The sequence below is a fragment of the Vibrio sp. 10N.261.54.E10 genome, assembly GCF_002877735.2.
GTDB lineage: Bacteria > Pseudomonadota > Gammaproteobacteria > Enterobacterales > Vibrionaceae > Vibrio > Vibrio crassostreae_C.
In genome coordinates, this window is sequence record NZ_MCXE02000001.1 from 288,358 (window position 1) to 346,028 (window position 57,671).

Genomic DNA, 57,671 nt, shown 5'->3' on the forward strand with positions numbered 1-57,671 from the left:
CATCTTGCAGGAAATGAATGGCTTCTCGAAGATTACTGACCAGTTCAAGATCGCGAGATAGATTTTGATCAGTGAGAAAATAACGCTTCACCATATCACTCTGGGTCAAGGTGTAAGAGTAGCTATTGAGGAACGAACGAGATTGGCGAAAGTATCCGGCTAGTTTTTCCATGTTCAGTTGAAGTGCGTTGTCTTCGCGTTTGATGAAACTGCTTTTTTGCGTCGAATAAATAATATAGCTAGAAGCCGCGGTACTGATCAGTATCACAGGGGCTATTAGTAGTAAGATTTTAGTACTTAGCTTCATAGTTAATGACAACACTATTTATAAATTAAGCGCATAAGTTTATGTTACTTAATGCTTACTCGCTATTAATTATACGTAGTTCGATGATTTCCTGTGAAGGGGGTAAGGTTTTGTCTTTATTGATAAAAAAAGCCACTAATGAGTTTTTGTTAGAAAGGCTCAAGTAGTGGAGAGAGTAAGCGTGCCGAATGTGCGAAACAAGTGAATTGTGTTTCAGGCATGCTAGGGTGAGTTTTCTTAGCGAGAATAGTACTCGACTAGAGGGTGATTTAAGTATTTGGCCTGCTGTAGGCCAAATACTTATGTTAGCTAAAAGCTGATACTCACTTTCAGCTATGACAACTTAACTTGAGTCGCTTTGATGTTCTCACTTGGGTAGCAACCCAACACCTTAAGGTGGCGAGTAATGGCTGTTAGTTCCGTTATCGCTTGTTGCATATTATCTGAATCCAGATGCGCCTCTAAATCGACATAGAACATCTCTTCCCAAGGGTTACCCATGATAGGACGAGATTCTAGCTTAGTCATGTTGATGCCTAAGCGTTGCAGGATCAGTAGTGTTTCTACCAAAGAACCCGCCTCTTGAGATGTCGACATGATGAGCGTTGTTTTCGCTGGTATTTGAGTCGATACTTCAACAGGCTTACGCGCCACAACGATGAAACGAGTGTGGTTCTCTGTTTGGTTTGCAATATTGCTCTGGATTGGCTGTAGTCCATAAAGCTTACCGCTCGATGCATTACCAATAGCAGCTACGTCATTACCACCCAATTCTTTAACTTTTTTCATTGCATCAGCGGTGCTTGCGCAAGACTCAAGGTTGACACCCTTAAGGCGGCTCAAGAACTCACTGCATTGTTGATGAGGTTGTGGGTGCGAGTAGAGTGTTTTGATGTCTTCTAAACGGATATCACTTTTAGCAACAAGGCAGTGCTCAATCGGTTGAGAAAGTTCGCCAACAATGTATAGAGTCGTATGCTGTAACAGGTCGTAGACCTCGTTAATTGACCCTGAACTGGTGTTCTCAATCGGCAGGACACCGTAGTCGGCATGGCCAGACTCTACTGTTGATGCGACTTCTTTGAAGTGATTACAGTTCAGCTCAATCAATTCCATATTCTTGCGGCTGAAGTATTCGCGGCTCGCAAGGTGAGAATACGATCCCTTAGAACCTAAGAATGCAACGCGAGCCAATGGTTTACGGCTTTGCGGGTTCGCTAGGTTTTGTAAGTATGACTGTTGTAGTAAAACGGAATCTTCGATGATGGTGTGAAACAGCTTGGTAATGTACTGCGCATCAAGTTCGTATTTATCTTTGCCGTTGTTGATCAGCTTAACTAATAGTTGTTGTTCTCGTACTGCATCACGAACTGGTTTTGATGTCTCTACTTTGCTTTTAGCGACTTCGATACTTAGCTTGCGACGCTCTGAAAGTAACTTCAGGAGTTCGTCGTCTAAATCATTAAGACGAAGGCGGATATCATCCAGTGAAATTGAGCGGTCAGTCATAAATGTGTCCTTATAAAAAAGCCTCCCTAGTGTGGGAGGCTTCTTGTTCGTTTTTGACTTGTTTTTCTAAAACGACTTAGCCTCCGATTTACGGAAGAAAAAAGAAGTCAAAAATAAACAAAGATTGAGTGTGCATAAAAAGTGATTGTTTTATGAATGTTTAAACACAATAAGCAAGCGAGCTACGAGCGTCAAGCAAAAAAATAGCGCCCTGAGGCGCTATTTTTTAATCTGTTCTCTTTCCTTATTCTACTTCAGCTTCTAGCTCTTCGATTTCAGGCTTTTCAGCGCGGCGCGCTTCTGGTTTATGGCGTAGCTTGTTGAGTTGACGCTCTAGTTTTTGTTCTACTTCGTTGATCGCTACGTAGAGGTCGTCATGGATTGATGAAGCAACAAGTTGGCCTTTTGGTACGGTTAGTACCGCTTCAAATTTCTTCTTCTTGTTTGGTTCTTCGCTAAAGCTCGCTTGGCAGCCAATGATGTCTACTTGCCATTTATCTAGCTTTTTAAATTTGCTTTCTATGTGATCACGGATTGCAGAGGTAATGTCGATGTTTTTACCAGTGATGTTCATTTTCATAGAAGTTTTCCTCTGTTGTATCCCTCATGGGTTAACTTCAGATTACGACTTTTAGGAATAAAGAATGTGATCTAGATCTTGTTTTGGTTGGGTGGGATAAGCATTAAAATCAAATGTGATCTTACGCAAGTCTTAGTATCTTTTTGGCGAAAAATGCTTGTTATCCTTATGAAAAACGATAACTTGGAGGCAAGGCTTCGCTAAAAATTAAATCAGTTTTTAGGGGCGTCCTACAGCCTATGGAAAGTGCTTGATTGAAATTTACTCAATAGTGTTTTGTGATATAGGTCTTGTAATATAGGTCGCTACATAAGCTTCTTCAGAATTAGATAAACAAAAGCCGCATAAGTATTCTTATGCGGCTTTTGTGTTTTTTAGCTTTACCTAATACCTTTGGCTCCCCAGCTCTGGGATGGAGGCGATCCTAGTCGTTAGTGTTCAGTAATCTCGCTGTGCCGTCCTCTCGGATAGCATTGATAGCTTGTAATTGTTTATAGATTACGAAGTAACGATTGATGTTGGCAACATAGGTTACGGGTTCTTTACTCACGTATTTGCGAGTGATGATTTCTACGTTTTTAAACCAGATGTTTGGGTTGTAACCTTTCTGCTTGGCAATGCTCCTCATCTTTCTGATCTTAGCAGGACCAGCGTTGTAAGAAGCCAAGGTAAAGTAGATTTGATTGTCGTGTGATATTGCCGGGTCGTCAAAATATCGGTCTTTGATAAAGCGCATATACTTCACACCCGCATGGATGTTGTTATCCACCTTATGGATGTTCTTGATGTTGACGTTTTTATCTTTGGCGGTACTCGGTAATACCTGCATCACACCAATAGCCCCGCGATGAGAAATCCGGCTCTGATCCAGTCCTGATTCTTGGAAACCTTGAGCTGACATCATTAAAGGATCAAATTCATACTTGCTCGAATACTTTTCAAAGACATCTGAGAGTTTAGCTACTCGGTCTACTTTATTGGGGTTGAGTGCTCGGCCTAACCAGCGAGTATTGTCGATGTATTTCTGGTAGATGACATTCCCAAGCAGGGTGCCTGTTCGTGCGGTCTTGACGTATTTGTTTATCTCTTTCTTCAGTTGAGGGCTGTCTTTTCTTAAAGCCCAAGCAATACGACCATTTTCTCGTAAAGGTAAGTCGTTATGGACTTGAATGTTTTCCATTACATCGATCCAGAGCTTGGCTTTATGGTTATCCAGAATTGTGCCTTGTATATAACCTTGGTTAACCAGTTCTATCAGCTCGTAGTCTTGTAATGACTCCTCGATAAAGTGGACATGCAGTGGTGGTAAACCTAGCTCGTTAAGCTCCTTATTAACTCTTTGTACACTCTCGAAGTAACTCGAGCTTGCTCGTATCCACACCTCTTTGCCACTCAATTGCTTGATTTCGGTGATAGGTTCGGCCTTTTTCCCTGTGATAATGAGTTCTTTACCATCTTTAATCATCGGATCCGAAAAATCGATGGTTTGTAATCGTTTATCGGTGATCGTTAGGTTAGCGACAGCGACATCACCATAGCCAGACTCTAAAGAGGGAAGTAGATCATCTCGTTGCACGGGGATGATTTGAACATTGAGATAGGGATGTTTCTTACGAAGGCTTTTCTCAAAGTGGTAGAGCATTTCTGCCACGATGCCTTTTGGCTTGCCATCCTCGATGTAATAGAAACCAAGATCGGCAGACACTAGCACTCTAACCGTTCCTTTGGTTTTGAGCACATCCAAGTCACCCATGTAAGGCTTATTGCTTAATGGAGACAGTTCTAATGCGTAGGATAAGTGGCTAAATAGCGATATCCAGATAAATAATAACAACCTACTCACATCCACACTCCATGTTGATGTTTTGTTAAAAGTTATCTTTTGAAGATACCGTGTATTATGCGATCCATCAAGTTTGCGATATGTAGATGAAAAAAAGCGCGCTAGTAAATTAGCGCGCTTTTAGGATTGAGATGTAAGAGGTTTGATTAAGGTAGTGGGTTTAACTCAATCAACTTTTCTGTTCTTAACACAGCGTCATCTAGGCCGAGTTGTTGATAAGCTTTTAGCTGGATATCTAAAGACTTACGCGCAGCAATGGTGTCTGGGTAAGTTTTTTGCAGCTCTTGCGTTCTGTTGATCGCAGCAATCCAAGCTTCGCGGCGTAGGTAGAAATCAGCGGTTGCTAAGTCATACTCTGCTAGGCGGTTCTTAAGTGCGAACATGCGTTTTTGTGCATCTTCAGCATAAGGGCTACTAGGGAAACGTTCGAGTAGTCGCTTGAAGTCAGCAAACGCAAGTTTCACTGGTTCAGGATCTCGGTCACTACGGTCGATATTAAAAATATCGTGCATGAAGTTTCGGTCTTGCGCCATGTGCGTTAAGCCGCGCATGTAAAGAACCCAGTCTTGTTTCTCATGCGTTGGGTTCAAACGTAGGAAACGTGAAATGGTAGCGAGGCCAAGTGCCAAGTCATCATTTTTGTAGTAAGCGTAAATCAGATCGAGCTGTACTTGCTCAGAATAGGCGCCGAATGGGTAACGTGAGTCTAGGGCTTCTAGCTTTTCTATTGCTGAAAGCCAGCTACCGCTCTGCAGTGATTCTTGAGCGTCAGAGTAGAGAACCGATGGTGGTACATCTGGCACTATCTCTTCACTACTTGAACAACCAACCAAGAGTGATACGGCTAATAGACCCGATAAAGTAAGGTGTTTCATGTCAGGCGTCGATTCCTTGAATTAAATATTTCGTAAGCTTCCGTTACTTTCTAACCAGTAACAGATACAATGATGCAATTATTCTATTTTATCCATACTAATGGGTATTAGTCTCACGGTTTTTAAAAAAGTTCGATATGGCTCAGCAGATCACATTAACAGACACAGTAAAAAGCAGCCAGTTAGGTCAACGTTTAGACCAAGCTGTCGCTGAACTATTTACCGATTTTTCTCGCTCTCGCATTAAAGAGTGGCTTCTTGACGGCAAAATCCAAGTGGATGGCGAAGTTATTACAAAGCCGCGCGTTAAGGTTTTGGGCGGTGAAGAGATCATCTTGCAAGCTGAACTTGCAGATGAAGAGCGCTGGGAAGCACAAGATATTCCTCTAAACATTGTCTACGAAGATGATGACTTATTGGTTATCAATAAGCCTCGCGATCTGGTTGTACACCCAGGCGCAGGCACACCGGATGGAACCATACTAAACGCATTGCTTTTCCATTACCCACAGATTGCAGAAGTGCCTCGTGCAGGTATTGTGCACCGTCTTGATAAAGACACAACAGGCCTTATGGTTGTGGCTAAAACGGTTCCAGCTCAAACTCGTCTTGTGCGTGCGCTTGCTAAGCGTCGTATTACTCGTGAGTATGAAGCAATTGCAATTGGCAAAATGACCGCTGGTGGTGTGGTAGAAAAAGGCATTAGCCGTCACGCAACTAAGCGTACTCTAATGGACGTAAATGAATTAGGGAAACCAGCGGTAACTCACTACCGTGTTGCTGAGCACTTCCGCGAGCATACTCGTATTCGTCTACGCCTAGAAACGGGTCGTACTCACCAAATCCGTGTTCACATGTCATACCTTCAGCACCCGCTGCTAGGTGACGTTGCATACGGTGGCCGTGCTCGTATTCCAAAAGGTGCATCTGAAGAACTAACGACCATGATTCGTTCTTTTGATCGCCAAGCGCTACACGCTGTTATGCTTAAATTTGTTCACCCAATTACAGGTGAAGAAGTTGAGTTCCACGCTCCTGTGCCAAATGACATGGTTGTGATGGCTGAAGCGTTACGTGTTGATGCGCGCGAAAACTTGGAAGACGACATTTAATCATGTCGATGATCATCCCTAACTGGAATGCACCAAAAAACGTGAAAGCATTTGCTTCGACACGTTTTGATGGTTTTTCTACTGGTGCGTATCAAGGATTAAACCTAGGTACGCATGTTGGGGATGATACTTCGCTTGTTGAAAACAACAGAGCCTGGCTCAAGCAACACGCTAATATGCCTGCCGCTCCGGTATGGCTACATCAAACTCACTCAACAGATGTCGTTACGGTTTTACACCCTACGGCAGATATTCTTGATGCTGACGGTGCATTTACCACAGCTAAAGATGTTGTTTGTTCTGCGATGACAGCCGATTGCTTACCTGTAATCCTTACTGATACCAAAGGCACTCAAGTTGCTGCAGTTCATGCTGGTTGGCGTGGTCTTGCTGGTGGCATTCTTGAAAATGCCGTCGCAAAGTTTTCAAACTTAGGTTCAGAGAATAAGATCATTGCTTGGCTTGGTCCTGCAATAGGCAAACAAGCTTTTGAAGTAGGCGATGATGTGTTGGAAGCTTTCGTTAGTTTTGACTCTCAAGCTAAGCTCGCATTTGAAGCCAAAGCTGAACCAGGCAAATGGCTAGCGAATATGTCTCAGCTTGCAACGCAACGACTGAACAAAGTTGGTGTAACTTCTGTGACAGACTCTAATCTATGTACCTTCGCTGATGCCGATGCGTTCTATTCTTATCGTCGTGATGGTATTACTGGACGCCAAGCTACTTTTATTTGGTTAGAGTAACCTTTAACTAGTGCAACCAGTCATCCAGCTCATTTATATTTTTATAACAGCTCTATTCTTCATTCTTATCCCTTGAAAATCCGCGTTACCGTATCCATCTTCTAACCATAAGATAAACATATCTAAGAGTAGGAAGGTTGGCATGCGTCTCGATCGATTCACTAGTAAATTCCAAATTGCGATATCTGATGCTCAGTCGCTCGCATTAGGTCGTGATCACCAATATATAGAGCCTGTGCACCTAATGGTGTCTTTGCTTAATCAAGATGGTAGTGCAATTCGTCCATTGCTCACCATGCTGAATATTGATGTGGTTCAATTGCGTTCAAAGCTAAGCGAAATATTAGACCGTGTACCGAAAGTAAGTGGTATCGGTGGTGATGTTCAACTGTCGAATGCAATGGGTACTTTGTTCAACCTATGTGACAAGGTCGCACAAAAGCGTCAAGACACATACATTTCTTCGGAAGTCTTCCTACTTGCCGCAATTGAAGATAAAGGCCCTTTAGGTAACCTGCTTAAAGAGCTAGGTCTTACTGAGCAAAAATTATCTCAAGCTATCGAGCAGGTTCGTGGCGGTCAAAAAGTTGATGACCCAAATGCCGAAGACCGACGCCAAGCGTTAGAGAAGTTCACCATCGATCTGACTGAAAGAGCGGAGCAAGGCAAGCTGGATCCGGTAATTGGCCGAGATGACGAAATCCGCCGTACTATCCAAGTACTTCAGCGTCGTACTAAGAACAACCCAGTCATTATCGGTGAACCTGGTGTTGGTAAGACAGCTATCGTTGAAGGTTTGGCTCAGCGCATTATTAACAATGAAGTGCCAGAAGGTTTAAGAGGCCGACGCGTACTTTCATTAGACATGGGTGCTTTGGTAGCTGGCGCTAAATATCGTGGTGAGTTTGAAGAGCGTTTGAAGTCAGTCCTCAATGAATTGTCTAAAGAAGAGGGCAATATCATTCTCTTCATCGATGAAATTCATACTATGGTCGGCGCTGGTAAAGGTGAAGGCTCTATGGATGCCGGTAACATGCTAAAACCAGCGTTGGCTCGTGGTGAACTCCACTGTGTTGGCGCAACGACTCTTGATGAATACCGTCAATACATAGAGAAAGATCCAGCGTTAGAGCGCCGCTTCCAAAAAGTGCTTGTCGATGAACCAACGGTTGAAGACACGGTGGCGATTCTTCGTGGTTTGAAAGAGCGCTATGAACTTCATCATCATGTAGAAATTACCGACCCAGCAATCGTGGCTGCAGCAACACTATCTCATCGATACGTTTCTGATCGTCAACTGCCGGATAAAGCGATTGATCTGATTGATGAAGCGGCTTCGAGTATCCGTATGCAGATCGACTCAAAACCTGAGTCGCTAGATAAGCTCGAGCGTAAAATCATTCAATTGAAGATCGAGCAGCAAGCTCTTACCAATGAAAATGATGAAGCCAGTGAAAAACGCCTTCGAACATTACAAGAAGAGCTTTCTGACAAAGAACGAGATTTCGCAGAGCTTGAAGAAGTGTGGAATGCAGAGAAAGCCGCGCTTTCTGGCACGCAACACATCAAGTCAGAGCTAGAACAAGCTCGTATGGATATGGATTTTGCGAGACGTGCTGGTGATCTTAACCGAATGTCTGAATTGCAATACGGTCGAATCCCAGAATTAGAGAAGCAGTTAGATCTTGCGACTCAAGCTGAAATGCAAGAAATGACGCTGCTGCGTAATAAGGTCACTGATGCAGAAATTGCAGACGTGCTATCGAAGCAAACAGGCATACCTGTTTCTAAAATGCTAGAAGCCGAGAAAGAGAAGCTTCTTAACATGGAAGGTGTTCTACATAAGCGAGTTATTGGCCAAGCGGAAGCAGTCGAAGTGGTATCGAATGCGATTCGTCGTAGCCGTGCAGGTTTATCTGATCCAAACAAGCCGATTGGATCTTTCTTATTCCTTGGTCCAACTGGCGTTGGTAAAACGGAGTTGTGTAAAACACTCGCGAACTTCATGTTTGATAGTGACGATGCAATGGTGCGTATCGACATGTCTGAGTTTATGGAGAAACACTCTGTTGCTCGTTTGGTTGGTGCTCCTCCGGGTTACGTTGGATATGAAGAAGGTGGTTACTTAACAGAAGCAGTGCGTCGCAAGCCTTATTCAGTGATTTTGCTAGATGAAGTAGAGAAAGCGCATCCTGATGTTTTCAATATCTTATTGCAGGTGCTTGATGATGGACGCTTAACTGATGGACAAGGTCGTACAGTCGATTTTAGAAACACGGTAGTGATCATGACATCCAACCTTGGCTCTTCGAGAATTCAAGAGAACTTCAATACGCTCGACTACCAAGGAATAAAGAATGAAGTGATGGAAGTGGTAGGTAAACATTTCCGTCCTGAGTTTTTGAACCGAGTTGATGAAAGCGTGGTGTTCCATCCATTGGGTCAAGAGCACATTCAGTCGATAGCCGCTATTCAGCTTGAGCACCTTAAGAAGAGAATGGAAGACAATGGTTATGAGCTTGAAGTTTCGGATAAAGCACTCAAGTTAATTTCTCAAGTTGGTTTTGATCCAGTATATGGTGCACGACCTTTGAAAAGAGCGATTCAACAAAGTGTCGAGAACCCGTTAGCGAAAGCGATACTGGCAGGAAAAATTAATCCAGATAAGAAAGTGCAGCTATTAGTAAACAACGACCGCATTATTGCTCACCAATAGTTGAAGTAAGAACGGTAGGTACGATTGGCCGAAATTAAGGCTTAATCGTACCTATTTTAAACGCTTTGTGTGAATAGTGTTCGAACGGTCGCCGGTGGTGGCTTTTTTTCGTTTTTAGCCTTGTACAAAGGATTATTCTCTCTATAATGCGCCTCCGTTGCCAAGGATAACCAAGCGGTTTGAACTGAGTAACAAGACGGTGATAAGCATTTAAGATGCTTTGAAAAATTAGCTGGAAAAAGTGTTTGACACTGGAATCTAATCCGCTAGAATGGCCGTCCACTTCGAGAGGCTCCTTACTAAAAGGAAGGCTCAACAAGTAAAGCTCTTTAACAATTTAAACCTATCAATCTGTGTGGGCACTCGTTGATGAATATCAAAACGTTTTATCGTTAGATAAAACAGATTCTTCGGAATCAAAATTGATTTCAATGAACTGAGTGACCAATACGTTTAACTACTTGTAGTTATTCGGCACAGTCAATTCATTACCATTCTGTTGGAATGGTAATAGCTTTAGAATTACATGTTTACTTCGGTAAATATTAGTTTTGAAGTCAGTATTCGTTGAGTCACAAAATCTTAAATTGAAGAGTTTGATCATGGCTCAGATTGAACGCTGGCGGCAGGCCTAACACATGCAAGTCGAGCGGAAACGACACTAACAATCCTTCGGGTGCGTTAATGGGCGTCGAGCGGCGGACGGGTGAGTAATGCCTAGGAAATTGCCTTGATGTGGGGGATAACCATTGGAAACGATGGCTAATACCGCATAATGCCTACGGGCCAAAGAGGGGGACCTTCGGGCCTCTCGCGTCAAGATATGCCTAGGTGGGATTAGCTAGTTGGTGAGGTAATGGCTCACCAAGGCGACGATCCCTAGCTGGTCTGAGAGGATGATCAGCCACACTGGAACTGAGACACGGTCCAGACTCCTACGGGAGGCAGCAGTGGGGAATATTGCACAATGGGCGAAAGCCTGATGCAGCCATGCCGCGTGTATGAAGAAGGCCTTCGGGTTGTAAAGTACTTTCAGTTGTGAGGAAGGGGGTAGTGTTAATAGCGCTATCTCTTGACGTTAGCAACAGAAGAAGCACCGGCTAACTCCGTGCCAGCAGCCGCGGTAATACGGAGGGTGCGAGCGTTAATCGGAATTACTGGGCGTAAAGCGCATGCAGGTGGTTCATTAAGTCAGATGTGAAAGCCCGGGGCTCAACCTCGGAACTGCATTTGAAACTGGTGAACTAGAGTACTGTAGAGGGGGGTAGAATTTCAGGTGTAGCGGTGAAATGCGTAGAGATCTGAAGGAATACCAGTGGCGAAGGCGGCCCCCTGGACAGATACTGACACTCAGATGCGAAAGCGTGGGGAGCAAACAGGATTAGATACCCTGGTAGTCCACGCCGTAAACGATGTCTACTTGGAGGTTGTGGCCTTGAGCCGTGGCTTTCGGAGCTAACGCGTTAAGTAGACCGCCTGGGGAGTACGGTCGCAAGATTAAAACTCAAATGAATTGACGGGGGCCCGCACAAGCGGTGGAGCATGTGGTTTAATTCGATGCAACGCGAAGAACCTTACCTACTCTTGACATCCAGAGAAGCCAGCGGAGACGCAGGTGTGCCTTCGGGAGCTCTGAGACAGGTGCTGCATGGCTGTCGTCAGCTCGTGTTGTGAAATGTTGGGTTAAGTCCCGCAACGAGCGCAACCCTTATCCTTGTTTGCCAGCGAGTAATGTCGGGAACTCCAGGGAGACTGCCGGTGATAAACCGGAGGAAGGTGGGGACGACGTCAAGTCATCATGGCCCTTACGAGTAGGGCTACACACGTGCTACAATGGCGCATACAGAGGGCAGCAAGCTAGCGATAGTGAGCGAATCCCAAAAAGTGCGTCGTAGTCCGGATTGGAGTCTGCAACTCGACTCCATGAAGTCGGAATCGCTAGTAATCGTGAATCAGAATGTCACGGTGAATACGTTCCCGGGCCTTGTACACACCGCCCGTCACACCATGGGAGTGGGCTGCAAAAGAAGTGGGTAGTTTAACCTTTCGGGGAGGACGCTCACCACTTTGTGGTTCATGACTGGGGTGAAGTCGTAACAAGGTAGCCCTAGGGGAACCTGGGGCTGGATCACCTCCTTATACGAAGATATTTACGATGAGTACCCACACAGATTGATGGTTTAATAAGTTAAGAGTAGGAAATACTTTTCCAGATGGGGCTATAGCTCAGCTGGGAGAGCGCCTCGCTGGCAGCGAGGAGGTCTGCGGTTCGATCCCGCATAGCTCCACCATCTTTAAGTGTTCTTCCTTAAGAATCTTTAAAAATGGTTATTTCTTTTGAAATATCTAGCTCTTTAACAATTTGGAAAGCTGACTGATTGATTACTTACGAGTAATTCAATCAAATTTAAAAGTTCTCAATGTTTATCTGCTCTTAGTTAATAAGAACGGTATAAACACAACAAACACATTCAAGTGTCTTGTATTCGATTCAAACTTGTTTGAATCACAATTGAGTCCGGCAAACAGTTATCAGGAATTAACCCTTCTTGATGACAACCAAAAACCTTGGTTAGTTGCCATACGCTTATTTGTCTTCACTTTTTAAAGTGAAAGCAAATAGAAACCCTTTCGGGTTGTATGGTTAAGTGACTAAGCGTACACGGTGGATGCCTTGGCAGTCAGAGGCGATGAAAGGCGTAATAACTTGCGATAAGCCCAGATTAGGTAGTAATAACCTTTTGAGTCTGGGATTCCTGAATGGGGAAACCCACTTACATAAGTAAGTATCCTGTTGTGAATACATAGCAACAGGAGGCAAACCGGGGGAACTGAAACATCTAAGTACCCCGAGGAAGAGAAATCAACCGAGATTCCGAAAGTAGCGGCGAGCGAAATTGGATTAGCCCTTAAGCTTTTAATGATGCAGGTGAAGAGTCTGGAAAGTCTCGCAGTAAAGGGTGATAGCCCCGTAACCGACACATCATAATCAGTGAAAACGAGTAGGGCGGGACACGTGATATCCTGTCTGAATATGGGGGGACCATCCTCCAAGGCTAAATACTACTGACTGACCGATAGTGAACCAGTACCGTGAGGGAAAGGCGAAAAGAACCCCTGTGAGGGGAGTGAAATAGAACCTGAAACCGTGTACGTACAAGCAGTAGGAGCACCTTCGTGGTGTGACTGCGTACCTTTTGTATAATGGGTCAGCGACTTAATTTTAGTAGCAAGGTTAACCGTTTAGGGGAGCCGTAGGGAAACCGAGTCTTAACTGGGCGTACAGTTGCTAGGATTAGACCCGAAACCAGGTGATCTAGCCATGGGCAGGTTGAAGGTTGAGTAACATCAACTGGAGGACCGAACCGACTAATGTTGAAAAATTAGCGGATGACTTGTGGCTAGGGGTGAAAGGCCAATCAAACCTGGAGATAGCTGGTTCTCCCCGAAAGCTATTTAGGTAGCGCCTCGGACGAATACTACTGGGGGTAGAGCACTGTTAAGGCTAGGGGGTCATCCCGACTTACCAACCCTTTGCAAACTCCGAATACCAGTAAGTACTATCCGGGAGACACACGGCGGGTGCTAACGTCCGTCGTGGAGAGGGAAACAACCCAGACCGCCAGCTAAGGTCCCAAAGTATAGCTAAGTGGGAAACGATGTGGGAAGGCTCAGACAGCCAGGATGTTGGCTTAGAAGCAGCCATCATTTAAAGAAAGCGTAATAGCTCACTGGTCGAGTCGGCCTGCGCGGAAGATGTAACGGGGCTAAGCTATACACCGAAGCTGCGGCTACGTACCTTAGGGTATGTGGGGTAGGGGAGCGTTCTGTAAGCCGTTGAAGGTGGTCTGTAAGGGCTGCTGGAGGTATCAGAAGTGCGAATGCTGACATGAGTAACGATAAAGGGAGTGAAAAACTCCCTCGCCGGAAGACCAAGGGTTCCTGTCCAACGTTAATCGGGGCAGGGTAAGTCGACTCCTAAGGCGAGGCCGAAAGGCGTAGTCGATGGGAAACGGGTTAATATTCCCGTACTTCTTACAATTGCGATGGGGGGACGGAGAAGGCTAGGTGGGCCTGGCGACGGTTGTCCAGGTTCAAGTATGTAGGCGGAAAGTTTAGGTAAATCCGGACTTTCTTAACGCTGAGATACGATGTCGAGCTACTACGGTAGTGAAGTCATTGATGCCATGCTTCCAGGAAAAGCCTCTAAGCTTCAGATTGTAAGGAATCGTACCCCAAACCGACACAGGTGGTCGGGTAGAGAATACCAAGGCGCTTGAGAGAACTCGGGTGAAGGAACTAGGCAAAATGGTACCGTAACTTCGGGAGAAGGTACGCTCTTATCAGTGAAGTCCCTTGCGGATGGAGCAGACGAGAGTCGCAGATACCAGGTGGCTGCAACTGTTTATTAAAAACACAGCACTGTGCAAAATCGTAAGATGACGTATACGGTGTGACGCCTGCCCGGTGCCGGAAGGTTAATTGATGGGGTTAGTCTTCGGACGAAGCTCTTGATCGAAGCCCCGGTAAACGGCGGCCGTAACTATAACGGTCCTAAGGTAGCGAAATTCCTTGTCGGGTAAGTTCCGACCTGCACGAATGGCGTAATGATGGCCACGCTGTCTCCACCCGAGACTCAGTGAAATTGAAATCGCTGTGAAGATGCAGTGTACCCGCGGCTAGACGGAAAGACCCCGTGAACCTTTACTACAGCTTGGCACTGAACATTGAACCTACATGTGTAGGATAGGTGGGAGACTATGAAACCGCGTCGCTAGATGTGGTGGAGTCGTCCTTGAAATACCACCCTTGTAGTTTTGATGTTCTAACGTTGGTCCCTGAATCGGGATTACGGACAGTGCCTGGTGGGTAGTTTGACTGGGGCGGTCTCCTCCCAAAGAGTAACGGAGGAGCACGAAGGTGGGCTAAACACGGTTGGACATCGTGTGGTTAGTGCAATGGCATAAGCCCGCTTGACTGCGAGAATGACAATTCGAGCAGGTGCGAAAGCAGGTCATAGTGATCCGGTGGTTCTGAATGGAAGGGCCATCGCTCAACGGATAAAAGGTACTCCGGGGATAACAGGCTGATACCGCCCAAGAGTTCATATCGACGGCGGTGTTTGGCACCTCGATGTCGGCTCATCACATCCTGGGGCTGAAGTCGGTCCCAAGGGTATGGCTGTTCGCCATTTAAAGTGGTACGCGAGCTGGGTTTAGAACGTCGTGAGACAGTTCGGTCCCTATCTGCCGTGGGCGTTGGAAAATTGAAAGGGGCTGCTCCTAGTACGAGAGGACCGGAGTGGACGAACCTCTGGTGTTCGGGTTGTCATGCCAATGGCATTGCCCGGTAGCTAAGTTCGGAATCGATAACCGCTGAAAGCATCTAAGCGGGAAGCGAGCCTTGAGATGAGTTTTCCCTGACGCTATAAGCGTCCTAAAGGGTTGTTCAAGACTAGAACGTTGATAGGCAGGGTGTGTAAGTGCTGCGAGGCATTGAGCTAACCTGTACTAATTGCCCGTGAGGCTTAACCATACAACACCCAAGGGGTTTTGTGGACTCAAAACTGTTGTTTCCGCTTTAAAAAGCAGAGGCAAACAAGAACACTTGAATGAGTTTACGTAAGAACTTTTAATAGCTTTCCAGATTATTTTGCCTTCAGTTTTTTAAAAAAGCTGAAAGTAAAAGCAAAATTTGCTTGGCGACCATAGCATTGTGGACCCACCTGATTCCATGCCGAACTCAGAAGTGAAACACAATAGCGCCGATGGTAGTGTGGGGCTTCCCCATGTGAGAGTAGGACATCGCCAGGCTTTAAATTTGAACACTTGTCAGCGACGACAAGTATTCCACTGCGGAGTGGTAGTTCAGTTGGTTAGAATACCGGCCTGTCACGCCGGGGGTCGCGGGTTCGAGTCCCGTCCACTCCGCCACTTATTCAGAGTTTCAGCTCTTTAAAACTGAAAATAGGGGTGTAGCTCCAATTGGCAGAGCAGCGGATTCCAAATCCGCGTGTTGGGAGTTCGAATCTCTCCACCCCTGCCATATTTAAGGCTCTAGCAGAAATGCTAGAGCCTTTTTGCTTTCTGGAATTTAATAAATTACAGAAAGTAGCCTGGTATAATACCAATCCGGAAAATTAACTGATCAGGTCAATCCAATCTCTTGTACACATTTTTGTGACGCGATCTTTGCACTCAAGAAATCCATTCCAAGCGCTACAGACCTTCGAAACAATATCGTTATAATCAATGAAGTTTTGGTTTGCTAGATAGTGTTGCCTTAACCAACTCCACACTTGCTCTATAGGGTTAAGCTCTGGTGAGTATGGCGGCAATTTGATAATACTGACATTATCAAATGGGTTAGCAATATCATCGGTATGCCATCCTGCGCCATCCATTATTACCACTGAATGACGGTCTTTTTCTGTGACTTTAGATATCTGCTCTAGATGGTTTATCATGATGTCTTTGTTAACCCAAGGGACGACCATTGCCTCACCAATCCCTCTCGAGGGGCACACTGAGCCAAACAAATAAGCGTATTCAAATTGCTGCTGTTTTACTACGCGAGGTCTAGTTCCACGAGTAGCCCAAAGACGTGTTGTTGTGTTCTGCTGACCAAACCTAGCTTCGTCTTGAAACCAGACATCAACACTCTCTAGCCCAATATGGCCGGGGATCTTAAGGATCGTTTCGATTTGGAATTTTTTTAAAATCGTCTTGTATTTGCTGTGATTGTTTAGGGTGTTTGGAACGAGAAGTTATCCAAGAAAAACCCATGTGGTCGAGGAGATAATAGATGGAATTAGGGTGGTAGTGCTTGTCAAAGTGTTTAACGATGTAGTCATGTATATCGCTTCCAACAAGGCGGCCACCAGAAGGCGATTCAGCTTCTTTTTTTATGAAGGCACTGAGTTGAGCCCGCTGCTCATCGGTGAGGTATGCAGGCCTACCAGTCCGAGGTTTTTCTTGAAGTCCTTCTAGGCCTTCTTCAAAAAAAATCCGAACCTATTTATTGACACTGGTTCGACTGACTTTGAGAGATTTTGCAATTTGTGTACGAGAGAGGCCGTCTTTAAAGTGTGGGAGCGCAAGTAAACGCATCTTCATCTGAATGGTTTTTTGCTGGCTCGCAAGCTTTTTGAAGTCAGTGTTATTAAGGCTATCCATGGCTAAATTTCACAATAATTCATCAATCTTAATTAGATCACATTTTTACTTTAATTGGTATAATTCACTAGCTACCACCAAAAACTTAAGTACGATATGCACCTAATCCTAAATGGCGACTAATATAATGAGTAAGCGTCAGTAATTTGGGATTATTATGAGGTTCTTTTTTGCACTGGTTGTATTCTTTTGTTCATTTTCTCTATCAGCAACTTCGTGGGAAAAAGAGAGTCACCCTACTAAAAATTCACCCTCATCAATTGGAAGCTATGCCAATGGCTGTCTAGACGGCGCGCAGGCTTTGCCTATTAATGGTTTGGGGTATCAGATCATTCGCCCTCAAAGAGAGCGCTACTATGGCCATACAGAAGCTATAAAGTTTATTGAGAGGTTAGGAGTCACGACCAGCGAGAAGCTCAATACTAATTTATTGATCGGTGATATTTCTCTTCCCAGAGGAGGGCGCTTTTCTTCAGGTCATTCAAGTCATCAAACAGGGTTAGATATTGATATATGGCTAAGGTTAACCAGTAAGAGGTTGTCAGAGAACGAATTAGCTGTGCCTAAACCTGTGAGCGTTGTGGATCTTACCAACTACAAATTGCGTGAATCGAATTGGACCGATGATCATTTTCAAGTTATTCGTTATGCGGCGAAAGATGAAAAAGTGGTGCGTATTTTTGTTCATCCAGTGATCAAGCAAACCCTTTGTGAACAAGAAAACTCTGACGCTAATGATAGAGCTTGGTTAGGCAAAATAAGACCTTGGTGGGGACACCACTCCCACTTCCACGTTCGTTTAAAGTGTCCTGAAGGCAGTTCAAACTGCATAGCTCAAGCGAGCCCTCCTAAAGGTGACGGTTGTGGAGATGAACTTGCAAGTTGGGCTCCAAAGACTGTTCCAGTTCCACCTCCTAAAAAAGTAGCGAAAACTAAGAAAAAGAAAAAAGTTAAAGTGATGCCAAGTCAGTGTTTGGCCTTGATATCGAATAAGTAATCCTGTTCATCGAGGCTTTTTACAGTGGTACTGCCACTGGTTTTTTCGACTCTAAAACTGGAGAAATATCACACTTTTGTCTAGAGTTTATAAACACGAGATTAAGAACATCGTTTGATATTAATAAAAGCAATAACGGTATCAGCAAGGGCGATGGCGAATTTGACAAGGTTTGGTCAGGGATTGAGTGTTTTGGGGTGAAAGATGCGGCTTATATGCAGTATGCGAAATCAGAGTCTGATACCCGTCGATAGATAATTCAAGGATAAGACTATGACTATGATTTGTGCGAAGGAATTTTCAGAATGGTTAAGACATAGGTTCAACGCTGAAAGCTCGGGTATTTCAATTTCAAGAGATGACATCAATCAGCTAACAGGCAGACAACGTTTAGACCCTAGTTTCGTAAATGATGTTCACTATGAATTGATGCAGTATGGAATGGCATTTGTGACCGATACCAGCAGGGAAAACTTTTATCTTGTTCCTATAGCTCAATCAATAAACTGGCGAGAACGACTCGAATATCAATTTGAAAAAGAGCTCTTCTGCAATATTTATCCAATCGGAAAATCAGGATGAAAAAAAAGGTTCAACTTATGGTTAAGTTGAACCTTTCTTCTTTTAGGTCAAGCCTTGAATGATAACAAACTTCTCAAGTAGCTCGTCATCAGTTTCAATATGGTTTGGGTCAGTGATGATGCATTTTGTAATCGGACACACTGACTGGCATGTTGGCTTTTCATAGTGACCTTTACACTCTGTACATAAATCAGGATCGATCTCGAAGATGCTGTCGCCCATAGTGATTGCACCATTTGGGCATTCAGGATCACACATATCGCAGTTTATGCACTTGTCAGTAATTAACAGAGCCATTATTTTCTTCTCAAGTAAGTCGCTTAAGTAAAAATTATTTGCCTGATGCGTTACGTGTATCTTGGCCTTCGCTCAAGTTACGCATCAGCAAGCCGTACTCTAGATCTAGATCTGCTGGTACAGGAATAAATACAAAGTGACCGTTACCTTTCGCATCGTCGACCGCTTCAGATTTGCGGTTTTCCATAACTTCTAGTTTGAAAACAACGTTACCTTTCGGTGTCATCATTTCTAAGCTGTCGCCTACTAGGAACTTGTTCTTCACTTCTACTTCCGCTAGGTCACCACGGCGCTTACCTGTGAACTCACCAACAAACTGTTGAGTGTCAGAGATAGAGTAACCGTACTCGTAGTTTTGGTATGTATCGTGTGTATGGCGACGTAAGAAGCCTTCAGTGTAACCACGGTGAGCTAGGCTCTCTAGTGTACCCATTAGGCTTTCATCGAATGGTTTGCCTGCCACTGCATCGTCAATAGCTTTACGGTAAACCTGAGCAGTACGTGCACAGTAGTAGAAAGACTTAGTACGACCTTCAATCTTCAGAGAGTGAACACCCATCTTCGTTAGGCGCTCAACGTGTTGGATTGCACGAAGGTCTTTTGAGTTCATGATGTAAGTACCATGCTCATCTTCAAACGCTGCCATTTTCTCTTCTGGCTTGTGTGATTCAGAAAGCAGAACCACTTCGTCTGTTGGTTTACCAAGGCCTAGTGTGTTGTCTGGACGCTCATCTTGAACTTCAATGTCTTGCGTTTCTACTTCTTGAATAGCAACACCAGTAGGGTTTGCTTCAACGATCTGACCGTTTTCGTCTTCTTTCGCTGCTTCTGTTTTGTATTCCCAGCGGCAAGCGTTGGTGCAAGTACCTTGGTTTGGATCGCGCTTGTTCATGTAACCAGAAAGCAGACAACGGCCTGAGTAAGCCATGCAAAGAGCTCCGTGAACAAAGATCTCTAGCTCTGTTTCTGGGCAGTGTTCGCGAATCTCTTCGATCTCTTCAAGCGATAGCTCACGAGATAAGATCACACGCTCAACGCCTTGAGTTGACCAGAACTTAACGGTCGCCCAGTTTACTGCGTTTGCTTGAACAGAAAGATGGATTGGCATTTCAGGGAATGCTTCACGAACCATCATGATAAGACCAGGATCTGACATGATAAGCGCGTCAGGGCCCATGTCTACAACTGGTTTGAGGTCGCGAATGAATGTTTTTAATTTAGAGTTGTGCGGCTGAATGTTACATACAACATATAACTTTTTGCCTTGAGCATGAGCTTCATCGATACCGATTTGTAGGTTTTCGTGATTGAACTCGTTGTTACGAACACGAAGGCTGTAACGTGGCTGGCCTGCGTATACTGCATCTGCGCCGTAGGCGAATGCGTAACGCATGTTTTTGAGGCTTCCTGCCGGTGATAATAGTTCAGGTACAAATGGTTTTTGTGTAGTCATTGCTTCGTTCTCTAATCTGATCTCAAGTCAGGTTGATACCACCAAGTGATATCAAAGGGGCGCAAATTTTACGCTAAAATGAGTTTGGTTGATAGCCCTAAAGATAGCAATGACATTAACAAGAGGGTCTAGAGGCAGATATAAGTGAGAACTTAGTGAGAAATAAGCTCAGATACCGTTAGCACCTGAGCCTATAGTTTGACTGATTAAGCGTTAGGTTGAGTTAACCCGCCTAATGATTCAAATAGGTTTGGAAGGAAAACACTGAACTCACCACAAAGTAGAGAGAAGTCCGCATCAAAACGCGCAGCTTGATCTTCACGAGGAATATCGTCGTTTTCGTCTTTGAGCTCATCACTGAATTTTAGGCGTTTGATGCTGCCATCTTCTGCAAGAATGAATTCAATACGGTCTTGCCAGTTGATAAGAAGTTTCGTCACCATCTTATTGGCTTCGATGTGGTTTTTAATCTCATCAGCTTCTAGTTCTTGTTTCTTAACTCGAACAATACCGCCGTCTTCTTGAATAGATTTTAGTTCTGCTTCATCAAGCATAGTGATGCCTTGTGGCGTATCACCTGATTTCACCCATTCTGTAAGAGTCGTTTCGATCGCTTGCTCTGGGATAGCTGGCACTACTGGCAGGCTACCCATTGTCTTACGTAGCAATGCTAATACATCTTCTGCTTTTTTGTAGCTGCTCGCATCAACCACAATGAAACCTTCTTTTGGCATGATCAGCGCGTAAGTGAAGTTGCTGCGGCTGAATGCTCGAGGAAGTAGATCAATGATGATGTCTTCTTTTAGGCTGTCTTTCTCTTTCTTTTTCAGAGGGGTACCAGACTCTGCCTCAAGCGTTTCTACTTTTGCGTTCAATGATTCTTTGATCACAGAAGCGGGTAGCATTTTCTCTTCTTTCTTTGCACAGATAAGAATGCGGTTTTCTGATACGTGCGTCATCATATCGCCATGTCTACCCATTGCGTGTACCCAACCAAACTTCTGTTTGTCTTGGCTACCACAAGGAGTAAAGCGGAATTCTTCAAGTTGTTTCTCTAGCTGATCTGCGTTGAAATCAATATCACGGTTGAAGCGATAGACTAGGCAATTTTTAAACCACATAAATTTTTCTCATACCTTTTTAGAAGTGCTTCATGATATGAGATCTAATTCGATTTGTCCCTAGCTCTGTATCAAAAGTTATAAAGTGAAATGTTTGAGACAGTTATATGAAAATTTGTTTTCAAAGGTCACAAAAGTGTCATAATTAACTCAGATAATGCAATGCGTTGATTAAATACAAAGGCTATTCAATTATGTCGAGAAGGATTCTGGTCGTTGAAGATGAAGCACCTATTCGTGAGATGCTGTGCTTCGTGCTTGAACAAAAAGGCTACCAAGCAGTAGAGGCTGAAGATTACGATACAGCGGTAAACAAGCTATGTGAACCTTTCCCAGATCTAGTATTACTAGATTGGATGCTACCTGGTGGTAGCGGGATAAACTTTATCAAGCACATGAAGCGTGAAGAGTTAACTCGCAACATCCCAGTGGTGATGCTAACGGCTCGTGGCGAAGAAGAAGATAAGGTTCGTGGTTTAGAAGTGGGCGCTGATGACTATATGACCAAGCCATTTTCACCAAAAGAGCTTGTTGCTCGCCTGAAAGCGGTTATTCGCCGTGTAACGCCTACCGCACTGGAAGACGTGATTGATGTGCAAGGCCTTAAGTTAGACCCTGTATCTCACCGCGTTACCGCAAGCGAAGGTCCGGTTGATATGGGACCAACAGAGTTCAAAATGTTGCACTTCTTTATGACACACCAAGAGCGTGTGTACAGCCGAGAGCAACTGCTGAATAACGTTTGGGGCACCAACGTTTACGTTGAAGACCGTACCGTTGACGTACATATTCGACGCCTGCGTAAAGCACTTGAATCTGCAGGTCACGACAAGCTAATCCAAACGGTTCGCGGCGCGGGCTACCGTTTTTCTACAAAGGCTTAGTGTGGCTTCGCTACCCAGTTTACGGAGTCCTGAATGGTTGAAAAGTTAACCTGGAAAAAGCTGGCTTGGGAGCTGGCTTTTTTTTACGCACCTTGGGTTTTTGTTGGATGGATATTCGGCTACCTACCTTGGTTACTGCTGGCTGCTACGGTATTGCAGCTCGGCTGGCATCTACACAACCAAATGCGCTTGTCCGCATGGTTGTGGGATGAGAAGCGTCTAACGCCACCATCAGGTTCTGGGAATTGGGAGTCTCTGTTTAACGGTATTTATCGTATGCAGCAGAGACAGCGTCGCAAACGTAAAGAGCTGACCAACCTTATTCGCCGTTTCAGAAACGGTGCAGAATCCCTTCCCGATGCCGTTGTGGTATTTCGTGGAGAAGGGAATATCGTTTGGTGTAACAAGCTAGCTCAGTACTTACTTGGGTTTCGCTGGCCAGACGATTCAGGACAACCGATCTCGAATTTGATTCGTACTCCAGATTTTATTAAGTACCTTAATAAGCAAGATTTCTCTGAGCCATTAGAGATGCCTTCTCCATTGAATGTGGAGCGTATGCTCGAGTTGCGTATTGTGCCGTATACCGAGGGTGAACACCTGATGGTGGTACGTGATGTGACCCAGCTTAAGCAGTTAGAAGGCATGCGCCGTAACTTCTTCGCTAACGTTTCTCATGAATTGCGTACGCCGATGACCGTCCTTCAAGGTTACCTTGAAATGACCGAAGATCCAGACATGATCGTTGGCCCAATGTGGACCAAGGCGCATGGCGTAATGACTGAGCAGCTCAATCGAATGAACAGTTTGGTTAATCAACTACTCACGCTTTCGAAAATTGAAGCGGCGCCAATGCATGAGTTGGATGAAGTGGTCAACGTTCCGGCGATGCTTGAGGTTCTTGAGAAAGAAGCGGCGAGCCTTAGCGGTGAGCGCGAACATAAGCTTGAGTTTGATATCGATAAGAGCCTACGAGTTCTTGCCGATGAAGACCAATTGAGAAGTGCGATATCGAATTTGGTTTATAACGCGGTTAAATACACACCCGCAGGTGCAACGGTCAAAGTGCGTTGGTATCAAACCAGCCAAGGCGCGTGCTTAGATGTGTCAGATACTGGTGATGGTATTGAGCCTCAACACTTACATCGACTCACAGAGCGCTTCTATCGTGTAGATAAAGCCCGCTCTCGTGATACCGGTGGTAGTGGTCTTGGATTAGCGATTGTAAAGCATGCGCTTAGCCACCACGATTCACATCTCGAAATTCAAAGTGAAGTGGGCGTCGGCAGTCGTTTCCATTTTACTTTACCAAATCGACTGACCGTATCATGAGTTGTTCGATACGCAGGATGCATTTTCCAGTCAGCTCATTATTAGCGTTTGCTTTAGTTAACCCTGTGCATGCCGAACAGGGTGTCGATTCTCTTCCTGATTATTCTAAGGTTCCGGGAATTTCTGGGAGCTTATTATCGGTCGGTTCGGATACCTTAGCGGGTATGACGACGTTATGGGTGGAAGAGTTCAAGTCCTACTACCCAAATGTTAACGCTCAAGTCCAAGCATCGGGTTCTTCTACTGCTCCTCCAGCCTTAACCGAAGGGACTGCACATCTAGGGCCAATGAGTCGTCCGATGCGCCTGCGAGAAATTGAAGCATTTGAAAGGGAGCATGGATATAAGCCAACAGCACTGCGAGTTGCTATCGATGCGATTGGGCTTTTTGTGCATCGTGATAACCCTATTGAAGGGCTCAACTTTCACCAGATTGACAGTATATTCTCAGAGACATTGCGTTGCGGAGCGACTAAGCCGCTAAATAATTGGCAAGATTTGGGCATTGACCAACCGTGGGCAAAACATCGATTCCAACTGTTTGGTCGTAATTCCGTTTCGGGAACCTACGGCTATTTCAAACAAAACGCATTATGCGGCGGTGACTTCAAGAACCGAGTTAATGAGCAGCCAGGTTCTGCATCGGTTGTACAGTCGGTTGCTTCATCAATCAGCGGGATAGGGTACTCAGGTATTGGTTATCGAGTGGCCGGTGTTAAGTTAATTCCTATCGCAGAGCATGGTTCTGACTATGTAGAGCCGACTCGGTCGAATATCTTGAGCGGTGATTACCCTCTATCTCGCTTTCTTTATGTGTACGTGAATAAGCACCCAGATAAACCACTTTCTCCTGTTGAAAGAGAGTTCCTCACTTTTGTGTTCTCAAAGCAAGGGCAAGAACTGGTAGAGAAAGATGGCTATTTAGCGATACCGTCAGAGTTCGCTGAGCAAGAATTGGCAAAAATCGGACTCTGATTTAGGTACTATGAACGTAGAAACTTAACGTATAAACCTAACGTATGAACAGCTTGCTAGCCGCAGGCTGTTTTTATTTTGTCGGCGCATCATTCAAGCTTCAACGACCATCCAGCATCTTGCCAGCGTCGTTGTTCTTCTTTGAGTTCATAATCAAGCAGTTGATTTTCAGCTAACCAGTCGATGGAATCTCCTTCTAAACACCAATTATCATCTTGCTCAATGGTTAATTTTACATTCGGTATTGGCGATTGGTTTCGCTGTCGATTGAGCAGGATTGCTATCCTCAGTATTCGAATTAACAACGCCATCTGCCCTGTATTGAATAGCGTGAGATCCGGTAAGTCACTAAGCTTAATCGCTTTTCTTTGATAGCGAACTAATGTTGAGATCAGACGCTGCTGCTCAGTATTGAAACCGGGCATAGTCGTATGTTTAAGCAGATAAGCTGAATGGCGGTGATAGCCTTGGAATGCGATGCTTTGTCCTACCTCATGAAGTACTGCAGCCCAACCAAGCAGATCATACAGCTCATTAGTGACCGCAGTTGTCACTTGAGGCTGTACTTGTTTCAGCAATGAAAGAGCGAGCACTTTCACTTTCTCGCCATGAGTTACGTCTACATGGTATCGAGAGACGAGCGTTTCGGCAGTTCTTGTTCGAATATCAATATCTTTAAACCTATCCTCCATGTCATAAAGAACGCCTTCTCTCAGGGCACCATCAGAAAAATGTAACTCCTTGATGTCTAGCGTATCCATTGCTGCTGAAAGAATGGTGACGCCTGCAGCAAACACAGGCTTTCTCTCATCACTTAAGCCTGAAAGATTTACGGTGTTGGATGATGAAAACTCACATAAGTGATTCTTTAAATAGGACAGGCGTTGGGGCGTAATGAGACCATCGGTGAACCCTAAGCCAATGAGTACTTCTTTTATTGATTTCGTGGTACCAGATGAGCCAAAAGCGATTTCCCAAGGGGCTTTTGTGTATTCTTCAATCAATGGCATCAATAGACGAGTAGCTGCGGTATAAGCATCTGAGAAGTGTCGTGAAGTTAGCCCTTCGTCAGCAAAGAAACGTTGAGTGAAGTTGACGCATCCCATCGGTAAACTGCGCATAATTAGAGGAGTAAAGCCTTGTCCGGCGACGAGTTCCGTACTCCCTCCACCGATATCAATAACCAACTTAGATTCAGAAGCGGTTTGAGTGTGTTCTGCTCCGTTATAGATTATTCGAGCTTCTTCTTGACCGGAAATGATCTCTATTGGAAAAGGAAACAGTGGCTTGGCTTGCTCTAAGAAGTCTTTAGCGTTTTTGGCTTTTCTTAGGGTATGAGTCGCAACAACTCTGACATCATCAAGCTCAAAATCCGCCAGTCGTTCTGCGAACACCTTGAGGCATTCTAGGCCTCGCTCGATAGCGCTTTCAGATAGGACGTTACGTTCATCCAATCCATCACCTAATCTCACTTTCTGTTTGTGTCTGCTGACTAATTGCAGGTGTTGATCGAATACTCGGGCAACCACCATGTGAAAGCTGTTCGAACCCAAGTCGATAGCGGCAATACATCGAGAATGTTTGTTATCAATTAGCGGCATGATTTCTTCTCTTGTTTGTACTTCTTGCGAGCAAGTTTCTCCATACGTTTAATATAGTGGTAAGTGGAGAGTTGTGACGTCGGGTAATCAAGTAGGTTTGCTGGTGGTTGTGTGTAAGAGTTGCTCATCGCTTGGTCTAGCACTCGAGCTTTGTTGCTGTCATCGAAATGAAACTCGGTGATATCGATAATGGTTTGCTTGATCTTTGGATCTAAAATTGGAGCTGCAACTTCGATGCGGTGATCAAAATTTCGTGTCATCCAGTCAGCGGAAGATATATAGACCTTCGGCTTTCCAGCGTTACCAAATATCATCACTCTCGGATGTTCGAGGAAACGATCGACCACACTGACTATCTCAATATGATCACTGATGTTGGGTATGCCAGGGACAAGAGAGCACATGCCGCGAATGACCATTCTTACTTTTACATTGGCTTGGCTAGCCTGATAGAGCTTTTCGATGATCTCTCGATCGACCAAGTTGTTGAGTTTTAGAGTGATGCTTGCAGGTTTACCTTCTATCGCGTTTTGTATTTCATTATCTATCAATTGGTACAGACGTTTTCTAGTATTCTTTGGTGACACAATCAGTTGCTTGAACTGGGACTTTTGATAAGGGTTTTCAATATACTTAAAGACTTGTCTCACCTCTTGGGTCAAATCTTCATTCGCAGTGAGCAGAGAAAAATCGGTATACACGCGTGCTGTTACTTCATGAAAGTTACCGGTGCCAATATGGGCGTAATGCGCCGTATGCTTGCCTTCTTTCCGTTTAATGAGCAGCAGTTTGGAGTGGACTTTCAAACTTGGGATGCCATGGATGACTTTTATACCGGCTTCTTGAAGTTTCTTTGTCCACTGAATATTGGCTTGTTCATCAAAGCGAGCTTGCAGCTCGACAACCACTGTGACCTTTTTTCCATTGTGTGCCGCATCGATGATTGAGCTAAGGAGTTTGGAGCCTTCTGCAACACGGTAAACGTTTATTTTTATGGAGGTTACTTTCGGGTCAAAGGAAGCCTGCCTAACCAGTTCAGTGATGTGATTAAAGGTGTGATAAGGGTAATGCAACAAGATGTCACGAGCTTTGATCGCTTCAAAATAGTTTGGATGGTGGCTAAAATGCGCGCACTTAATCGCGGGTAAAGGGCGATTAACTAAATCACGTCGGTTAAGGCTTGGGAACTCAGAGAAATGTTTGAAGTTGTGGTAGCGACCTCCGGCGATAACACTGTCGTAGTCAGATAGTTTTAGTCTGACTTGTAAGAAACTGAGCATTTCAGCTGGCATTTCTGACTCATAGATAAGGCGTATCGGTAGTGCCGTTAAGCGCTGTTCTAAACCTAAAGACATCGATTCTAATAGGCTGCTTTCATTGTTCTCTTGAAGGTCATAATCGGCGTCACGAGTCATTTTTATAGCAAAGCAACGCACGGAGTCATACTCAAAGAACCCTTTAAGTAAGTCATCCAAACAAAATCGAACTATATTATCTAATAAGATCAAAGTAGTACGCTGAGAACCTGAGGTGTCTGGTAACTTAACAAATCGAGGGAGTGCTTCTGATGGGATTTCGAGTAAGACATATTGAGAAGATGCCTCACGCTCGATGTCGATGGCTAAGTAACTTTGCTCGTCTTTCATAATATTGAGCAACTGGCGATCTTCGTTCAAGAGAATCGGAGTTAAGTGTGGCAGCACTTTTTTCTTAAAGTACTTTTTTATCCAGCCACTTTGTTCTTCGCTGATTTGTTGTTCGTTGACCAGAAAAATACGATTGCGTACCAATTCCAATAGCAAGTCGTTATACAGTTCATGGAATTGAGCATCGAGCTTGCTTGCTTTGCTCTGCATTTTAGTCAGTAGGCTTTTCGGCGAGTTGGAGGTTAGCTGTGGATCTTGAAGTAAGATCTTTCGCTTCACATCAGCAAATCGGACTTTGTAAAACTCATCGAGGTTTTTCGAGTAAATACCTAAAAAACGAACTCTTTCGATTAAGGGGACTGACTTATCTGCCGCTTCTTGGAGCACTCTTTCGTTGAAGGATAACCAGCTAAGTTCTTTTGTGACATAGTCTTTTTTCATCGAGATGAGAATCCTTGAGTACTGGCTATAGAGCTGATTACTTTAAATTAGAATGGCAAAATTCACAAAATCTATGATCTTACTTTAAGAAATATGCCTAACAAACTTGTTATTAGTTTCAGTTGTTTAACGTAACTTGTAATATAATTGTCATCTAACGTACATATTATGTCAGTAGCTAAAAAAAGGTAGATAAACAGATGGCTTCAGCCCAATTTTCATTGAAAGAGCGCGACAAAAAAAGATGGTTGAAAGATCGTCTCGTCCGTTTTTCGGTGACATGTGGCGCGGTCAGTGTTCTAGCTGCCCTAGTATTGATCTTTGTTTACTTGGCAATGGTCATTTTACCGGTATTTTCAGATACTGGTTTAGAGACCGACCAAGCCGTAAAGACCGTTGCCGTAGAAGAGCCTATCGTCTTATCGGTTGATGAATATGGTCAACATGCATTTACTATCGAAAAATCCGGTTTGGTACAGTTTTGGGATTTAGAGTCTCAAAATACACACTCTTACTTTGAGCGTGATGTTGTAGCCAACCCCATCGCCTTTTCTCGAAATACCCCATCTGAAAATTGGTTTGCCTTTGCCGACAGCGCAAGCAATCTTACTTTTTTCTATCCTGAGTATAGTGCGCCTGTGCTGAAAAAGGGCAGTGAAGCCGAACCTAAAATTGAGCAAATTACTCTCCCTGAACCGTTTTTAAATGATGAACCCTCAAATGGGGCGACGATCGACAAATTCGCATTCTCTAAAAATGGACGTGGGATTACGGTTGCCGCGCAGTTAAGTGACCAACGAGTCTTGGTTAAGTGGTATCAGAGTGACCTTACTGGTCAGTATGTTTTTCAGAAGAGCCAATGGCTATCGGATAAGTTGGGCTTGCAACAGCAACTGCTTGTCACACCTGATGGGCAAACCTTATACCTACGAGCACAATCGGATTTGGTTGTTTTGAAACTATCAGATAACGGTTTTGATGTTCGTGAAGTGATTGATCTTAGCTTAAATGATGCGAAGCATTCCGTGAAAAGCATCGATTTACTGTCTGGAGCTTATTCACTGTTGGTTACGCATGAGGACGGACAGGTTTCTCAATGGTTCGATGTACTCAAAGATGAAAAGCGTAGCCTGACCCATATTCGAGACTTCCAACTTGCTGAACAAGTGCAATTTATTCTTCCTGATACTTATAGAAAGGGTTTTTATAGCTTCTATAAGAACGGCACATTACAAAGCCACTATACGACCAGTGAAAAGCTGTCGCTGTTCGAGCGAGCATTTGATAAATCACCACAATTAGCGGCTATGTCTGCCAATGAACTGCATCTGGCGACGCTGATTGATGGCACCATCAGTGTGGCTAAGGTCGATAATGAATACCCGCAAATATCATTCTCATCGCTTTGGCAAAAAGTCTGGTATGAAAGCTACCCTGAGCCACAATATGTTTGGCAATCAACCTCGGCGAATGATGACTTTGAAGAGAAGTTCAGTTTAGTACCCATTACGTTCGGTACCATTAAGGCCGCTCTGTTTGCGATGATGTTTGCCGTGCCGGTTGCTGTGCTCGGAGCCATTTACACCGCATACTTCATGTCTCCACGAATGCGAAGAGTGGTGAAGCCTTCGATAGAACTGATGGAAGCGCTTCCAACCGTCATCATCGGATTCTTGGCTGGCCTTTGGTTTGCTCCAATTGTCGAAACGCATTTAACGGCCGTCTTCTCATTAATGGTGTTATTACCGTTGAGTACATTGTTGACGGGGTTTGTTTGGTTCTGCTTGCCGAAGATGGTGACGAGTCGTTTCTCTAACGGTTGGCATGCCCTAATATTGATCCCGGTACTGGTGATTACGGTGGTGGCTGTCTTTGCTGGTGGAAACAGCATTGAAGCCTTGTTGTTTGGTGGTGATATTCGAACTTTCTTGGCTAGTTATGGCATCGACTTTGACCAACGCAATGCGCTGGTAGTTGGTTTTGCTATGGGTTTTGCTGTCATCCCAACGATTTTTACTATCGCCGAAGATGCTATTTTCTCGGTGCCTAAACACTTATCCGATGGTTCATTAGCGCTGGGTGCGACGGCGTGGCAGACCCTTATTTATGTGGTGTTATTGACGGCTAGCCCAGGTATCTTTTCAGCGGTCATGATGGGACTAGGGCGAGCGGTTGGCGAAACCATGATTGTCTTGATGGCTACAGGTAACACACCAATTCTTGACTGGAATATTTTGGAAGGGATGAGGACGCTATCCGCAACGATTGCTGTCGAACTACCAGAATCAGAGGTGGGTGGTTCTCACTTCCGCTTGTTGTTCTTAGCGGCACTCTTGCTGTTTATTTTCACGTTCGCGGTGAACTCAGTCGCAGAGTGGGTTAGACAAAGATTGAGAGATAAATATCGTGCGCTGTAGTTTTAAAGGTTCACCTCAATGTGTCTCAATGGCTTTTAATTGTTTGGCTAGCGTATCTCGCGAACTTGGCTGTTTCTTGGTTTCAGCACGTCAAGAGCAAGGTCGATCATGATGAACAAACTGAAGTCATTATTATCTTGGGTTAAATCGGGATCTCCGTGGATCTGGCTTACGGGCGGGGCGGTGAGCATCAGTATGCTTTCTGTTCTTGGCCTAATGCTGTTGATTGGCTGGAAGGGTTTAACCTATTTTTGGCCTGCTCCTTTGTATCAATGGCAAGTCGACTCCAAAGACTTATCGTTAGTGGTTGATCTGGACGAAACCGTATCAAAACAAGATGTATTGATTGGCCAGTTGTATGAACGTAAATACATCCCGATAGAGCAAGTTCCACAAGTCCATGACCTTTTGTCGCCTCAAAATTTGTCGACAGGACTAATTCAGCGCTTAAGTATCAAAGTCGCCAACAGAGAACTGTACCCTGCGGATTTTGTTTCCATTCTGGATGTCAATTTACGTGAACCAACAACGCCGCTTGATTGGATTGTGATTGAACGAAGTCGAGGTGGTTATTTCTTTGGTAAACCGGTGGGTTTTAAAACCGCTTCTGGCACCTTTGATTCGAACATAGACCAAAAGCTCGAACAAGGCTTGGCGTTCGCTGATGCGCTACGTAAAGAAACGTCGCGTGTCGTGAACCAAGAAATTCGCAATATCAGCTGGCAATTGGAAAACCTGCGCTTAGAAAAGCGTAAGCTTGAACTCAATGAGTCAGTGAGCGATGAATACCTTAAAACCTATACTCAAACTAAACTGGAATTAAACCGCCAGTTAGGTGAAGCCGAAGTTAAGCTTGAGCACCTTAGAACGCAACTTAATGTCGAAAGCTTACTCGTTGAGGATATGACAGGCGAGCAGGTCGAGATTTCGCTAAGTCACATTCTGGATTATTGGTACCCAAATAATATGTCTTACCTAGAAAAGGTTGGGCACTGGGGCAAACAAGTTTGGAAGTTCTTATCAGAGAACCCACGAGACTCAAACTCTGAAGGCGGTGTATTCCCTGCCATTTTCGGTACAGTACTGTTGGTTATTCTCATGTCGATCGTCGTGATGCCTCTTGGCGTGGTCGCTGCGATATATCTTCATGAATACGCAAAAAACAACGCACTAACACGTTTAATTCGTATCGCCGTGATTAACTTGGCGGGTGTACCGTCGATTGTGTATGGCGTTTTTGGTTTAGGCTTTTTCGTCTATACCATTGGTGGCTCGATTGATACGTTGTTCTATGCAGAGCGATTGCCAGCACCGACATTTGGTACGCCGGGTCTACTTTGGTCAGCACTAACCTTAGCGGTCTTGACGCTTCCAGTCGTTATCGTAACCACGGAAGAGGGCTTAACGCGTATTCCTAGTGCAGTGAGGCACGGTTCATTAGCGCTTGGTGCGACTCAATTTGAGACGCTTTGGCGCATTGTTTTACCGATGGCAAGCCCAGCGATTATCACTGGTTTAATTTTGGCAATCGCGAGAGCCGCGGGGGAAGTTGCACCACTTATGCTGGTGGGTGTTGTTAAATTGGCATCTAGCTTGCCAGTCGATGGTCAGTTTCCGTATTTACACTTAGATAGAAAGTTCATGCATTTAGGCTTTCATATCTATGATGTTGGTTTTCAAACCTCTAATATCGAAGCGGCACGACCTTTAGTGTATGCGACTTCATTTTTATTGGTTACGGTGATTGTTGGGTTGAACTTAACAGCCATCAATATCCGTAATAACTTGCGTGAAAAATACCGAACCTTAGGACAAGATTAGATGTTCTCGATTAATGAAACCTTGGGTTACCAAGCACCACTTGATGTTCACAATCTGAAGGATGAGCAAATTGCTATCTCGATCGAAGGGCTAAATCTTTACTATAAAGAGAGCCAAGCACTTGATGATATCTCGATGCAGATCCCGAAGGGGCAGGTGACGGCGTTTATCGGCCCTTCTGGGTGTGGTAAGTCGACTCTGCTGCGCTGCATTAATCGCATGAACGATCTTGTTGAAGGCTGTAAGGTTTCCGGGAAAGTGAAGCTTCATGGCAAGAACGTCTATCACCCTAAGGTGGATGTTGCGACCTTACGACGCCGTGTGGGTATGGTATTCCAGCGTCCAAACCCTTTTCCTAAATCTATCTATGAGAATGTGGTTTATGGCTTGAGGCTACAAGGCGTTAGCAACAGCCGAGACCTTGATGATGCGGTTGAACGCTCTCTGCGCGCTGCTGCGTTATGGGATGAAGTGAAAGATCGGTTGCATGAGAATGCTTTTGGTTTATCTGGCGGTCAACAGCAGCGTTTGGTTATCGCTCGTGCGGTTGCGATTGAGCCTGAAGTGCTGTTGTTAGATGAGCCGACATCGGCACTCGATCCGATTTCTACTTTGACGATTGAAGAGTTGATCAACGATCTCAAAACGCAATACACCGTGGTTATTGTTACTCATAACATGCAACAAGCGGCGCGTGTGAGTGACCATACTGCTTTTATCCATATGGGGAAGTTGATCGAGTACTCAGATACCGATTCGATATTTACTTCGCCATTGAAAAATCAAACGGAAGACTACATTACTGGTAGGTATGGCTAGCGTTTAAGTTCGTGCCATCTAGAGCTAAGTCACTCTGAAATAAACGGCTTTATTCATTTCTTTCAAGGAGCAAGTATGCATTTCGGTCGCCACATTTCAGGGCAATTCAATGTCGAGTTAGAATCGATCCGTACTCATGTATTGACCATGGGCGGGTTAGTGGAGCAGCAACTCTCGTTTGCAATGCAGGCGCTTCATAAAGACGATGTTGAATTGGCCAAAAAAGTGATTCGTGATGACCACAAAGTGAATGCGATGGAAGTGTCGATTGATGAGGCTTGTACTCGAATCATTGCAAAGCGTCAGCCGACAGCGAAGGATCTGCGTTTGATTATGGCGATCATCAAAACGATTACCGATCTGGAACGTATTGGCGATGTTGCTTCTAAAATTGCGCAAGGTGCTATTGAGATCCCTTCAACCAAAGAGCAGAAATTCCACGTATCTTTAGAGCCTCTTTGCCGTCAGGCTATCACCATGCTTCACCAAGTATTAGATGCTTTTGCTCGTATGGATGTTGATGCGGCAGCTGAAGTTCACAAGCTTGATGATAAGTTGGATGCGGAGTACGAGGCCGTTATTCGTCAGTTAATGACCTATATGATGGAAGACCCTAAGAACATCCCTAATATTTTGCAGGTGATGTGGTCAGCGCGTGCGATTGAGCGAGTGGGAGACCGCTGCCAAAATATCTGCGAATACATTATTTACTTTGTGAAGGGTAAAGATGTACGTCACCTAGGCGATCAAAGCCTTGATGACGCACTAAAATAGAGCTTATCTTTAGAAGCTAATTATTGCACCAAGATTGAAATTGACCGTTGTGTCGTAAGGCACAAAGGTTTTGTTGTGATCAAAAATATTCATATCAACACCAGCACGTAATCCAAGCATTGGTGTCGCTTGGTAAACGTAGGCCCCGCCTAGGCTTATACCATGTGTTGTTTTCTCTTCTACTTCGCCTGAGCGCGTTTTCGTACCGTCATAACTTGCCACGCCAATTTCAGCCTGAAAGCCGTGGATTTGGTTTCTTCCAAACATGTTTTGCTTCGTAACAGGTTTAAATCAAGAGAGCTGAATAAGTCTTTAGCCATATCTATCCATGAAAATTTTCTGCGCTATTAAATCTAATATACGTCAGTCAGTTAGATTAGTCAGCGAGGTTCTCTGGATTTATGTTGGCGACTATTGCCCTAAGCGGTGAGGGCGGCTCTCACATCAGATATCTTACTCGCATCTGTCACTGGGATCTGATAATCATCAATATTATCACTGCCCATTTGAGCACTTGAGTTGTTTTCCATTAGACTCGGCCTTGTCGATTTACCTGAAAGGTGAAGAGCAGGTACTTGGGTAGCGCTTTGAATCATTTTGGCATTCGCAGCGTTAACGCCAGCCCCCGCCATGATATCAATTCGTCCATCGGCTTGTTTGACCATTGCAGCCAATACATCGATACCTTGCTCAGCATTAGCAGCAAGCCCTGATGTCAGGACTCTTTCGCATCCAAGTGTAATGATTTGTTCTAATGCTGCTTGGAAATCAGAGCTTTGATCGATGGCTCTGTGGAAGGTAATCCCAAGCTTTAACGAGTGCGCTTTGTCAGCCAGTTGTTGCATCTTTGGCATATCAATACTTCCGTTCGGCGCTAACACACCAAGTACGACCCCATCCAATCCTGCATTTGCGCAAGCTTCAATATCTTCAAGCATACAGAGCATATCGTCGTTATCGAAAATGAAGTCGCCTTGTCTTGGGCGTATCATAGCGTAGACCGGAACCGACGAAACTATTGCCGCTTGTTTCATCATTCCGAAGCTTGGAGTTAATCCGCCAAGTGCTAATGAAGAGCAAAGCTCAATTCGATTCGCGCCACCAGATAGTGCGGTATGAAGAGATTCTAAGTTATCGATACAGACTTCAATTTCGGTGTTCATCGTGTTTATCCGTTCAAAAAGATACTGATGAAATAATAGCAATCTAGGTGTGATTCTGAATAGATGGGGATAAGGGAAAATAGAGGTAAAGTTTAGGTTTATCGCTACCTCAATTATCTATTACAAGAGTCAGTCTAGGGGAGCGAGGAGGGGGAAAACAAAAAGCCCGAAGCGTTAACTTCGGGCTTTTAATAGGACTTTACTTCTTAACTGATTGGCGGTGCGCTTTGCGCTATTAGCTTATGCTTTATGTCTCTTTAAAGAGAATCTTCCAACCATTAACCCGCGTTGAGTTCGGGCTTAAGAGGTAATTACTTGCTTAGGTCGTCAGCGTGCTCAGATAGGAATGCTGCAACACCTTTTGGAGATGCGTCCATACCTGATTTGCCTTCTTCCCATTGTGCAGGACAAACTTCACCGTTCTTCTCGTGGAAGTTTAGTGCGTCTACCATGCGTAGCATTTCGTCGATGTTACGACCTAGTGGAAGATCGTTAACTACTTGGTGACGTACAAGACCGTCAGCGTCGATTAGGAAAGAACCACGGAAAGCAACGCCTGCTTCTGGGTGCTCAACATCGTATGCTTTGCAGATCTCGTGCTTAACGTCAGCAATTAGAGGGTATTTAACTTGACCGATACCGCCATCAGCGATAGCAGTGTTACGCCATGCGTTGTGAGAGAATTGAGAATCGATAGAAACACCGATTACTTCAACGCCTTTAGCTTGGAAATCTTCAAGACGGTTGTCGAAAGCGATTAGCTCTGAAGGACAAACGAAAGTGAAGTCTAGTGGGTAGAAGAAAACTACAGCTTTCTTACCTTTAGTGAATTCTGCGAAGTTGAAGTTATCAACGATCTCACCGTTACCTAGAACAGCTGCTGCAGTAAAGTCAGGGGCTTGACGACCTACTAGTACCATTTTGGAATCTCCTAAAAAATTAGTTGGCCCAACACATCTTTGTTTGGGCTCCGTTTCTACGGGACAAACTATAGTACAATCGGTACTATAGAAAAAAGCGAATTAAATAGATTAAGTTAATCGAAAAAAGCGATAAGCTTATTCTTTGTCCTGTCCTTAGGTCGAATGACCTTTACCTAACTTATCCTACTCATATTACAAAGTAATTTCATGAATAAATGGCCAAGTCTTAAGCAACTTCACTATCTTGTTACTCTTCACGAAACTCGTCATTTCAGTGATGCCGCAGATCGCTGTTTCGTCAGTCAATCTACGCTAAGTAAAGGCATTCAAAACCTAGAAGAGCTGATTGGTTGCCCGCTTTATGAGAAGAAAGATAAAAAGAGCCCGCTAGTTTTCACGCAAGCAGGTGAGCTGGTGGTCAAGCACGGTCGAGAGCTACTAGCGAAAGGACAAGATCTCGTAGAGCTTGGAAATCTATGTAACGGGGATGCGATGCAAGGGCAGCTGCGAGTCGGGTGTATTCCTACTATAGCGCCGTTCCTTTTGTGCGATTTGGTACAGGAAGCCAACCAGCGCTTTCCACAATTAAATTTGCTGTTACGTGAAGACACAACGACCAACCTATTGGCTGCGCTGCGTCATGGAGATTTAGATGTGCTGATTCTGGCTTTGCCTGTCGATATCGACAATATGGAAAGCCAAGTTGTTGGGCAAGACCCTTTCCGGATGGTGATCAGTCGCAATCAAGCTGATGGTATTCGCGTTCCGATTAAATACGATGACCTGCCAGACGAATCTGTATTTTTGTTGGAGAACGAGCATTGCTTAACCGAGCATGCTGTGTCGGCTTGTAAGTTAACGGATAAAGAGAAGATCAACCCGTTCACTGCGACGAGCCTTCACACATTGGTGCAAATGGTGGCCAATGGTTTAGGAACCACCTTTATTCCGCAAATGGCGATCGACCACGGTTTATTGGAAAACCAGAATCTCGTTGTGATCGATCCTCCTGGTCAGCAGGCCTACCGAGATATTGGCCTTGTCTGGCGACCAAGCTCTTCGCGTCGTGAGACATTCCATCAATTAGCGGATGTGGTATCTGAGCTTCTATAATAATCCGCTGCGACAACAATCCCTCTGAGCGGCTGAATTGGCCGCTCTTCTTTATATCAATTCCGAGCGTTACTCTACTTCTGCTTCTTCTGGCTCTACTTCTTCTTGCAGCTCCAGTAAATTGATCGCTATCGTGACAAAATCGCTGTCTGTAATAATGCCTACTAGTTCGTGGTTTTCTACGACAGGTAAACAGCCCACTTTATGTTTCTGCATGTAGATAGCCGATTCTTTTAATCCTGCACGCGGCTCTACCGACATAACACTTTTGTGCATGATGTCGTTGAGGGGAGTAGCAAGAGTAAAAGATTGAGCTTGTGGGATGTTTTGTAGGCTGGATTCTTGAGCGGCGAGAACGTCTCGTTGTGTGACGACACCTAGTAGTTGCCTGTCGGAATCGACGACCGGAATATGGCGGATATCAAGTGCTTCCATCATGTGCTTAGCATCGGCCAGTGAGTGTGAGCGCAATAGGGTATGAGGGTTGCGAGTCATCATATCTTCAACCTTGATCATACGAACCTCCTTCTTTTTTATTTGTTGCTATTACTATAGTTTTTTATCCAAAAAATAACTGAGATCTGACGCATTCTTGGGTGAGTTTTATGCAACTAATTCTTTAGCTTGAGGAGGTGAATCAGTCGCATTATTTTACGCCTCTTTACAATAATCCAGTGCTGTAAACCTTGCTATTGCGGCTCGTGTGCCTATACTAGCCCACTGCGAAATTTTTAGTCGTGTTTGCGATGTGTTTCTGGTAACGATTGACTTACCGTAACGATTATCCAGCAACTACGATTTATGATTCGTCAACGGCACAAATCTCATCAACTAAGACAAGACTAGACACATGCAAGTTTCAGATTTTCACTTTGACCTACCAGATGAACTCATTGCTCGCTACCCTCAAGAGGAGCGTACAGCAAGCCGCCTGCTTAAATTAGATGGCAACAGCGGTAACCTAGCTGATGGTTCGTTTAAAGACGTTTTAGACTTGGTTGAGCCAGGCGATCTTGTTGTTTTCAATAACACTCGAGTGATTCCAGCTCGTGTATTTGGTCGCAAGGCATCAGGCGGTAAGCTTGAAGTGCTGGTTGAACGTATGCTTGATGAGAAAAGCATTCTTGCGCATGTTCGTTGTTCTAAATCACCGAAGCCGGGTACCAAGTTGTTCCTTGGTGAGAACGATGAATATGAAGCTGAAATGGTGGCGCGTCACGATGCGTTATTCGAAATCCATTTCACATCTGATCAAAGCGTTTTAGAGATTCTTAACAGTGTTGGTCACATGCCACTGCCTCCTTACATCGATCGTCCTGATGAAGATGCAGATAAAGAGCGCTACCAGACTGTCTATAATGAAAAGCCGGGTGCGGTTGCAGCGCCAACAGCAGGCCTTCACTTTGATGACAAGCTAATGGCTGACATGAAAGAAAAAGGTGTTGAGTTTGCTTACGTGACGCTTCATGTTGGTGCTGGTACGTTCCAGCCAGTAAAAGTTGATAATATTAACGATCACCACATGCATGCTGAGTACGTTGAAGTGCCGCAAGAAGTGGTTGACGCCGTAGCTGCAGCAAAAGCCCGTGGCGGCCGTATTATTGCTGTTGGTACAACATCAGTACGCTCACTAGAAAGTGCAGCTCAAGATGCATTGAAGAAAGGCACTGAGCTCGTTCCTTTCTTTGGTGATACAGAAATCTTCATCTTCCCTGGCTATGAATACCAGTTGGTGGATTGCTTGATTACCAACTTCCACTTGCCAGAATCAACACTGATTATGTTGGTGAGTGCATTTGCTGGCTACGACAATGTGATGGGCGCATACGATCACGCAGTGAAGAGCGAATACCGTTTCTTCAGCTACGGCGATGCTATGTTCATCAATAAGAAAACGAGCTAATTTAAGCAGGTTTAAGCGATACAAAAATTTACGGGTGCTAGCAGTAAGCTAGGAGTCGGGCAGGGTGTCTGTCTAATCTCTCGCAAGGAATACGCGACCGCTCCTCATAGAACCCACTAGACTGAACTTTTGTTTGGCCTAAGGTTCTGAATTAACAGTCAGATTGTTTCTCTGGCATATTGGAGGCTTCGTGAAATTAAAATACGAACTTAAAAAAACTAATAGCGGCGCACGTCGTGGTCAACTTCAGTTTGAACGCGGTACCGTTGAAACCCCAGCATTCATGCCTGTAGGTACTTACGGTACTGTTAAAGGTATGACACCTGAAGAAGTAAAAGACACAGGTGCTGAAATCCTATTAGGTAACACATTCCACCTATGGCTACGTCCTGGTCAAGAAATCATGAAAATGCACGGTGACCTGCACGATTTCATGAACTGGCACGGTCCTATCCTGACTGATTCAGGCGGCTTTCAAGTATTCAGCCTAGGTGCAATGCGTAAAATCACTGAAGAGGGTGTTCATTTCCGTAACCCTGTAAACGGTGACAAGATCTTCATGGACGCTGAGAAGTCTATGGAAATCCAAAAAGATTTAGGTTCAGACATCGTAATGATCTTCGATGAGTGTACGCCTTACCCTGCGACACACAAAGAAGCAAAAGACTCAATGGAGATGTCTCTTCGTTGGGCTGAGCGTTCACGTAACCACTTCGACAAACTTGAAAACCCGAACTCACTGTTCGGTATCGTTCAAGGTGGCGTGTACGAAGACCTTCGTGATGTATCCGTTAAAGGCCTAACAGAAATTGGTTTTGACGGTTACGCAGTAGGTGGCCTAGCAGTAGGCGAACCAAAAGAAGATATGCACCGCATTCTTGAGCACACATGTCCTCAACTGCCAGAAGATAAGCCACGTTACCTAATGGGCGTAGGCAAACCGGAAGACTTGGTTGAAGGTGTTCGTCGCGGTATCGACATGTTTGACTGTGTAATGCCAACGCGAAATGCACGTAACGGCCACCTGTTTGTGACTGAAGGTGTGATCAAGATCCGTAATGCGAAGCATAAAACCGATACAACACCACTAGATTCAGAGTGTGACTGTTACACTTGTAAGAACTACAGCAAGTCGTACTTACACCATTTGGATCGTTGTAACGAAATCCTAGGTGCTCGACTGAACACGATTCATAACCTGCGTTTCTATCAACGAGTAATGTCAGACATTCGTCAGTCTATCGATGAAGACCGCTTTGAAGAGTTCGTTGCAGAGTTCTACGCAAGAATGGGGCGTGAAGTGCCACCACTAGGTAAAGAATCTTAGTATTTCTTTTTTGCGAGCCCTATCTCTCTTCCGAGTGATGGGGCTTGAAAATAAAGGGATGCGACCCAATTAGACAAACAATTACGAAAATATAATAGAGGATGTTTTAAATGTTTATTTCTCAAGCTCACGCAGCAGCAGAAGGTGCACCAGCAGGCGGCGGTTTCGAAATGCTTATCATGCTAGGTATGTTCGCTGTGATCTTCTACTTCATGATCTACCGTCCACAAGCTAAGCGTGTTAAAGAGCACAAGAACCTTATGTCTTCTATGGGCAAAGGCGATGAAGTTCTTACAAGCGGCGGCCTAATCGGCAAGATCACTAAGATTGCAGAAGACAGCGACTACGTTGCTATCGAACTGAATGCAAACAACGAAGTAGTTATCAAGAAAGACTTCGTTACAGCAGTGCTACCAAAAGGTACTCTGAAATCTCTATAAACAGCTAGAGGATCCTCGCTGTGCTAAACCGTTACCCGTTATGGAAGTACCTGATGGTGGTGTTTACTATCGCCATCGCTGCGTTGTACGCACTTCCGAATATATACGGTGAAGATCCGGCAGTTCAAGTTACAGGGGCGCGCGGCGCCTCTGTAGATATGTCTACGCTGGATGCTGTCACCAATGCTCTTGAAGCTGAAAACCTTTCTACTAAATCCGTTGCTCTAGAAAACGGTTCCATTCTTGTTCGCTTTAACGATACAGACTCTCAAATCAGTGCCCGTGATGTCATCACTGAAGCATTAGATGAAGATGTAATCGTTGCTTTAAACTTAGCGGCTTCAACTCCTGATTGGCTTGAATCTATTGGTGCTGCACCAATGAAACTTGGTCTTGACCTACGTGGTGGTGTTCACTTCTTGATGGAAGTGGATATGGACGCTGCGATGCAAAAGCTGGTTGGCCAACAAGAAGAAGCGTTCCGTAGTGAACTTCGTGAAGAGAAAATCCGTTACCGTGCAATTCGCCCGTCTGGTAAAGATGCGGTTGAAGTGATTCTACGTAACGCCGAGCAACTTGCTGAAGCTAAATCGCTACTGCAATCTAAGCACCAAGACATGACGTTTGTAGATTCTGAATCTAATGGTCGTTTTTCTTTGGTTGCTAGCTTCACAGAGGCTCGTCTTCAAGAAATCCGCAACTATGCGGTAGAGCAAAACATTACCATTCTACGTAACCGTGTTAACGAACTTGGTGTTGCTGAACCTTTGGTTCAACGTCAAGGCTCTAGCCGTATCGTAGTGGAATTGCCTGGTGTTCAAGACACGGCTCGCGCTAAAGAAATTCTTGGTGCTACCGCGACGCTTGAGTTCCGTGAAGTGGATAGCAGTGCTGACTTAGCCGCTGCCGCTTCTGGTCGTGCCCCTGCGGGTAGCGAAATCAAGCAAGATCGTGATGGTCGTCCTGTGGTACTTAAGAAGCGCGTTATTCTAGGCGGCTCAAGTATTACTGATGCAAGCTCAAGTGTTGATGAATATGGTCGTCCTCAAGTTAACATCTCGCTAGACAGCGAAGGTGGTAGCAAGATGTCTGCATTCTCTCGTCAGAATATCGGTAAGCTAATGGCAACGGTATTTGCAGAGTACAAAGACAGCGGTCGTAAAACACCGGAAGGTCGAGTTATCTTGAGTAAGCACGAAGAAGTGATTAACCAAGCGACGATTCAATCTGCGCTAGGCCGTAACTTCCGTATTACGGGTATCGATTCAACGGCTGAAGCTCATAACTTGGCACTTCTACTGCGTGCTGGTGCATTGATTGCGCCTATCTCGATTGTAGAAGAACGTACGATTGGTCCATCTATGGGTCAGCAAAACATCGATATGGGTATCATGGCGATGGTTTGGGGTATGGCTGCTGTAATGCTGTTTACACTGCTTTACTACCGTAGCTTTGGTCTGATTGCGAACGTTGCGCTAATGGCTAACTTGGTGTTGATTATCGGTGTGATGTCGATGATTCCGGGGGCTACCATGACCCTGCCAGGTATTGCCGGTATCGTATTAACGGTCGGTATGGCGGTTGATGCGAACGTTCTGATCTTTGAGCGTATACGTGAAGAGCTTCGAGATGGACGCAGTCCACAACAAGCGATTCACCAAGGTTACGCGAACGCATTCAGCACAATCGCCGATGCCAACATCACCACACTACTAACAGCAATTATTCTATTTGCTGTGGGTACTGGTGCTATCAAAGGCTTCGCGGTAACGCTGTCTATCGGTATCTTGACTTCAATGTTTACAGCTATTGTCGGAACACGTTGTATCGTGAACCTGATGTATGGCGGCAAACGCGTTAAAAAACTGTCGATCTAAGGCTAGGAATTAATATGTTTCAGATTCTAAAAGCAGACAAAATGATCGACTTTATGCGTTGGTCAAAGGTTGCCTTTGTTTTTTCTATCTTGATGATTGGTACTGCTATCTTCACCCTAACAACGAAATCGTTGAACTGGGGGCTAGATTTTACTGGCGGTACTCTGATTGAAGTTGGTTTTGAACAACCGGCACACCTTCCTGATATTCGTAGTGCACTAGAAGCCGAAGGCTTTGGTGATGCAACGGTACAGAACTTCGGTTCAGCTCGTGATGTGATGGTTCGTTTACGTCCACGTGATGGCGTAGCGGGCGAAACGCTTGGTAACCAAATCCTTTCTGCAATTGAGAATGGTACTGGTGAGCAAGTTGAGATGCGTCGTATCGAGTTCGTTGGCCCTAATGTGGGTGACGAGCTAACAGAAGCGGGTGGCCTTGCTATCCTTGTTTCTCTGATCTGTATCTTGATCTATGTGTCAGTGCGATTCGAATGGCGTTTGGCAGCAGGTGCGGTACTAGCACTGGCGCACGACGTTATCATCACACTGGGTGTGTTCTCTCTAATGCAAATTGAGGTGGATCTTACCATCGTAGCAGCCTTGCTAACGGTAGTCGGTTATTCCCTCAACGATACCATAGTCGTATTTGACCGTATTCGTGAGAACTTCCGCAAGATGCGTAAGGGTGAAGCACCTGAAGTACTGAACAGCTCAATCACACAAACATTGAGCCGTACATTGATTACTTCTGGTACAACGTTATTCGTAGTTATCGCGCTGTTCGCTCAGGGCGGCGCTATGATTCACGGCTTCGCGACTGCACTTCTACTGGGTATTACGGTTGGTACTTACTCTTCTATCTACGTTGCATCTGCACTGGCTATGAAGTTGGGTATTACGCGTGAACACCTAATGCCACCACAAGTGGATAAAGAAGGTGAAGAGTTTGACGAAATGCCTTAGGCCTTGGCTTAACAATTTTCGCTGAACCAAAAAAACCGCTAGGCAACTAGCGGTTTTTTTACGACTGTATTCTGTCGATAAACTCAACGTAATTTATCGGCGAAGTGCGTTGTGCTCGTCGCAACTAACCGCCATCCTGCTCGTATCTCGTATCTCGTATCTCGTATCTCGTATCTCGTATCTCGTATCTCGTATCTCGTATCTCGTATCTCGTATCTCGTATCTCGTATCGCAGATACAAAAAAGCCTCGCTATAGCTATATAGCGAGGCTTTGGAATTTTTATGCGCCCTTAAAATAGGGAGCGTTAACGTAAGGTCTGAATTACTTCAGCATACCTTCGTTAGCGTTCTCACGAACGTGCTTAAGAATAGACTTAACACCACGTGCGCTTGAAGCAACAACATTACCAGAAGTCATGTAATCAGTACCGCCAGCAAAGTCAGTCATGATAGCACCAGCTTCACGAGCGATTAGATCGCCAGCTGCTAGATCCCATGGCTTAAGGCCAAGTTCTAGGTAACCATCAACACGGCCAGCTGCTAGGTAACATAGGTCAAGAGCAGGAGAACCTGTACGACGGAAATCAGCACAGTCGATGAATAGACCAGAGATGATCTTCATGAAAGATTCAGAGTGTTGTTTTTGCTTGAATGGGAAACCAGTCGCTAGAACAGTACCTTGAAGGTCTTTTAGTTGAGTAACACGCATACGAGCGTTGTTAAGTTGAGCGCCAGCGCCACGTTGAGCTGTGAATAGCTCGTTTAGCATTGGGTCATAAACACAAGCAACTTCTGTACGACCGTTCATGCGAACAGCGATAGATACAGAGAAGTGAGGGAAACCTTTTACAAAGTTGTTGGTGCCATCCAGTGGGTCAACGATCCATTGTACATCAGAGTCTTTACCTTCAGTCAGGCCTTTCTCTTCAGAAATAATGCTGTGCTCTGGGTAAGATGCTTTGATTGTCTCAATGATCATGTACTCAGCTTCTTGAGCAATGTTAGTAACGTAATCGTTGTTACCTTTTAGAGACGATTCGATCTTATCAGTTGTTTCTAGAGATTTAGCAATATGGTTGCCAGCTTTACGCGCAGCGCGTATCGCAATGTTTAGCATTGGATGCATATGGTTTTTCCCACAAGATGTTAAAGAACAATTTAAAGCGGCGGCGAGTATACCAAAGTTTTACCAAAAGGGAAGTGGTTATTTTTTGAACTCTTGGTTTCACATTACGCGAAGGGTCTGACCATTTTACTTTGCTATGTGTTAATATCTCGCGATTATTTTTAAAGTGGTGTCATATAGCATGTTAGACAATGTAAAAGTCGTTCTGGTTGGTACGTCTCATTCGGGAAATATCGGATCAGCAGCTCGCGCAATGAAAGTGATGGGTTTGAGTCAATTAGTTCTTGTAGACCCTCAATGTGAAGTTGACGAGCAGACCTTAGCACTGGCTGCGGGTGCAGGTGACATCGCAGAAAACGCGACCATCGTTTCTACATTAGACGAAGCCGTAAAAGACTGTGGTTTGGTGGTTGGTTCGAGTGCACGTTCACGTACGCTTGAATGGCCAATGCTTGAGCCTCGTGAGTGTGGACAAAAGTTTGCGATTGAAGGTCAAAAGCACCCAGTCGCATTAGTGTTCGGCCGTGAACGTACTGGTTTGACTAACGATGAGCTTCAGAAGTGCCACTTCCATGTATGTATCCCAGCTAACCCTGAATACAGCTCGCTAAACCTAGCAATGGCAGTGCAGACTCTGAGCTACGAAGTGCGTGTAGCTCACCTTGATATGGTCGCTAGCCAATATCAGCCACAGCAACAAGATGAGTACCCTCGTCACGAAGAACTAGAAATGTTCTATGAGCACCTTGAAAAAGTGATCATTGATACCCAATTTATCTCTAAGGATAAGCCAGGTCAGGTGATGAATAAACTACGTCGTCTGTTCAGTCGAGCTCGTCCAGAGTTGCAAGAGATCAACACTCTACGCGGCATTTTGACTTCAATTGAGAAGAGCAAAAACGACAAATAAAAACCACACAAACCCTAAGGGTGAATACTTGACTAAAATAGTCAACTAAATACTTGACCAATTTAGTCAGGTATGGGAAGATTCCAACCACATAAACAATGTGGATTCGGTGTGATATGAAACTTACATCTAAAGGAAGATATGCGGTAACAGCTATGCTAGATGTAGCACTGCATTCGCAAAAAAGCCCAGTTCCTCTGGCTGATATTTCAGAGCGACAGGGCATCTCATTATCTTACTTAGAACAGCTATTTTCTAAGTTACGTAAAGCTGGCTTAGTTGCTAGTGTTCGTGGTCCTGGCGGTGGTTACCGTTTAGGTGCTGAAGCGAGCGACATCGCTGTCGGAACTGTAATTGCTGCAGTAGACGAATCAGTTGATGCAACTAAGTGTCACGGTCGAGCAGATTGCCAAGGTGGTAGTCGTTGTTTAACTCACACTCTTTGGCGTGATTTAAGCTCCCGAATCAGCAGCTTCTTAAATGACATTACGCTCGGTGAGCTAATGAAAGATAACGAAGTTTTAGAGATTTCTGATCGTCAAGATATCGATCTTGCGGTTAATAATGGTTTTGCACATAAAAATACGAGCACTACAACGATTAGTGCAGCACCTCACGGTGTTAATGCCCGCTCTTAGCGGTCAGTTTTTACATTGGAGTAGAAAATGAAACTGCCTATTTACTTTGACTATTCAGCTACATGCCCAGTCGATCCACGTGTTGCTGAAAAAATGGTTCAGTGCATGACGATGGACGGTAACTTCGGTAACCCTGCATCTCGTTCACACCGTTACGGCTGGCAGGCAGAAGAATCAGTAGATAATGCTCGTGAGCAAATTGCCGATCTACTAAATGCAGACCCACGTGAGATTGTTTTCACGTCAGGTGCTACAGAGTCAGACAACCTTGCTATCAAAGGTGCAGCGCACTTTTACGAGAAGAAAGGTAAGCACGTAATCACGTGTAAAACAGAACATAAAGCGGTTCTTGATCCATGTCGCCAACTAGAGCGTGAAGGTTTTGAGGTGACTTACCTTGAGCCTGAAGCAAACGGCATCATTGATTTAGACAAGCTACAAGCAGCAATGCGTGAAGATACGGTTCTTGTTTCTATCATGCACGTAAACAACGAGATTGGTGTAATCCAAGATATCTCTGCAATCGGCGAATTATGTCGTTCACGCAAGATCATCTTCCACGTTGATGCGGCTCAGTCTGCGGGTAAAATCCCACTAGATGTAAAAGAGATGAAAGTTGATCTTATCTCTATGTCTGCACACAAAGCATACGGCCCTAAAGGCATCGGCGCTTTGTACGTTCGTCGTAAGCCACGTATTCGCCTTGAAGCGCAAATGCACGGTGGCGGTCATGAACGTGGTTTCCGTTCTGGTACGCTTGCTACTCACCAAATCGTGGGTATGGGCGAAGCGTTTGCTATCGCTAAACAAGACATGCAGAAAGATTACGATCACGCACTAGCACTTCGTGAGCGCCTATTGAAAGGGGTTCAAGATCTAGAAGCAGTAACGGTAAATGGCGACTTAGATCAACGTGTACCACATAACCTAAACGTGAGCTTTGCTTTCGTTGAAGGTGAATCTCTGCTTATGTCTTTAAAAGACTTAGCGGTATCATCAGGTTCTGCATGTACATCAGCGAGTCTTGAGCCTTCATACGTTTTACGCGCTCTTGGCTTAAACGATGAACTGGCACACAGCTCAGTACGTTTTTCATTCGGCCGTTTCACTACGGAAGAAGAAATCGACTACGCGATTGCACAAATCCGTGTAGCAGTAAATAAATTACGCGACATGTCTCCTCTATGGGATATGTATAAAGAAGGGATTGATTTGAACACTGTTGAGTGGGCTCATCACTAATCTCACGGAAATAGAGGATTCGAGGTAACTATCATGGCATATAGCGAAAAAGTAATTGATCACTACGAAAACCCACGTAACGTAGGTTCGTTTGATAAAGAAGATCCAAGTGTAGGTAGCGGCATGGTTGGCGCACCAGCTTGTGGTGACGTAATGAAACTGCAAATCAAAGTATCTGCAGAAGGTATTATTGAAGACGCAAAATTCAAGACTTACGGTTGCGGTAGCGCAATCGCTTCTAGCTCACTAGTCACTGAGTGGGTTAAAGGTAAAAGTATTGATGAAGCAGCTGCTATTAAAAACTCTGAAATCGCAGAAGAGCTAGAGTTGCCACCAGTGAAAGTTCACTGTTCAATTCTTGCTGAAGATGCAATCAAAGCAGCGGTTGCGGATTACAAAAAGAAGCACTAATCGTTTCTACAACGTAATCACTTCAAAAAAGTAATATTTGGGAGCACCCTTTGTGCTCCCCCTGAGTTCTCAATTTATATAAAACACAAGGTTGTAGTATGGCCATCACCATGACAGATACGGCAGCAAGCCGAGTTCAAGCTTTCCTAGATAACCGAGGTAAAGGTATCGGGTTGCGCTTAGCGGTAAAAACTACTGGCTGTTCGGGTATGGCGTATGTACTGGAATTCGTTGACGAGCTCAACGAAGAAGACGAAGTGTTCGAGCATTCAGGTGTTAAGGTCATCATTGATCCAAAAAGCCTAGTTTACCTAGACGGTACTGAGCTTGATTACGTAAAAGAAGGCCTAAACGAAGGTTTTGAATTCAACAACCCTAACGCGAAAGGCGAATGTGGTTGTGGTGAGAGCTTCAATGTATAAACGCCTCAATCGTTGAGCGTTTATAATGAGCGAAGAATAAAATTAGGCTCTAAGTAAAGAGCCTAAACTTAGGACCACCGTTACATGAATCATTTCGAATTATTTGGGCTACCACTTCAGTTTCAACTGGATGGTAGCCTTCTTTCTTCTCAGTTTAGAGATCTGCAACGCCAATTCCACCCTGATAAATTTGCCACGGCTTCTGAGCGAGATCGCTTGCTGGCTGTGCAAAAAGCTGCGCAAATCAATGATGCGTACCAGGTGTTGAAAAATCCAGTCAGCCGCGCTGAATACCTGTTAGTTCAACATGGTGAGGATATTCGTGGTGAGCAGCAGACTATGCAAGATCCTATGTTCCTGATGGAGCAAATGGAATTGCGTGAAGAGCTGGAAGATATCGCCGACAGTTCTGATCCTGAAGATGCTTTGTTTGCATTTGAAGGAAAGGTTAGCAAAATGTATAAACAACAATTAAGCGCTATCCAACAAGAACTCGACAGCGAAGCTTGGTTAGAAGCTGCAGACCGAGTAAGAAAGCTTAAGTTTATTGCAAAATTAAAGAATGAAATCGAGTTAGTTGAAGATCGTTTGATCGGCTAGTTCGTATAACAAGGACACATCCATGGCACTACTTCAGATTGCAGAACCAGGGCAAAGCGCCGCTCCTCACCAGCACAAGCTTGCAGTGGGTATTGATTTAGGTACAACAAACTCATTGGTTGCGTCAGTGCGCAGTGGTGAGGCAAGCACGCTTGTTGATCAACAAGGTCGCAGTATTCTCCCTTCCGTTGTTCACTATCAGTCAGAGTCGTACACCACTGGTGATGAAGCGCGTGTAAATGCACAAACTGATCCTAAAAATACCATTATCTCAGTTAAGCGATTAATCGGTCGTTCACTGTCAGATATTCAACAGCGATACCCATCTCTGCCATATCAGTTTGAAGAAAGTGATAATGGCCTGCCTGTGATTAACACAGCGCAAGGAAATAAGAACCCAATTCAAGTATCTGCAGATATTCTTCGTGCACTCGGTCAACGTGCTGAGTCGACGTTAGGTGGTGAATTGGCTGGTGCCGTGATTACCGTCCCTGCGTACTTTGATGATGCACAACGTGCAGGTACCAAAGACGCAGCGCAACTTGCTGGTCTTCATGTGTTACGTCTTCTTAATGAACCCACTGCAGCTGCGATTGCTTATGGCTTGGATTCAGGTAAAGAAGGGGTAATCGCTGTTTATGACTTAGGCGGTGGTACGTTTGATATCTCTATCCTACGCCTTTCTAAAGGTGTCTTCGAAGTTTTAGCAACCGGTGGTGACTCTGCATTAGGCGGCGATGACTTTGACCATTTAATTGCGGATCATTTCCAAGAGCAAATGGGCTTGTTAGAGCTGACAGCAGAACAGAACCGTATTCTTCTAGACGCAGCAACAGAAGCGAAGATTGGCTTATCTGAAGCTGAAAGCGTTAATGTTGAAGCACTAGGTTGGTCTGGCTCTTTAACTCGTGAAGAGTTCGAAGAGATCATCAAGCCACTAGTTAAGAAAACGCTGCTTTCGTGCCGCCGAGCACTGAAAGATGCGGAAGTTGACGCGGATGAAGTACTAGAAGTCGTGATGGTAGGTGGTTCAACTCGTACCTTACTTGTTCGTGAAATGGTCGGTGGCTTCTTTGGTCGTACTCCATTAACCAGTATTAACCCTGATGAAGTGGTTGCGATTGGCGCATCGATTCAAGCGGATATCTTAGTTGGCAACAAGCCTGACTCTGAGATGCTGCTATTGGATGTTATCCCTCTGTCACTGGGTATCGAAACCATGGGTGGCTTAGTCGAAAAGATCATCCCTCGTAATACCACGATCCCAGTTGCTCGTGCACAAGAGTTTACCACGTTCAAAGACGGTCAAACTGCAATGACAGTACACACCGTGCAAGGCGAGCGTGAGATGGTTGATGACTGTCGTTCACTGGCTCGATTTGCTCTGAAAGGCATCCCGCCGATGACTGCAGGTGCTGCTCATATTCGTGTTACTTACCAAGTGGATGCTGATGGCCTGCTATCAGTTACCGCAATGGAGAAGAGCACTGGCGTTCAAGCTGAAATCCAAGTTAAGCCTTCTTACGGTCTAAGCGACAACGAAGTGGCTAGCATGCTGAAAGATTCGATGACGTTTGCAAAAGAAGACATGCAAGCGCGTGCTCTTGCTGAGCAACGCGTAGAAGCGGATCGCGTTATCGAAGGCCTTATCGCTGCAATGCAAGCCGACGGTGACGAGCTACTTGATGAGCAAGGCAAACAACAACTTGTTCAAGCGATTGAAGCACTGATTGAAGTGCGTAATGGCGACAACGCTGATGCTATTGAACTAGAAATTAAGAATACCGACAAAGCGAGCCAAGACTTTGCTTCTCGTCGTATGGATAAATCAATTCGTGCTGCACTGTCAGGTCAGTCAGTCGATAATATTTAATAGTTAGAGAATAGATAAACATGCCAAAGATTATTGTTTTACCTCACGAAGATCTATGTCCAGAAGGCGCTGTTTTAGAAGCAAAAACTGGTGAGACGGTTCTTGATGTTGCATTGAAGGCCGGTATTGGTATTGAACACGCATGTGAAAAATCGTGTGCATGTACAACATGTCACGTTGTGATTCGTGAAGGTTTTGATTCTTTAGAAGAGAGTGATGATCTAGAAGACGACATGCTAGATAAAGCATGGGGCTTAGAGATGGAATCTCGCTTGGGTTGCCAAGCTAAAGTGGCTGATACGGATCTTGTTGTAGAGATTCCAAAGTACACGTTGAACCTGGCTTCTGAAGACCATTAAGAACCTGTTCTCAGTCATGGCTAATACAGCGATGACTGAGAGAGTTATTGCTTAGACAAACATACTAAGAAAACTGGCCTAGAATATAGATCATAAAGGTGACAGAGCGTCGCTGATAAATATAAGGAAGTGTTATGAGCTTGAAGTGGATTGATTCGCGAGATATCGCAATTGAGCTATGTGATTTGTACCCTGATACTGATCCTAAAACGGTACGTTTTACCGATCTGCATCAATGGGTGCTAGACCTTGAAGAGTTCGACGACGAGCCTAACCACTCGAATGAAAAAATCTTAGAGGCTATTATTTTGTGCTGGATGGATGAGATGGATTAATCCTCTTATCTGATGATTTGGTCGCGGGTTGGCATCAGTCCAATATAAAACGCAGCCAAGTTAACAATTCTTACTAAAAAAAGCGGACCTTATGGTCCGTTTTTTTATCAAAATGACATTTTCCTCCTACATAATGCTAACATCAGTGAGCTAATAAAAAATAATCAGAATCACACTCTCGAAGTGGTTCATGACAAGGAGAAATCATGTCTACACAGATGCCAGTATTTTTAAGTCAAGAAGCTGCCCAGCCTCAGTGGGGAGCAAGAGCTATTTTATCGTTCTCAGAAGCGGGAGCGACAATTCACATTGGTGAAGGCCACGATCTAGGCGCAGTTCAACGTGCGGGTCGTACGCTTGACGGACAAGGTATCGCATTCGTTTCACTTCGTGGTGAAGGTTGGGATCTAGAAAGCGTTTGGGCTTTCTACCAAGGCTACCGTGGACCAAAGAAAAAGAATGCATTGGAATGGGATGCACTTTCAGAAGCCGATCAAACTGAGCTTGAAGCTCGTATTCGCGCAACTGACTGGACGCGTGACATTATCAATAAAACCGCTGAAGAAGTGGCACCTCGTCAACTTGCGACAATGGCTGCAGAATACATCAAGTCAGTGGCACCAGCGGGCACTGTTAAAGCGAAGATTGTTAAAGACAAGGATCTACTAACCGAAGGTTGGGAAGGCATCTACGCGGTCGGCCGTGGCTCTGAGCGTACATCAGCAATGCTGCAACTGGACTTCAACCCAACAGGCGATGAAAACGCACCTGTATTTGCTTGTTTAGTCGGTAAAGGTATTACGTTCGATTCGGGCGGTTACAGTATCAAGCCAGGCCAATTCATGACAGCGATGAAAGCTGACATGGGTGGCGCAGCAACGATTACTGGTGGTTTAGGTCTTGCGATTGAACGCGGTCTTAACAAGCGCATCAAGCTTATTCTATGTTGCGCAGAGAACATGATCTCTGGTCGCGCATTGAAGCTTGGCGATATCATTACCTACAAAAACGGTAAAACAGTTGAGATCATGAACACTGATGCGGAAGGTCGCTTAGTGCTAGCTGATGGCCTGATGTACGCAAGTGCACAAAGCCCTGAGCTGATCATCGACTGTGCAACGCTAACAGGCGCGGCTAAAAACGCATTAGGTAACGACTACCACGCACTATTAAGCTTCGATGATGAGTTGTCTCACCAAGCGCTAACAGCGGCAAACCAAGAGAAAGAAGGCTTATGGCCACTGCCTCTTGCTGATTTCCACCGTGGTATGTTGCCTTCAAACTTTGCTGATCTTTCAAACATCAGCACAGGCGATTACACACCGGGTGCAAGTACAGCAGCGGCATTCCTTTCTTACTTTGTAGATGATTACAAAAAAGGTTGGATTCATATGGATTGCGCGGGTACTTACCGTAAGTCAGCAAGTGACAAGTGGGCGGCAGGCGCAACGGGTATGGGCGTTCGCACACTGGCTCGTCTTCTTATCGACCAAGCAAAATAATAATAAGGGTGAGCGGTATTTTGTGCCGCTCATTCATAAAGCTCAGATCGAAAGATCTCAGTAATTTCAGTATTTAATAACAAAAAAATGAAGTGAAGGAATCCCTATGGCTCTAGAAAGAACGTTCTCAATTGTTAAGCCGGATGCAGTTAAGCGTAACCTTGTTGGTGAAATCTACCACCGTATCGAAAAAGCAGGCCTAGAAATTATTGCTGCTAAAATGGTTCGTCTTACTGAAGAGCAAGCGAGTGGCTTCTACGCTGAACATGAAGGCAAAGAGTTCTTCCCAGCTCTTAAAGAGTTTATGACTTCTGGTCCTATCATGGTTCAAGTGCTTGAAGGCGAAAACGCTATCGCTCGTTACCGTGAACTTATGGGTAAAACAAACCCAGAAGAAGCGGCATGCGGTACTATCCGTGCTGACTACGCAATCAGCATGCGTTACAACTCAGTTCACGGCAGCGACAGCCCTGAGTCTGCAGCTCGCGAAATCGAATTCTTCTTCCCAGAATCTGAAATTTGCCCACGCCCAGCTCAATAATCGGCACTGCAAATTATTCTAAAGGCTTCACTTCGGTGAGGCCTTTTTTGTAAGTGGATTTTACGCTCTCGATAATCAATTTAGTCGTCATTCTCGAAAGCGACGAAGGAGCGTAATCGGGAATCTGTTTTTGTTATTGGAGATTCCAGATACTTCGTTCCTCAGTTCTGGAATGACGGGGAACTTTGGAGCAACCATCTCGTGGTAAATATTATCGAGCAATTGGTGATTATTTACGTCATTCCCGAAAGCGACGAAGGGGTGTAATCGGGAATCTTTGTTTAAATTGGCTAATATCAGGCCGATAAACACAATTGTTCAAATTTTAATCGCTTAAGTTTGAATGTCTTAATAAACACAGGGTTTTACAATGCTTGTTGAAGTTGCGTAAAGCCTGTACAATTCGCGCCCTTAATTATTGTTCCGTCATTGAGAGGCATCATGACCACAGCTAAAGTCAATCTACTCGATTTTGATCGTAAAGGTCTTCGTAAATTTTTCACAGAAGAACTGAATGAGAAAGCGTTTCGAGCAGAGCAAGTGATGAAGTGGATTTATCACTTCGGTGTCGATGACTTCGAACAAATGAATAACATCAACAAAAAGTTACGTGAGAAACTTCAACGTCGCTGTGAGATTGTTGCACCTGTTGTTTCTGAAGCTCAACACTCTTCAGATGGCACAATTAAATGGGCGATGAGCGTTGGCGACCAAGACGTTGAAACGGTATACATCCCAGATGGTGACCGTGCGACGCTATGTGTATCTTCACAGGTTGGTTGTGCACTTGAATGTAAGTTCTGTTCTACAGCTCAACAAGGCTTCAACCGTAACCTAAAAGTTTCAGAGATTGTTGGCCAAATCTGGCGTGCATCTCGCGAAATCGGCCTAGAAAAAGAAACCGGTCGTCGTCCAATTACTAACGTTGTAATGATGGGTATGGGCGAGCCTCTATTGAACATGAAGAACCTAATGCCATCATTAGAAATCATGCTTGATGATCTAGGTTTCGCACTGTCTAAGCGTCGTGTAACCGTATCAACTTCTGGTGTTGTTTCTGGCCTTGACCAAATGACAGACAACATCGATGTCGCATTGGCTATTTCTCTACATGCGCCAAACGATGCACTACGTAGCCAAATCATGCCGATCAACGACCGTTGGGATATCCAAGACTTCCTAGCATCTGTTCGTCGTTACATTGCATCTTCAAATGCTAACCGCGGTAAAGTAACGGTTGAGTACGTGTTATTGGATCATGTGAATGATGATATGGACCACGCACGTGAACTTGCTGAGCTAATGAAAGAGACGCCTTGTAAGATCAACTTGATTCCATTCAACCCTTACCCGGGGTCGCCTTATAAGAAGCCAAGCAACTCTCGTATTGATCGCTTCCAAAAAACGCTGATGGAATACAACTACACAGTAACCGTTCGTAAGACTCGTGGTGATGATATTGATGCCGCGTGTGGTCAGTTAGTCGGTGATGTGATTGATAGAACCAAACGTACCAAAATGATCAAAGCAGCCTCTGAAGCGAACTTGATTGCCGGTGGTGTGATTGAAGTAAAAGCGGTATAAAACGCGATTAGAACCTAAACAAGCCAGAAGTCCTACTTCTGGCTTGTTGCTTTTCTGGGGTACAGTTTTTGATTTTTTGGACTTCTTGCCCACGCTTTCTTACATTTTTCGTCAAATTTTGGACAAAACCATGAGCTGACGGTAAATTTTGTTTAAAGTGTTTTTGCCTTGTAATGGCATTAGCTTATGATTAACTAATCTTAAATTAATTTAAGTGCTCGCTTGCTACTGATCATCAATATGTCTATTTAGGTTGGCTACTTGATAAACTAGCTTCCTGAGAAGGTCATCCATAACAAATGAATGATGTTCGCCTTTAAGGGTTGATGATTTAGATAGCAGGAAAAATTCCACATAACGTGGGTTGTTAGATTGAGCTTAAACGACAATAAGAAAACGCTCTCCTCAACCTGCGATAATACTTTAGAAGTTCACTCTCTATGAACACAGAACAAGATACACAAACGCAAGAAACCGTAGCTCCAGCTTTGGAAGCGGGAACGCTGCTTAAGAACAAACGAGAATCTCTTGGTTTAACGCAAAAGCAGATTTCTGATCGCTTGAAACTTCGCGTTACGCTGATCCAACAAATTGAAGAAAACCAATTCGAGTCAGATCAAGTGGCGACGTTTATGCGTGGCTATATTCGTTCATACGCGAAATACGTCAATCTTGACGAAAAAGTCGTATTGAGTGCGCTGCATCATGCCGGTGATGCTCAGCATCAAGAGCAAGAAATGTTGAGCTTTTCTCGTAAGACCAAAACCGAGAAGCACAACAGCCGTATTATGATCCTGACTTGGAGTATTTTTGCGGTCATTGCGGGTATCTCCTCACTTTGGTGGTGGCAGAACCAACAACAAGACACCCTATCTCAATCTTTAGCGAATACTGAAAGCTCAGAAGAGCTAGCGGTAGAAGAATCACTTGCCCCTGAATTCACCTCTTTAGAAGTGATTGAAGCTGAACAAAACGAAGCGGGTGCTTCTGTTGTTGAAGGTACTGAAGGCCTTGCTGCAATAAGCGATGCGGAAGATACTTCAGGTGCTGTTACTCCAGCTGACGAAACTCCTGCACAACAAGCAACAGAGACAGAGCCAACTGCTGAAGCTGCTGCGAATGTAGAAACGGTTGAAGCTAGCACGGCTCCTGAAGCTGTGGCTAACGAGCTAGTCATGCAGTTCTCTGCTGATTGTTGGATCCAAGTGAAAGATGCTTCGGGCAAAACATTATCTACTGGCATTAAAAAAGCAGGCCAGACATTAAATCTTTCTGGAACTGCACCATATAAAGTGATTCTGGGTGCGCCTGAAGGCGTATCGATGACATTTGCAAGTGAACCTGTCGACCTTTCTGGGTATACTTCAGGCAAAGTAGCTAGAATAACCTTACCTTAGAGTTAATATGCAACACGAATCTCCTATTATTCGTCGCAAATCAACCCGTATTTATGTGGGTGATGTGCCGATCGGTGATGGTGCACCAATTGCTGTGCAATCCATGACCAACACAAGAACAACAGATGTAGCCGCGACCGTTGCTCAAATTAGAGCTCTGGAAAAAGTTGGCGCTGATATCGTTCGCGTATCTGTACCGACTATGGATGCAGCTGAAGCCTTTAAGCTAATCAAGCAGCAGGTCTCTGTTCCTTTGGTTGCTGATATTCACTTCGACTACCGTATCGCACTTAAAGTGGCGGAATACGGCGTTGACTGTCTGCGTATCAACCCAGGTAACATCGGTAACGAAAGCCGTATCCGCTCAGTTGTTGATTGTGCACGTGATATGAATATTCCGATTCGTATTGGTGTTAACGGCGGTTCTCTTGAGAAAGAGATCCAAGAGAAATACACAGAACCTACAGCAGAAGCGCTTGTTGAATCAGCAATGCGTCACGTAGATATCCTAGACCGTCTGAACTTTGATCAATTCAAAGTCAGCGTTAAGGCTTCTGATGTATTCCTTGCTGTCGGTTCTTACCGTTTGCTGGCTAAGCAGATTGATCAACCTCTCCACCTTGGTATTACCGAAGCGGGTGGTGCGCGTGCAGGCTCTGTGAAGTCAGCGGTAGGTTTAGGAATGCTTCTTTCTGAAGGTATCGGCGATACGCTGCGTATATCGCTAGCGGCTGATCCGGTTGAAGAGATCAAAGTTGGCTTTGATATTCTTAAATCTTTGCGCATTCGTTCGCGTGGCATCAACTTCATTGCGTGTCCGAGCTGTTCTCGTCAAGAGTTCGATGTTATTAACACCGTTAATGCCCTTGAAGAGCGCCTAGAAGACGTGATCACTCCAATGGACGTATCTATCATCGGTTGTGTGGTTAACGGCCCTGGTGAAGCTGAAGTGTCTCACTTAGGTTTAGCTGGTAGTGCACGTAAGAGTGCCTTCTACGAAGAT

At 44.7% G+C, this 57,671-nt stretch carries 46 protein-coding genes, 3 tRNA genes, 3 rRNA genes, 2 pseudogenes and 1 other annotated feature (2 of these 55 only partly in view); of the genes and pseudogenes, 38 read left to right on the forward strand and 16 right to left on the reverse strand.

What is annotated here, in order from left to right; all coding sequences use genetic code 11:
- From BCU07_RS01175 to BCU07_RS01195, 5 genes are all read right to left on the reverse strand, one after another.
- Positions 1–307, reverse strand: partial view of a putative bifunctional diguanylate cyclase/phosphodiesterase gene (locus tag BCU07_RS01175; protein ID WP_102428688.1) — the start only. 2,072 nt of this gene lie to the left of the window's left edge; only the first 307 of its 2,379 coding nucleotides appear in the window; its start codon is at positions 305–307; its stop codon lies beyond the left edge, outside the window.
- 333 nt (positions 308–640) lie between these two features.
- On the reverse strand, positions 641–1,816 hold the full coding sequence (gene pheA, locus BCU07_RS01180; protein ID WP_017059361.1) for a prephenate dehydratase: 1,176 nt from the start codon (positions 1,814–1,816) through the stop codon (positions 641–643).
- Between the two features lie 12 nt (positions 1,817–1,828).
- Positions 1,829–1,950: a sequence feature (Phe leader region), on the reverse strand.
- A 110-nt stretch (positions 1,951–2,060) separates the two neighbouring features.
- A complete protein-coding gene (gene hpf, locus BCU07_RS01185) occupies positions 2,061–2,396 on the reverse strand; it encodes a ribosome hibernation-promoting factor, HPF/YfiA family (protein ID WP_004735034.1) in 336 nt (111 codons plus the stop codon).
- A gap of 424 nt (positions 2,397–2,820) precedes the next feature.
- A complete protein-coding gene (locus BCU07_RS01190; RefSeq protein WP_347232038.1) occupies positions 2,821–4,245 on the reverse strand; it encodes a lytic transglycosylase F in 1,425 nt (474 codons plus the stop codon).
- Positions 4,246–4,385: 140 nt separating this feature from the next.
- Positions 4,386–5,114: an outer membrane protein assembly factor BamD gene (locus BCU07_RS01195; protein WP_017059363.1), complete on the reverse strand. Its 729-nt coding sequence runs from the start codon at positions 5,112–5,114 to the stop codon at positions 4,386–4,388.
- A 137-nt stretch (positions 5,115–5,251) separates the two neighbouring features.
- Here BCU07_RS01195 and rluD point away from each other — a divergent pair, with 137 nt between their 5' ends.
- From rluD to BCU07_RS01240, 9 genes are all read left to right on the forward strand, one after another.
- Entirely contained in the window at positions 5,252–6,226 is a 975-nt protein-coding gene (rluD, locus tag BCU07_RS01200) for a 23S rRNA pseudouridine(1911/1915/1917) synthase RluD (RefSeq protein ID WP_017059364.1), read from the forward strand.
- A gap of 2 nt (positions 6,227–6,228) precedes the next feature.
- On the forward strand, positions 6,229–6,969 hold the full coding sequence (gene pgeF, locus BCU07_RS01205) for a peptidoglycan editing factor PgeF (RefSeq protein ID WP_017071396.1): 741 nt from the start codon (positions 6,229–6,231) through the stop codon (positions 6,967–6,969).
- Between the two features lie 142 nt (positions 6,970–7,111).
- A complete protein-coding gene (gene clpB, locus BCU07_RS01210) occupies positions 7,112–9,685 on the forward strand; it encodes an ATP-dependent chaperone ClpB (protein ID WP_017062851.1) in 2,574 nt (857 codons plus the stop codon).
- 584 nt (positions 9,686–10,269) lie between these two features.
- A 16S ribosomal RNA gene (locus tag BCU07_RS01215) occupies positions 10,270–11,824 on the forward strand.
- A 76-nt stretch (positions 11,825–11,900) separates the two neighbouring features.
- Positions 11,901–11,976: transfer RNA gene (locus tag BCU07_RS01220), tRNA-Ala, on the forward strand.
- Positions 11,977–12,327: 351 nt separating this feature from the next.
- Positions 12,328–15,220 (forward strand): 23S ribosomal RNA (locus tag BCU07_RS01225).
- Positions 15,221–15,382: 162 nt separating this feature from the next.
- Positions 15,383–15,498 (forward strand): 5S ribosomal RNA (gene rrf / locus BCU07_RS01230).
- Together the 16S, 23S and 5S rRNA genes with 3 tRNA genes alongside form the textbook arrangement of a ribosomal RNA operon.
- Before the next feature lie 43 nt (positions 15,499–15,541).
- Positions 15,542–15,618: transfer RNA gene (locus tag BCU07_RS01235), tRNA-Asp, on the forward strand.
- 35 nt (positions 15,619–15,653) lie between these two features.
- Positions 15,654–15,730: transfer RNA gene (locus BCU07_RS01240), tRNA-Trp, on the forward strand.
- Positions 15,731–15,824: 94 nt separating this feature from the next.
- Here BCU07_RS01240 and BCU07_RS01245 read toward each other — a convergent pair.
- Positions 15,825–16,860: pseudogene (locus BCU07_RS01245) on the reverse strand (IS630 family transposase).
- A 157-nt stretch (positions 16,861–17,017) separates the two neighbouring features.
- Here BCU07_RS01245 and mepA point away from each other — a divergent pair.
- Together mepA and BCU07_RS01255 are read left to right on the forward strand one after the other, a co-directional pair.
- Complete coding sequence (mepA, locus tag BCU07_RS01250) at positions 17,018–17,857, forward strand: penicillin-insensitive murein endopeptidase (RefSeq protein ID WP_029235577.1); 840 nt, start codon at positions 17,018–17,020, stop codon at positions 17,855–17,857.
- Positions 17,858–18,130: 273 nt separating this feature from the next.
- Positions 18,131–18,439 carry a hypothetical protein gene (locus BCU07_RS01255; protein ID WP_017062536.1) on the forward strand — a complete coding sequence of 103 codons (309 nt, stop codon included), beginning with the start codon at positions 18,131–18,133 and terminating at the stop codon, positions 18,437–18,439.
- A 42-nt stretch (positions 18,440–18,481) separates the two neighbouring features.
- On the opposite strand, the gene BCU07_RS01260 is transcribed toward BCU07_RS01255, so the two are convergent.
- The 3 genes from BCU07_RS01260 to rdgC all read right to left on the reverse strand — a co-directional run bounded on the left by BCU07_RS01260 (position 18,482) and on the right by rdgC (position 21,310).
- Positions 18,482–18,736 carry a YfhL family 4Fe-4S dicluster ferredoxin gene (locus BCU07_RS01260; RefSeq protein WP_004735061.1) on the reverse strand — a complete coding sequence of 85 codons (255 nt, stop codon included), beginning with the start codon at positions 18,734–18,736 and terminating at the stop codon, positions 18,482–18,484.
- Positions 18,737–18,770: 34 nt separating this feature from the next.
- Complete coding sequence (gene yegQ, locus BCU07_RS01265; RefSeq protein WP_017062848.1) at positions 18,771–20,189, reverse strand: tRNA 5-hydroxyuridine modification protein YegQ; 1,419 nt, start codon at positions 20,187–20,189, stop codon at positions 18,771–18,773.
- 206 nt (positions 20,190–20,395) lie between these two features.
- Positions 20,396–21,310, reverse strand: coding sequence for a recombination-associated protein RdgC (rdgC, locus tag BCU07_RS01270; RefSeq protein ID WP_017062534.1), 915 nt, complete (start codon positions 21,308–21,310; stop codon positions 20,396–20,398).
- Positions 21,311–21,504: 194 nt separating this feature from the next.
- Here rdgC and phoB point away from each other — a divergent pair, with 194 nt between their 5' ends.
- The 3 genes from phoB to BCU07_RS01285 are packed head-to-tail and all read left to right on the forward strand — an operon-like array spanning position 21,505 to position 24,500.
- Complete coding sequence (phoB, locus tag BCU07_RS01275) at positions 21,505–22,194, forward strand: phosphate regulon transcriptional regulator PhoB (RefSeq protein WP_102429041.1); 690 nt, start codon at positions 21,505–21,507, stop codon at positions 22,192–22,194.
- 33 nt (positions 22,195–22,227) lie between these two features.
- Complete coding sequence (gene phoR, locus BCU07_RS01280) at positions 22,228–23,526, forward strand: phosphate regulon sensor histidine kinase PhoR (RefSeq protein ID WP_102429040.1); 1,299 nt, start codon at positions 22,228–22,230, stop codon at positions 23,524–23,526.
- Positions 23,523–24,500: a PstS family phosphate ABC transporter substrate-binding protein gene (locus tag BCU07_RS01285; RefSeq protein ID WP_372123432.1), complete on the forward strand. Its 978-nt coding sequence runs from the start codon at positions 23,523–23,525 to the stop codon at positions 24,498–24,500. Before phoR ends, BCU07_RS01285 begins: the two co-directional genes overlap by 4 nt.
- A gap of 89 nt (positions 24,501–24,589) precedes the next feature.
- On the opposite strand, the gene ppx is transcribed toward BCU07_RS01285, so the two are convergent.
- Positions 24,590–26,101 carry an exopolyphosphatase gene (gene ppx / locus BCU07_RS01290; RefSeq protein ID WP_102429039.1) on the reverse strand — a complete coding sequence of 504 codons (1,512 nt, stop codon included), beginning with the start codon at positions 26,099–26,101 and terminating at the stop codon, positions 24,590–24,592.
- On the reverse strand, positions 26,092–28,188 hold the full coding sequence (gene ppk1, locus BCU07_RS01295; protein WP_102429038.1) for a polyphosphate kinase 1: 2,097 nt from the start codon (positions 28,186–28,188) through the stop codon (positions 26,092–26,094). The genes ppx and ppk1 overlap by 10 nt, the downstream gene beginning before the upstream one ends.
- 200 nt (positions 28,189–28,388) lie before the next feature.
- Between ppk1 and BCU07_RS01300 the strand changes: the two genes are divergently transcribed.
- From BCU07_RS01300 to phoU, 4 genes are all read left to right on the forward strand, one after another.
- The gene (locus tag BCU07_RS01300) at positions 28,389–30,605 is read left to right on the forward strand and encodes an ABC transporter permease subunit (protein WP_102429037.1); all 2,217 of its coding nucleotides are present in this window, start codon (positions 28,389–28,391) and stop codon (positions 30,603–30,605) included.
- Positions 30,606–30,716: 111 nt separating this feature from the next.
- A complete protein-coding gene (gene pstA / locus BCU07_RS01305; RefSeq protein WP_102429036.1) occupies positions 30,717–32,426 on the forward strand; it encodes a phosphate ABC transporter permease PstA in 1,710 nt (569 codons plus the stop codon).
- Positions 32,427–33,245 carry a phosphate ABC transporter ATP-binding protein PstB gene (gene pstB / locus BCU07_RS01310; protein ID WP_009848269.1) on the forward strand — a complete coding sequence of 273 codons (819 nt, stop codon included), beginning with the start codon at positions 32,427–32,429 and terminating at the stop codon, positions 33,243–33,245. It begins immediately after the preceding gene.
- Positions 33,246–33,320: 75 nt separating this feature from the next.
- Complete coding sequence (phoU, locus tag BCU07_RS01315; RefSeq protein WP_009848270.1) at positions 33,321–34,019, forward strand: phosphate signaling complex protein PhoU; 699 nt, start codon at positions 33,321–33,323, stop codon at positions 34,017–34,019.
- Positions 34,020–34,028: 9 nt separating this feature from the next.
- Here phoU and BCU07_RS01320 read toward each other — a convergent pair.
- The 3 genes and pseudogenes from BCU07_RS01320 to BCU07_RS01330 all read right to left on the reverse strand — a co-directional run.
- Positions 34,029–34,292: pseudogene (locus BCU07_RS01320) on the reverse strand (hypothetical protein); the annotation flags it as partial.
- A 146-nt stretch (positions 34,293–34,438) separates the two neighbouring features.
- The gene (locus BCU07_RS01325) at positions 34,439–35,182 is read right to left on the reverse strand and encodes a copper homeostasis protein CutC (protein ID WP_017062527.1); all 744 of its coding nucleotides are present in this window, start codon (positions 35,180–35,182) and stop codon (positions 34,439–34,441) included.
- 311 nt (positions 35,183–35,493) lie between these two features.
- The gene (locus tag BCU07_RS01330; RefSeq protein ID WP_017062526.1) at positions 35,494–36,102 is read right to left on the reverse strand and encodes a peroxiredoxin C; all 609 of its coding nucleotides are present in this window, start codon (positions 36,100–36,102) and stop codon (positions 35,494–35,496) included.
- A gap of 210 nt (positions 36,103–36,312) precedes the next feature.
- Here BCU07_RS01330 and BCU07_RS01335 point away from each other — a divergent pair, with 210 nt between their 5' ends.
- Positions 36,313–37,218: a hydrogen peroxide-inducible genes activator gene (locus tag BCU07_RS01335; RefSeq protein ID WP_017062525.1), complete on the forward strand. Its 906-nt coding sequence runs from the start codon at positions 36,313–36,315 to the stop codon at positions 37,216–37,218.
- 69 nt (positions 37,219–37,287) lie between these two features.
- Here BCU07_RS01335 and BCU07_RS01340 read toward each other — a convergent pair whose 3' ends face one another.
- On the reverse strand, positions 37,288–37,734 hold the full coding sequence (locus tag BCU07_RS01340) for a CBS domain-containing protein (protein WP_017062524.1): 447 nt from the start codon (positions 37,732–37,734) through the stop codon (positions 37,288–37,290).
- 334 nt (positions 37,735–38,068) lie between these two features.
- On the opposite strand from BCU07_RS01340, the gene queA reads away from it, so the two are divergent.
- The 5 genes from queA (at position 38,069) to secF (ending at position 43,727) form a co-directional block, all read left to right on the forward strand.
- Entirely contained in the window at positions 38,069–39,121 is a 1,053-nt protein-coding gene (queA, locus tag BCU07_RS01345; RefSeq protein WP_017062523.1) for a tRNA preQ1(34) S-adenosylmethionine ribosyltransferase-isomerase QueA, read from the forward strand.
- A gap of 190 nt (positions 39,122–39,311) precedes the next feature.
- Positions 39,312–40,448: a tRNA guanosine(34) transglycosylase Tgt gene (gene tgt, locus BCU07_RS01350; protein ID WP_017056177.1), complete on the forward strand. Its 1,137-nt coding sequence runs from the start codon at positions 39,312–39,314 to the stop codon at positions 40,446–40,448.
- A 110-nt stretch (positions 40,449–40,558) separates the two neighbouring features.
- Positions 40,559–40,888, forward strand: a complete 330-nt coding sequence (gene yajC, locus BCU07_RS01355) for a preprotein translocase subunit YajC (RefSeq protein ID WP_010440492.1) — start codon at positions 40,559–40,561, stop codon at positions 40,886–40,888.
- 20 nt (positions 40,889–40,908) lie between these two features.
- Positions 40,909–42,765, forward strand: a complete 1,857-nt coding sequence (gene secD / locus BCU07_RS01360; protein ID WP_081325187.1) for a protein translocase subunit SecD — start codon at positions 40,909–40,911, stop codon at positions 42,763–42,765.
- A gap of 14 nt (positions 42,766–42,779) precedes the next feature.
- Positions 42,780–43,727, forward strand: coding sequence for a protein translocase subunit SecF (secF, locus tag BCU07_RS01365; RefSeq protein WP_017066793.1), 948 nt, complete (start codon positions 42,780–42,782; stop codon positions 43,725–43,727).
- Positions 43,728–44,050: 323 nt separating this feature from the next.
- Here secF and suhB read toward each other — a convergent pair whose 3' ends face one another.
- Positions 44,051–44,854, reverse strand: coding sequence for an inositol-1-monophosphatase (gene suhB / locus BCU07_RS01370; RefSeq protein WP_017062836.1), 804 nt, complete (start codon positions 44,852–44,854; stop codon positions 44,051–44,053).
- A 181-nt stretch (positions 44,855–45,035) separates the two neighbouring features.
- On the opposite strand from suhB, the gene trmJ reads away from it, so the two are divergent.
- From trmJ to ispG, 14 genes are all read left to right on the forward strand, one after another.
- A complete protein-coding gene (trmJ, locus tag BCU07_RS01375) occupies positions 45,036–45,764 on the forward strand; it encodes a tRNA (cytosine(32)/uridine(32)-2'-O)-methyltransferase TrmJ (protein ID WP_017062835.1) in 729 nt (242 codons plus the stop codon).
- Positions 45,765–45,880: 116 nt separating this feature from the next.
- A complete protein-coding gene (gene iscR, locus BCU07_RS01380; protein WP_010440512.1) occupies positions 45,881–46,402 on the forward strand; it encodes a Fe-S cluster assembly transcriptional regulator IscR in 522 nt (173 codons plus the stop codon).
- A 27-nt stretch (positions 46,403–46,429) separates the two neighbouring features.
- Positions 46,430–47,644 (forward strand): IscS subfamily cysteine desulfurase, encoded by a 1,215-nt coding sequence (locus tag BCU07_RS01385; RefSeq protein WP_050644450.1) that lies wholly within the window; start codon positions 46,430–46,432, stop codon positions 47,642–47,644.
- A gap of 33 nt (positions 47,645–47,677) precedes the next feature.
- Entirely contained in the window at positions 47,678–48,055 is a 378-nt protein-coding gene (iscU, locus tag BCU07_RS01390) for a Fe-S cluster assembly scaffold IscU (RefSeq protein ID WP_004735094.1), read from the forward strand.
- A gap of 98 nt (positions 48,056–48,153) precedes the next feature.
- Positions 48,154–48,477: an iron-sulfur cluster assembly protein IscA gene (gene iscA, locus BCU07_RS01395; protein WP_010440519.1), complete on the forward strand. Its 324-nt coding sequence runs from the start codon at positions 48,154–48,156 to the stop codon at positions 48,475–48,477.
- Between the two features lie 84 nt (positions 48,478–48,561).
- Positions 48,562–49,077, forward strand: a complete 516-nt coding sequence (gene hscB, locus BCU07_RS01400) for a co-chaperone HscB (RefSeq protein WP_010440522.1) — start codon at positions 48,562–48,564, stop codon at positions 49,075–49,077.
- A 22-nt stretch (positions 49,078–49,099) separates the two neighbouring features.
- Entirely contained in the window at positions 49,100–50,950 is a 1,851-nt protein-coding gene (hscA, locus tag BCU07_RS01405) for a Fe-S protein assembly chaperone HscA (RefSeq protein ID WP_017062518.1), read from the forward strand.
- A gap of 20 nt (positions 50,951–50,970) precedes the next feature.
- Positions 50,971–51,309 carry an ISC system 2Fe-2S type ferredoxin gene (gene fdx / locus BCU07_RS01410; RefSeq protein WP_010440525.1) on the forward strand — a complete coding sequence of 113 codons (339 nt, stop codon included), beginning with the start codon at positions 50,971–50,973 and terminating at the stop codon, positions 51,307–51,309.
- 134 nt (positions 51,310–51,443) lie between these two features.
- Positions 51,444–51,644, forward strand: coding sequence for a Fe-S cluster assembly protein IscX (iscX, locus tag BCU07_RS01415; protein ID WP_004740335.1), 201 nt, complete (start codon positions 51,444–51,446; stop codon positions 51,642–51,644).
- A 206-nt stretch (positions 51,645–51,850) separates the two neighbouring features.
- Positions 51,851–53,146 carry an aminopeptidase PepB gene (gene pepB, locus BCU07_RS01420; protein ID WP_065584659.1) on the forward strand — a complete coding sequence of 432 codons (1,296 nt, stop codon included), beginning with the start codon at positions 51,851–51,853 and terminating at the stop codon, positions 53,144–53,146.
- Between the two features lie 106 nt (positions 53,147–53,252).
- Positions 53,253–53,687 (forward strand): nucleoside-diphosphate kinase, encoded by a 435-nt coding sequence (gene ndk, locus BCU07_RS01425; RefSeq protein WP_016797173.1) that lies wholly within the window; start codon positions 53,253–53,255, stop codon positions 53,685–53,687.
- Between the two features lie 441 nt (positions 53,688–54,128).
- A complete protein-coding gene (locus tag BCU07_RS01430; protein ID WP_019822113.1) occupies positions 54,129–55,271 on the forward strand; it encodes a bifunctional tRNA (adenosine(37)-C2)-methyltransferase TrmG/ribosomal RNA large subunit methyltransferase RlmN in 1,143 nt (380 codons plus the stop codon).
- Between the two features lie 440 nt (positions 55,272–55,711).
- On the forward strand, positions 55,712–56,668 hold the full coding sequence (gene rodZ, locus BCU07_RS01435) for a cytoskeleton protein RodZ (protein WP_102333718.1): 957 nt from the start codon (positions 55,712–55,714) through the stop codon (positions 56,666–56,668).
- 7 nt (positions 56,669–56,675) lie between these two features.
- Positions 56,676–57,671 carry the 5' portion of a flavodoxin-dependent (E)-4-hydroxy-3-methylbut-2-enyl-diphosphate synthase gene (ispG, locus tag BCU07_RS01440; protein ID WP_009848294.1) on the forward strand. Its footprint extends 126 nt past the window's final position, so only the first 996 of its 1,122 coding nucleotides appear in the window; the start codon lies at positions 56,676–56,678; its stop codon lies beyond the right edge, outside the window.

Bases quoted from the DNA above. Each gene is read 5' to 3' on its own strand.
- pheA (WP_017059361.1), bottom strand. From the start codon at position 1,816: ATGACTGACCGCTCAATTTCACTGGATGATATCCGCCTTCGTCTTAAT.
- hpf (WP_004735034.1), bottom strand. From the start codon at position 2,396: ATGAAAATGAACATCACTGGTAAAAACATCGACATTACCTCTGCAATC.
- BCU07_RS01195 (WP_017059363.1), bottom strand. From the start codon at position 5,114: ATGAAACACCTTACTTTATCGGGTCTATTAGCCGTATCACTCTTGGTT.
- rluD (WP_017059364.1), top strand. From the start codon at position 5,252: ATGGCTCAGCAGATCACATTAACAGACACAGTAAAAAGCAGCCAGTTA.
- pgeF (WP_017071396.1), top strand. From the start codon at position 6,229: ATGTCGATGATCATCCCTAACTGGAATGCACCAAAAAACGTGAAAGCA.
- clpB (WP_017062851.1), top strand. From the start codon at position 7,112: ATGCGTCTCGATCGATTCACTAGTAAATTCCAAATTGCGATATCTGAT.
- mepA (WP_029235577.1), top strand. From the start codon at position 17,018: ATGAGGTTCTTTTTTGCACTGGTTGTATTCTTTTGTTCATTTTCTCTA.
- BCU07_RS01255 (WP_017062536.1), top strand. From the start codon at position 18,131: ATGACTATGATTTGTGCGAAGGAATTTTCAGAATGGTTAAGACATAGG.
- BCU07_RS01260 (WP_004735061.1), bottom strand. From the start codon at position 18,736: ATGGCTCTGTTAATTACTGACAAGTGCATAAACTGCGATATGTGTGAT.
- yegQ (WP_017062848.1), bottom strand. From the start codon at position 20,189: ATGACTACACAAAAACCATTTGTACCTGAACTATTATCACCGGCAGGA.
- rdgC (WP_017062534.1), bottom strand. From the start codon at position 21,310: ATGTGGTTTAAAAATTGCCTAGTCTATCGCTTCAACCGTGATATTGAT.
- phoB (WP_102429041.1), top strand. From the start codon at position 21,505: ATGTCGAGAAGGATTCTGGTCGTTGAAGATGAAGCACCTATTCGTGAG.
- phoR (WP_102429040.1), top strand. From the start codon at position 22,228: ATGGTTGAAAAGTTAACCTGGAAAAAGCTGGCTTGGGAGCTGGCTTTT.
- BCU07_RS01285 (WP_372123432.1), top strand. From the start codon at position 23,523: ATGAGTTGTTCGATACGCAGGATGCATTTTCCAGTCAGCTCATTATTA.
- ppx (WP_102429039.1), bottom strand. From the start codon at position 26,101: ATGCCGCTAATTGATAACAAACATTCTCGATGTATTGCCGCTATCGAC.
- ppk1 (WP_102429038.1), bottom strand. From the start codon at position 28,188: ATGAAAAAAGACTATGTCACAAAAGAACTTAGCTGGTTATCCTTCAAC.
- BCU07_RS01300 (WP_102429037.1), top strand. From the start codon at position 28,389: ATGGCTTCAGCCCAATTTTCATTGAAAGAGCGCGACAAAAAAAGATGG.
- pstA (WP_102429036.1), top strand. From the start codon at position 30,717: ATGAACAAACTGAAGTCATTATTATCTTGGGTTAAATCGGGATCTCCG.
- pstB (WP_009848269.1), top strand. From the start codon at position 32,427: ATGTTCTCGATTAATGAAACCTTGGGTTACCAAGCACCACTTGATGTT.
- phoU (WP_009848270.1), top strand. From the start codon at position 33,321: ATGCATTTCGGTCGCCACATTTCAGGGCAATTCAATGTCGAGTTAGAA.
- BCU07_RS01325 (WP_017062527.1), bottom strand. From the start codon at position 35,182: ATGAACACCGAAATTGAAGTCTGTATCGATAACTTAGAATCTCTTCAT.
- BCU07_RS01330 (WP_017062526.1), bottom strand. From the start codon at position 36,102: ATGGTACTAGTAGGTCGTCAAGCCCCTGACTTTACTGCAGCAGCTGTT.
- BCU07_RS01335 (WP_017062525.1), top strand. From the start codon at position 36,313: ATGAATAAATGGCCAAGTCTTAAGCAACTTCACTATCTTGTTACTCTT.
- BCU07_RS01340 (WP_017062524.1), bottom strand. From the start codon at position 37,734: ATGATCAAGGTTGAAGATATGATGACTCGCAACCCTCATACCCTATTG.
- queA (WP_017062523.1), top strand. From the start codon at position 38,069: ATGCAAGTTTCAGATTTTCACTTTGACCTACCAGATGAACTCATTGCT.
- yajC (WP_010440492.1), top strand. From the start codon at position 40,559: ATGTTTATTTCTCAAGCTCACGCAGCAGCAGAAGGTGCACCAGCAGGC.
- secF (WP_017066793.1), top strand. From the start codon at position 42,780: ATGTTTCAGATTCTAAAAGCAGACAAAATGATCGACTTTATGCGTTGG.
- suhB (WP_017062836.1), bottom strand. From the start codon at position 44,854: ATGCATCCAATGCTAAACATTGCGATACGCGCTGCGCGTAAAGCTGGC.
- trmJ (WP_017062835.1), top strand. From the start codon at position 45,036: ATGTTAGACAATGTAAAAGTCGTTCTGGTTGGTACGTCTCATTCGGGA.
- iscR (WP_010440512.1), top strand. From the start codon at position 45,881: ATGAAACTTACATCTAAAGGAAGATATGCGGTAACAGCTATGCTAGAT.
- BCU07_RS01385 (WP_050644450.1), top strand. From the start codon at position 46,430: ATGAAACTGCCTATTTACTTTGACTATTCAGCTACATGCCCAGTCGAT.
- iscU (WP_004735094.1), top strand. From the start codon at position 47,678: ATGGCATATAGCGAAAAAGTAATTGATCACTACGAAAACCCACGTAAC.
- iscA (WP_010440519.1), top strand. From the start codon at position 48,154: ATGGCCATCACCATGACAGATACGGCAGCAAGCCGAGTTCAAGCTTTC.
- hscB (WP_010440522.1), top strand. From the start codon at position 48,562: ATGAATCATTTCGAATTATTTGGGCTACCACTTCAGTTTCAACTGGAT.
- hscA (WP_017062518.1), top strand. From the start codon at position 49,100: ATGGCACTACTTCAGATTGCAGAACCAGGGCAAAGCGCCGCTCCTCAC.
- fdx (WP_010440525.1), top strand. From the start codon at position 50,971: ATGCCAAAGATTATTGTTTTACCTCACGAAGATCTATGTCCAGAAGGC.
- iscX (WP_004740335.1), top strand. From the start codon at position 51,444: ATGAGCTTGAAGTGGATTGATTCGCGAGATATCGCAATTGAGCTATGT.
- pepB (WP_065584659.1), top strand. From the start codon at position 51,851: ATGTCTACACAGATGCCAGTATTTTTAAGTCAAGAAGCTGCCCAGCCT.
- ndk (WP_016797173.1), top strand. From the start codon at position 53,253: ATGGCTCTAGAAAGAACGTTCTCAATTGTTAAGCCGGATGCAGTTAAG.
- BCU07_RS01430 (WP_019822113.1), top strand. From the start codon at position 54,129: ATGACCACAGCTAAAGTCAATCTACTCGATTTTGATCGTAAAGGTCTT.
- rodZ (WP_102333718.1), top strand. From the start codon at position 55,712: ATGAACACAGAACAAGATACACAAACGCAAGAAACCGTAGCTCCAGCT.